A 57671-nucleotide genomic window follows, 5' to 3' on the forward strand; every position below is an offset into this window, starting at 1 on the left:
CCGGGCCGTAACCCAGCATGATGCCCCCTGCCCGTTCCATGGCGCTGCCATCATCGAATTCCACCCCTTCGGGTGGCGGCGGGGCGGGTGGCGGGCGTTCCCGCAGGGGCCATGTCACCCCCCACTGTCCCTGATCAAGCCAGGGCGCCGTACCGGTTGCCCCCATGGCCTCGACCCCCCACAGATCATGGATCATGCGCTCATGGGCCTGCGCCCCGGCGCGCGCGGGGGAAAGGGCATGATAACGCCCCCCGTCCACCTCCACACTGGCAATCAGCGGCCCCGTGCCATCCAGGAACAGGGCATGCACCTGCGCGCCATCCGACCACAGCCCGCATAGCCGTGCGCGGCAATGGGGCAGTTCCTCCACCATCCCACGCCATGCATCGGGGGTCAGGACAAAGCGCCCGTCACAGGACGTGGGCTGACCGGCGCGGACAAGGGCGCGCAGCTTCATGGCCCGATCCCCCCATGATGGATGACAGCGGCAAGCACCACGCAGCCCAGCACCAGCAGCAGGCCGCCCCTTGATCCCATGGCATGCACGCCATCATGCCACGCCATGCCCGGTTCACACCGGGCCATGACCGGCCACAGGCTCATGCCCGCCAGCAGGGCCACCACAGGCGCATGCGCCATCTGTGCCATCAGCACAAGAACCAGCGCCATGCCCGGCAGGAACGGTGGCCATGACAGGTACCCCTCATCCACCACGTCATGCGCGGTGGGCCGCATGCAGGCAAGCACCAGCAGACAGGCCGCAAGCGGCAGCCCCGTGGCCGCCCCCGGCAGACCCGTCGCCAGCACCGCCCATGCCCCCCACGCCATGGCAGGTGTGCCCTGCCGCCCGGTGCGCGGCAGGGCAGCCCATGCCAGACAGGCCAGCCCCATGAAGGTCAGGACCGGCTGCACGACCGGCCACATATCCGCTGCCCGTGCCACGACCGGCAGGGCGGCCAGCGTATCCATCCCCCGTCCCGGCAGGCCCGGCGGCGCGGCATCCGCCAGCAGCCCGCAGGCCAGAAGCACACCGCATACCAGCAGCACAGCCCCCGCCTGATCGGCCATGCCGCCCCATTGCGCCTGCAGCACGGACAGGCCGCCCTGCGCCATGACAAGCCCGCCCAGCCCGCTGCGCAATGCTTCCCACCCGATGCGGTCGAGCCCCCGGGGGCCGTGCGCCAGTACCAGCCGCACCCCCAGTCCCACGCCCATGATCGCGAAAAGCAGGTCACACCGCCCGAACGCCACCGCAAGCGCTGCATTGCCCGACAGGATGAACGCGGCAGCGACCGCTCCGGAACCATTCTTCCCGCCGTCATGGACAAACGAGACACGCACGCACAGCGCCAGTGCCGGGGCAAGCCCCATAAGCGCCTGCGCGGCGGTCGGGGCGACCCATCCGGCCACACCGCATAACGCGACAAGCAGCCCGGCCAGCAGCACGCGCAGGGCCTGTGGCGCTCCCGTGGCCAGCAGCGCCATGACGGACACGGCCATCCACCCCGCCAGCAGGCTGCCGTAAAGCGGGAGTGACATCATGATGAATCCCCACCCGCGCGCGGAATGCTGGCCATGACGGCATTCAGCCCGGCGGCAGCCACGATCACCACCAGCATGACCGGCGTGCTGCCCGCGCGCGCGCCCAGCAGCATGACGCCATCCAGCCCGCATGCCAGTCCCGCGCACAGCGCCGCCGGCCCGCGCGCGATACAGGCACCCCACGCACCGCACAGGATGGCGCACAGGGCCGCCATGACCATGAAGCGCTGCGCCATGTCCCCCACGGCCCCCTGCACGATGACCTGCGCCAGCACCGTCACGCAGACCAGTCCGCCAGCAAGGCGGATGACGCTGCGCTCACGCCCGCTGGCTGGCACATGCAGCATCTGTACTCCCAGCAGGCCCACGCATCCCGCCAGCACCACGGCCAGCAGGCACGCAACACCGACCTGCTGCCCCCCGTTCCAGCCGGACAGGCACACGCAGCCCGCCGTCAGCCCCCCATGCCATACAAGCCCGCCCCCGCGCCCCCCCGAACAGGACAGCGAACAGATGACAAGCATGCCAAGCAGAAGCACCAGCATGGTCAGCCCGCCCCCCGCCCGGCAAAAAGCAGGACCCCGGCCATGATCGTGCAGAGCAGGCCAAGCCCGGCGCGCCAGCCCGCATGCCGCTGCCCCGACAGAACGAAAACCCGCATGCCCGCCACGCACCCGCACGCCAGCAGCATGTGTATGCCCCATAACAGCATGGCCACGCCCATCGGCCCCGGCCCCCATGAACGGGCCAGCAGATCAGGCTCCACGATGCTTTCGGGCCAGACCAGATCACGCGCCAGCATCATCCATACCACCGCCAGCAGGTCACGCGCATACTGGGCCACGGCACGGTCGGGGCCAGCCAGGTCTTCCAGCATGACGGAAAACAGCCTTGCACCGGCTTCGTGACCTTCTTCCACCCCCGTCAGCACCAGCGCGCCCGCCACCAGCGCCAGCGGCACACGGACCAGATTCATGTCCGCCACATGCGCCTGCCGCACCAGTCCCGCCAGCGTGCCATCGGGCAGGCACGTGCCCAGTATCGCGCAGGACAGCAGCAGCACCGGCTGGAGCATCAGCCCCCCGGCAACCACCCGCAGCCCGGCATGTCCCGGCCGGGCCAGCCCCGCGGCAAAGGCCACGGTCACAAGCGCGACAAAAGCCGCTTCCAGCAGCCCTCCCACCACGAGCAGGTCTGACAGATCGCCACAAGGCAGACCGATGGAAAAGGACGGCACGAGCATGGCCGCCCCCATGGCCGCCGCCAGCGCAAGCCAGGGGGCAAGGGCGGTAACATGCGCACCCGCGGCCGAGCGCACGCCCGGCTGGCGCCAGGCATGCCGCAGCGCGCGCCAGTGCGCGACAGGATCGGGGGGGCGGCGCTCGCCCTCCATCATGGTGGCCATCCAGCGCAGAAGGCCGATCCACAACGGGGTTGTCAGCATGACCAGCGCCATATGGCAGCCAGCCAGCAGCGTGGCCTGCATCCGCGCGGCCAGCAGGGTTGGCACCGTCATCGTCTATCCATGCCACGCAATGAACACGAGCGCCCCCAAGCAGGCCAGCAGCATGACAGCCGGTACGGCAATGACACGCCCCTGCCACAGCCAGTCCATACGATGCAGCAGGACCCTGCCCCCGCGCCCGGCCCATGCGCGCCACCTTACATATGCCCGCACCCAGCGCAGCCGGGTCGGGGCGGGCACCAGCATGTCCAGCACCATGCGCGCCGGGCTGGCGGGGCCAGGCTGTGTCAGCGGGTCGCCAAAGACCATCCAGGGCGGAACGGCGGGCGCGCCCTGCTGCCAGCCCGCCACCTGCCGCGCGGGAGTGGGGCAGGCAAGTCTGCGCAGCAGCAGCGCCACGCCCCCCATTACCGCCACCAGCAGGCACAGCCGCCCGGGGTGAAGAATGGCCGTGCCATCGGGAGAGGCAAGAACGATGTCATTGACGGCGGGATGAAGCAGGGAACCGGACAGGCCATGGTCCGCTCCCTCCATCAGTCCCATCCACAGGCCCGGCCAGATGGAGGAAAGAAGCACCGGCACACCGGCAGCTAGCACGGGTATCATGGCGCGGCCATCCGGGTCGGCCGCCCCCGCGCCACGCGGGGTCCGGGGCCGGCCGCACAGCATGACCGCCACCACACGCACCAGCGCCAGCATCCGCACGGCCCAGCCCACACCAAGGGCGACAAGTGCGGCCAGCAGGGGCATGTCCCCCGCCAGTCCACCACCATGCGACATGTCGGCAAGCAGGTGCAGCAGCATCCAGATGACGGAAAAACCCAGCAGGGGCGGCAGCCCGCTTTCCGCCAGCAGGCCAAAAGCGAACAGGGCGGACAGCCAGGGCATGAGCATGCCCAGCCCCCCCAGCCGCAGCAGGATCAGCGCCCCGGTCTCCCGCTCCATCACATCAAGCGCGCGCGCCATGAACACCCATGTCAGCAGCGTTGCCACCACCAGCATGGACGTGCGGCTGGCGGATACCGCCATGGCGGGCAGGTCATCGGCACGCGCCAGCAACCCCAGCCCCGCCAGCACGATCACCAGCGCGCCGGAACCACCCAGAAGCCCGGCCATGACCCCACGCCCCTCACCCGCACGCAGCGCGCGCCACGACGCGGTCATGTAGAACAGGCATCCCGCCACGACCAGCAGCCAGCCCCAGCGCATGTCCGCCACCATGCCCGCCCGGGGCAGCCGCCCCCACAGGCCCATGGCGGCGATCATGCCCGCGATATCCGCCAGATGGAACGGCCTGCCCGCACGCGGAGCGATACGGGGGGAAAAGGACAGGCCCAGAAGCCCGCGCGTGGCACACCAGCACAATCCGGGCAGAAGCCAGCCGGCCCGCTCCGGGCAGGTCAGCCCGGCCGCCAGCAGCAGCAGGGCAATCATGTCGGGTGCATGGCGCGCACCGGCCCGCCGGGTCGTGCCTGTCACCAGCAGTATCCACCCCGCTCCCGCGCAGGACAGGACATCGTTGCCCATCACCGCAAGGCCCGCCGCGGCACAGGCCGCAAGGTCACGCCAGGCAGAAGCGGCCCCGCCCGCAAGCCCAAGGGGTACAAGCAGGGCAATGACGCGTGGGGATGCAGACAGGCCATTCCACGCTACCGGCCCGCCCGGCAGCCTGATGCCAAGACAGGCCAGAACCGCCATGGCGGCCACAGCCAGCCATCCCCCCCGCAGGCAAGCCAGCGCCAGGCCACCGGATGGGTGGCCACCGCCCCGTGGCCAGCAGGCCAGCAGGACCGTCGCCCCACCCAGCAGCAGCATCAGGATGACAGGGATGACAGGAATGATGACGGCCCTCCCGCTTGCACCCGGGGAAAGGCCGGGCGGGTCAGATCATGGCCAGCGGCTCCTTGCGGCGCGGTGGCGCTATGGCTTCATCAATCTGCGCCAGATCCTCGCGCGTCAAGGTTATCTCCTGCGCGGCAAAGTTTTCACCCTGATGGCGCGGGCTGCCCGCCTTGGGAATGGCCAGTATATTTTCCTGCCGCAGCACCCATGCCAGCGCGATCTGCGCCGGGGTGGCCGGACCGAGCGACGTCGTGTGCCGCTGCGCGACCTGCCGCAGCACCGGCGCTTTCAGCAGGTCGCCCCCCTGCCCCAGCGGGGAGTAGGCCATGGTCACGACACCCGCCGCCCGGTCACGTGCCAGCAGGTCAAATTCCACACCCCTGTAATCAAGGCTGTAGAGCACCTGATTCGCGGCGCACGGCGTACCCGCATGGATGGATGCGACCTCACGCATGCCATCGGTATCGAAATTGGACACGCCCCAGCTGCGGATCAGCCCCGCATCCACCAGGTCATCAAATCCGGCAATGGTCTCGGCCAGCGGCACGCTGCCCTGCCAGTGCAGGAGATAGAGGTCGAGGTAATCGGTGCCGAGGCGTCTGAGCGAGGCCTCGCACGCCTTGCGCACCCCCTTGCGCGATGCGTTGGAGGGCAGCACCTTGCTGACCAGGAACACGTCATCGCGCACGCCGTGTATCGCTTCGCCCACCAGTGTTTCCGACCGGCCGGAGCCGTACATTTCCGCCGTGTCCACCACGCGGATGCCTGCATCCAGCCCCGCACGTATGCTGCTGATCTCGTCCTTGCGGCGGCTGGCGCTGTCGCCCATGTTCCATGTCCCCATGCCCAGCGCCGGAACCGTGGTGCCATTGGGAAAAGTGACCGTCTTCATCGCTAACCTGCCTTCCATCCTGCGGCACCGGGGTGCCGTGACGTCCTATCTGCGACGCGCCCAGCCTCTGGGCTGCTGCTGCCAGTAGCTCATTTCATGGCCGCCATCGCGCCCTGCCACCCAGCGGCGGCGGGCGGCGGCAACGGCGGCCCCGTCATGGCCGTCAAACAGGTCGAACACCCGCTCGAACGGGGAAAGATCCGTGACCTCCACCCCGTCCAGCACAAACAGGAAGGTTGCCCCGTTGGGAACGTCCTCTCCCTCCGTCAGCCAGATCGGCTGCCACGCACCATGCCCCATGGCCTGTGTGCCATGGGGGAGCCACAGCGGGTCGGTCGCCCGCCACAGCCCCTCGTCGATTTCCTGCACCCGTGCGGGTGTCGCGCAGCGGATGACCGCCCGCCTGCCTTCCGCCAGCGTGCGCCCCAGCAGCGCGGGCAGGACCGCCAGCGCCGCTGAGCGCGTCAGGTGATAGAAGCCGATCTGCGCCATGGAGTTCCCTGTTCCGCCCTGACCTGCCACGCGGGGCAGGTATCAGCCCTCGTAATACGTGCCGACCAGACGGTCGAGCAGGCGCACGCCAAAGCCGGTCGCGCCCTTGGGCGCATGCGACGTGGGCTTGGAGGAAAACGCGGTGCCCGCGATGTCCAGATGCGCCCATGGCACATCATTGACAAAGCATTCAAGGAATTTGGCTGCCGTGATCGACCCGCCGGGACGCCCGCCGATATTCTTGAGATCCGCAATGTCCGAACGCAGCAGTTCAAGATAGGCGGCATCCAGCGGCATGCGCCACAGCTTTTCGGCCGACCGCTCGCCCACGTCGGACAGTTGTGCCGCAAGCCCGTCATTGTTGGAGAACAGGCCCGCACGCTCCACGCCTAGGCTGACCACGATCGCACCGGTCAGGGTCGCCAGGTTGACCATGAAGCGCGGCCTGAAGCGGTCCTGCGTGTACCACAGCACATCGGCCAGCACGAGCCGACCTTCGGCATCGGTGTTGAGCACTTCCACCGTCTGGCCCGCCGCGGTGCGCACCACGTCTCCGGGGCGCTGGGCGTTGCCCGACAGCATGTTTTCCACCAGCCCCACCACGCCAACGGCATTGACCTTCGCCTTGCGTCCCGCCAGTGCGGCCATGGTGCCGACCACGGCGGCCGCACCAGCCATGTCGGTCTTCATCTCGTCCATGCCGGCGGCGGGCTTGATCGAGATGCCGCCGGAATCAAAGGTCACGCCCTTGCCGACAAAGGCGACCGGGGCCTCGCCCTCCGCCCCGCCATTCCAGCGCATGATGACCGTGCGCGGCGGCGCGTCGCTGCCCTGGGCCACGCCCAGCAGCGCGCCGAAGCCCAGTTCGTGCATGGCGTCGCGGTCCAGCACCTCGACCGTGATGCCCATATCACGCAGGGCCAGGATGCGCTGTTCGAATTCGGGCGGGCGGAGCATGTTGGCCGGTTCGGACACCAGGTCACGGCACAGGTAGACCCCCCGCGCCACGGCCGCCAGCGGTGCCCAGGCAGCACGGGCCGCCGCCGGATCGGCCGTGGCGACGGTCAGCGCCTCAAGCCCGCCCGTCTCGCCCGCGCGGGGCCGGGTGCGATACGAATCGAAGCGGTAGCTGCCCAGCACCGCCCCCAGCGCCGCATGCGCCGCAAGTTCGGGGGACAGGGCATCGGCCACGATCACGCCGGTCGTGCCGCCCGCGGCCAGCGCCTTTGCCGCGGCCAGACCAGCCTTTTCCGCCACTGTGCCGTCCAGCGCGTCCGCATTGCCCAGACCGACCAGGATCACGCGGTCATAGCCCGCGCCGGGTGCAAGCACGACACAGGTCTTGCCAGCCTCGAACCCGAACCGGGCCGCCCGGGCCGCCCGCTCCAGCGCGCCACCCACGGCACCGTCCACCCGCGCGAACGCGCCTTCGGGCTGCGCGCCGGAGGGCGCAAGAAGGGCAAGGGAACCGCCCTGGGGCGAAGTAACATCGGAAAAGGCGATATCGAGCATGAGTATCACGGTGCTCCGCTACAAAATGATGGACTGACAGGCTGAATTCCCGCCCCGGCACGCCATGGCCGCAACCGGGACAGGCATATCCGGTGCCGCCCGTACCGATTAAAGGCATGACGGCGTGCGATGAGTAAGCTAATGCGAACAGCATGAATACGCCATCCATGCCAGAACATGAGGACGGATTCCTTCTGGATCTCGCCCTCCGCCTTGCCAGTGAGGCCGCGGACCTGATCCGCGCCATCCGTGCGCGCGGCTTCGCGACACAGGTCAAGACCGACAGCTCCCCCGTGACCGAAGCCGACCATGCGGCGGAAGCCCATATCCTCGGCGGTCTGCGCGCCCATGCCCCCGCCATCCCCGTGGTGGCGGAGGAAGAAATGGCCGCGGGCATCCGCATCGATACGGGCAGCGAATTCTGGCTGGTGGACCCGCTTGATGGCACGCGGGAATTCGCGGCGGGTCGTGATGACTTTACCGTCAATATCGGCCTGGTGCGCCATGGCCGCCCGGTGCTGGGGGCCGTGGCGCTGCCCGCCTATCATCAGCTTTATGGCGCGGGTGCGGGGCGCGGGGCCTTTCGCATCGACGCAAACGGCACGCAGGCAATCCATGTGCGGCCCGCCCCGGCGGAAGGGCTGCGCGTGCTGGCGTCGCGTCATTACGCCGATGATCCGCGACTGAAGGATTTCCTTGGTGGCCACCGCATCGCGCATCTGGGCAATATCGGCTCGGCGGCCAAGTTCATCCGGGTCGCCGAGGGGCTGGCCGATCTCTACCCCCGGCTTGGCACCACCATGGAATGGGATACCGCGGCCCCACAGGCAATCGTGGAAGCGGCTGGCGGCACGGTCACCACACCCGATGGCGCGACACTGGGTTATGGCAAGCCTGACTGGCGCAATCCGCATTTCGTGTGTCGCGGCGCGGTATAAGCCGGGCCATGCACACACGCCTGCTGCCTGACACCCCCGGAGGAATCGAAGCCGCCGCCGCCATCCTGCGCGCTGGCGGCCTGGTCGCCTTCGGCACCGAGACGGTGTACGGCCTGGGGGCCGATGCCCGCAACGACCACGCGGTCGCCGCCATCTACGCCGCCAAGGGGCGGCCGGGCATCAACCCGCTGATCAGCCATTTCACCACCGCCGCGCATGCCTTTGCCCAGGTGGTGCCCACGGAACTGGCCCGCAGGCTGGCCGGACGCTTCTGGCCCGGACCGCTGACCCTTGTGCTGCCGCGCGCGCCGGGGTGCGCCCTTTCCGCCATTGCCACGGCGGGCCTGCCCACCGCCGGCGTGCGCGTGCCCACGGGGCCTGCCACACAGGCCCTGCTGGCCGCGTGCGGCTTTCCCGTCGTGGCCCCTTCGGCCAATCCGTCAGGAAAGGTCAGCCCGTCCGATGCCCGGCATGTGCTGGCCGGGCTTGATGGCCGGATCGATGCGGTGCTGGACTGCGGCCCCTGCCATGTGGGGGTGGAGAGCACCATCGTGGACCTGAGCGGGGAGGTGCCCGTGCTGCTGCGCCCCGGCGGCGTGACGCTGGAAGCGCTGGAGGATGCCTGCGGCCAGCCGCTTGCCATTCCGCAGGCCAGCAATGACACCTGTCCCACCGCGCCCGGCCAGCTTTCCTCCCACTACGCGCCGGGGCTGCCGGTGCGGCTGGATGCGGAGAGCATTGGCCCGGACGAGGCGCTGCTGGCCTTCGGGCCGCCGCTGCCCGGCGCCACGCTGGCCTGGAACCTGAGCACCGCAGGCGATCTGCACGAAGCGGCGTCCCGCCTCTTCGCGGGGCTGCGGTTTCTTGATATGGAAGGACACCGCCGGGGACTGGCCAGGATCGCGGTGCAGCCCATCCCCCTCCATGGGCTGGGCCGTGCGATCCGTGACCGGCTTATCCGCGCGGCAAGCCCGCGTCCGTAATAGTTTCAACGCATGACCCGACCCCGGTGCCCCTGAAATGAGCGATACAATCGACCCCAAGGAACTGAAAATCCTTTCGGATATTCTTGCACTCGTGCTGGAAGAACATGCAGGCCAGTCGGAAAATGCACTGGCCGCCATCCGCACGCGCGCCAGGAAAAACGGGGTAACGGGTGGTGCGCTGAAGAACCTGTTCTCCGCCATCGCCCCCAACCCGCCGCAGAAGCCGCCACCAAAGCAGCGTGCGCCGCGCACCACCAAGGCCAGCGCTGCGGCGGCAAAGGAAATTCAGGATTCGCACGCCCGCATCGCGCAACTGGCGGCCAATATCCGCAAGCTTGACCTGGAACTGCGTGACATGCGCACCAGTAACGAGGCCCTACGCCTGGAACTGAACCAGACCCGGCAGGCCCGGGCCGAAACGCAGGCCGCGCTGTCAGTCGTGCAGTCCCGCCCCGCGCCAGGGCGTTCGGGCCTGCTGGTGGCGGCCACCGTCGGCCTGCTGACGGGTTTCGCGCTGACGCAAGGGTGGCACCTGTTCATATCCGGCTCCCGCGCGGAAGCTAGTGCCGGCTATGCGCCCGCCATGCATGGCGGCACCCGTCATGGGCAGGCATGGCTCCTGTCCCCTCCATCGCCCCTTCATCCAGGAAGCATGCCGTCATGACCCAGGCCCCCACCACCACATTGACACCAGCCGACCTGGTCAGCCGTTTCACGGACATGCTTGGCCCGGTGGGGGTGCTGACGGAAGCTGGCGATACCGCCGCCTACTGCACCGACTGGCGTGACCTGTACCATGGCAGGGCGCTGGCCGTGCTGCGTCCCGCCAGTACGCAGGAACTGGCCGGCCTTGTCCGCTTCTGCGCGGCCCACGACGTGCCCATGGTGCCGCAGGGCGGCAATACCAGCATGGTCGGTGGCGCCACCCCTGATACCAGCGGGCGGGAGGTCGTGGTCTGCCTGTCGCGCATGAACCGCGTGCGCGGCATCGACCCGCACGACCTGACCATGGAGGTCGAGGCCGGGGTCACGCTCAAGGCCGCGCAGGACGCGGCGAAGGAGGCCGGGTTCATGCTGCCGCTTTCCATCTCGTCCGAAGGCTCGGCCCAGATCGGGGGCGTGCTGGCCACCAACGCCGGCGGCAACAACACCCTGCGCTACGGCAATGCACGCGAACTGGTGCTGGGGCTGGAAGCGGTGATGCCCGATGGCGGCGTGTTCCATGGCCTGCGCCGCCTGCGCAAGGACAATACGGGCTATGCGCTGCGCCAGCTGCTGATCGGGTCGGAAGGTACGCTGGGGTTCATCACCACCGCCATCCTCCAGCTTCACCCCCAGCCAAAGGCGATCGAGGCCGTGCTGTGCGCGGTGGATGATGCCGGTGCGGCGCTCAGGCTGCTGGGCCTGCTGCGCGGGCGCGACCCGGCACTGGTGCAGGCATTCGAGTTCATGTCCGGCACGGGCATGGATCTCGTGATCGATCTCATCCCCGGTGCCACCCTGCCGCTGGGCGAGCGCGCACCGGCCTATGTGCTGGTGGAGCTTGCCACCCCGCGCCCCGATGCGGACCTGCGGGAATATGCCGAGGACGTGCTGGGAGAGGCGCTGGAGGACGGCATCATAACCGACGCCGTGATTGCGGAGAGCGAAGGCCAGCGCGCGGCACTGTGGAAACTGCGTGAGGAACATGCCGAGGCCCAGCGCAAGGCCGGGGCCAGCGTCAAGAACGATGTATCCGTACCCGTGACCCACGTGCCCGAACTGATCGACCGCGCGACGGCGGCCTGCAGCGCGCTGGTAACGGGCATCCGTCCCGCCCCGTTCGGCCACATGGGCGATGGCAACATCCACTTCAACCTGGTCCAGCCCGAAGGCATGGCGCCCGAGGCCTTCCTCGCCCGCAGCCATGACATCATGGATACGGTGGCCGCGATCGTGAAGGAACTCGACGGTTCGTTTTCCGCCGAGCACGGGGTGGGCCAGCTCAAGCCCTACATGATGCCCGCATGGCGTGGCGGCGCGGAACTGGCGGCCATGCGCCACATCAAGGCGGCGCTCGACCCCCGGAACATCATGAACCCGGGCAAGGTCCTGCCGCCCGTTGCACAGGGCACATGACGCGCGCCACGGCCACACGGCGCGTAACGGACTGTTCCCGCCCCCCATGCCAGAGGGGTTCACCCCTTTTGCCCCGGCGGGAACAGGGCTAGACAGGATCATGCCTGTCGTCCGCCCTGCTCCCGACCGTCTTGCGCCACGCCTGTCCATTCTGGACGGCTACATGCTGCGCCAGCTGCTGCTGGCGCTGGCGGCGACCACGGGCGCGCTGGTCACGCTGATCTGGCTTACGCAGTCGCTGCATTTCGTATCCCTGGTGGTGGGGCGCGGGCTTTCGCTGCGCGTGTTCTTGGAACTGACCAGCCTGCTGATCCCGTCCTTCGTGGCGGTCATCCTGCCCATCACCACATTCGTGGTGGTGCAGTTCATCTACCAGCGCCTGGGGGCGGACCGGGAACTGACCGTGATGCAGGCCGCCGGCCTGTCACCCGCGCTCATGGCGCGGCCGGGGCTGATGTGCGCCGCCATATCCACCGTTGTGTGCCTGGTGCTGAATGTCTGGATCGTGCCGGTTTCGTACCATGCCTTCCGGCAGTACGAATTCCAGATCCGCAACCGCATGGCCGCCTTCCTGATACAGGACGGGGTCTTCACGCAGGTTTCGGACAACATGACCGTCTATATCCGCGCGCGCGACAAGGACGGCACGCTGCACGGCATCATGGTGGAAGATGACCGCACCCCCGGCGCCGAGGCCACCATACTGGCGGAGGAAGGCAACCTGGTCATCATCAATGACCAGCCGCGCGTCGTGCTGTTCAATGGCTCACGACAGGAAATCGACAGCCATACCGGGCGGCTGAACGTGCTGACCTTCACACGCAACACCATCGACCTGTCCAGCCCGCACACCGCCCATACCCGCCTGCCGGACGCCAATGAACTCTCGATCGCGCAGCTGCTCCATCCGGACATGCGCCAGTATTCCCGCCGCGACGAAAGCAAGATGTTCATCGAGGCGTGGCGCAGGCTCAGCACGCCGTTCTGCGCCTTCTCATTCGCCATGATCGGGCTGGTGGGGGCCATGGGGGGCAGCTATTCGCGCCAGGCCAGCATCCTTCGCCCGGTGCTGGCCATACTGGCGGTGGTGGCGGTGCAGGCGCTGACGCTGCTGGTGCAGAACCTTGCCTCACGCAACCTGCAGCTCATGCCGCTCATGTGGGTATGCACGATCGGGCCGGGCGTGGTGTGTGCGCTCATGCTGTTCTGGCCCGAACTGCGCACGGAGCGTGAAAGCCGCAGGCTGGCTGGTGGCGCGCGGTCATGAACCTTGCCCTGACCCTGTCGCTGTACATCGCCCGGCAGTTCACCTGGGCTACGCTGTCGGTCATCGCCTTCCTGACCGGGCTGATCACGATGTTCGACTTCATCGACCTGCTGCGCCGGGTCTCGACCCGGCCCAACGTGCCGACATCGCTGGTCAGCCAGATCGCATTCCTGCATATTCCCTTCGCCTGTCTCGAGATCCTGCCCTTTGGCGTGCTGCTGGGGGGTATCCTGTGCTTCTGGCGGCTGGCGCGGTCATCGGAACTGGTGGTGGCGCGGGCGGCGGGTATCTCGGCATGGCAGTTCCTGGCGGGGCCGGTCATCTGCGCCGTGCTGATCGGGGCCACGGCCACAACCTGCATCTCCCCGCTGTCCTCCGTCATGTACCGCCGTGCGGAAGCGCTGGACCGGCAGTACCTGCGCGACAATAATGGCAAGTCCCTCAACCTGAGCGGTGGCACGCTGTGGCTGCGCCAGGGCGACAGCGGGCTGGTGGACCATGGGGTGGACATCATTCACGCCCGCAGGGTCCGGCTGGATGGCGGGGTTCTGCACATTGGCGGCATAACCATCTTCCGTCTCGGCCCCGATGACGGGCTGCTTACCCGCGTCGAGGCGGATCGTGGCTATCTGGGTCACGGACGATGGATACTGGAGGGCGCGCGCATGCTCCGCCCCGATGAACTGCCCGCCGACATGGGGCCCTTCACCCTGCATGCGGACCTGACACTGGCCGGGGTAGAGGAAAGCTTCGCCTCCCCCGATACCCTGTCCGTATGGGCGCTGCCGGGCTTCATCCGCCAGCTCAACCGCTCGGGCTTTTCCACCATCCGCCACCGCCTGCATTTCCAGAGCCTGCTCACGCTGCCGGTACTGTCGGGCACCATGGCACTGGTCGCCGCGGGCTTTTCCATGCGGCCCGCACGCCGGGGGGGCGTGATCCGCATGATCAGCTTCGGGGTGGCGGCGGGCTTCGCGCTGTTCGCGCTGTCCAAGATCGCGGCGCAGTTTGGCGAAACGGGCACCCTGCCGCCCGTTCTTGCCGCATGGGCGCCCACCGGGGCGGGGCTTTGTCTTGCAGTCACGCTACTTCTTCATCTAGAGGACGGTTGATGTACCGCTCCGCCTCCCCCCTGCGCGCGCCGCACCTGCTGCGGCCCACAGCCGTCCTGCGGCGGCTTCCGCGCGGGGTGCTGCTTTACGCAACCATGCTGGGGGGCATGATTGGCGGGCTGGGGGGATGGATATCGGCCGCCCATGCCGACCCCGAGGGCGCGCCGAAGCGCAGCATGCCCATCCATGCCCCCAAAAGCCAGGCGCAGGCACCGGCAAATTTTTCAGGCACGGTGTCCAACACCGACCCCATGACCTTCCAGGCGGACCATGTCGCCTATGACAGCAGGAACGGCATCGCCACATGGACCGGCAACGTGCAGGTCTGGCAGAATGACCAGATCATGCGTGCCGACAGGATCATCTATGACCGCAATACCGGCATAGCCTCCGCACGCGGCAACGTGGCCATGGTGGAGCCCGACGGCACGGTGCTGTTCACCGACTATGCCGAACTGAGCAACGGCATGCGCGATGGCATCATGACGCGCCTTTACGCCCAGATGGCCGACAATGCCCGCATGGCCGCCAACGGCATGCGGCGCTCGGGCAGCAAGATCAGTGACCTGACCCGCGTGGTCTATACGGCGTGTGAAATCTGTGCCCGCCACCCCGAACGCGCGCCGTTCTGGCAGATCCGCGCCTTTGACGCCACGCATGACATGCAGCACAAGCGCTTGGAGTTCCGCGATGCGTTCGTGGATTTCTTTGGCGTGCCGGTCTTCTACCTGCCCGCCTTCTCCATGACCGACCCGTCCGTGCGGCGGCAGAGCGGGTTCCTGACACCCGGCTTCACCCCGCATGACCGCTATCTGGGCACCTATGTCACCATTCCCTATTACTGGGTGATCGACCGCCAGTCCGACGTGACGCTGCAGGCCCTGTTCTCCACCCGGACCGGGCCGGAACTGACCACCACATACCGGCGCTATTTCTCCAACGCACGCCTGAACGTGGTTGGCGGTATTGCGTATGACACCCATCGTGACACCGATTATGTCAACACCTTCGGCCAGACCGTTGACAGTTCCGACAACCACGGCATGCAGGGCTACATCTTCGCCAATGGCCAGATCTCGATCAACAAGACATGGCGGGCCGGGGCGAACATACGCTGGGCCAGTTCCCCCAACTACATGCGCGATTACCGCGTAAGCGGCTACGGGCAGGACACGCTCAATTCCAGCGTCTATCTCGAAGGGTTTGGCACCGGTTCCTATTCCCGCCTCGATGCCGAAGGCTACGAAGGCATGAACCAGGGCATCATCCACAACCAGGACCTGCCGTGGGTGCTGCCGCGCTACACCTACAGCTACTTCGGCCAGCCCGATGCGTGGGGCGGGCGGTTCAGCCTCGATACGACGGATTTCTATGTCTATCGTGAAAACGGCACTTCCGACCAGCGCGGGCAGCTTTCCCTCAACTGGGACCGGCCGTTCCACAATTCGCTGGGGCAGATCTGGAACCTGACCCTGCATGTTGAATCCGCCATCCACCGCGCGACCGAACTGAACCAGCAGCCCAACTATGCCCGCGCCACCACCACCCAGGTACAGGGGCAGGTCCTGCCCACGGTGGGGCTGAAGATGAACTGGCCCTTCCTGCGCAGCTTCAACCACAATACCGGCACCCAGGTGCTGGAGCCGATCGTTCAGTTCCTGGCCGCCCCCAATACCGGCAACAGCACGTCACGCAACATTCCCAACGAAGACAGCCTGACCTACGAATTCACGGATTCCACGCTGTTCGCGCTCAACCGCTATGCAGGTACCGACCGGCTGGATGGCGGCCTGCGCGCCAATGTGGGGCTGCACAACAACTGGACATGGAATGGCCACCAGATCGATGTGCTGATCGGCGAAAGCTTCCAGGAACATGTCGACCACAACCGCATCCCCTATTCCGGCCTGAACCATCACCTGTCGGATGTGGTGATGGGCACGCACATGGTGCCCAACCAGTATTTCGATTTCGATGGCAAGATGCGGCTCGATCCGTACGGGGGCAAGGTGGACTTCGCCGATGCGCTGGGCAGTGCCGGGTTCCGCCATTTCCGTGTAACGGGCGGCTACCTGTTCGAACCGGTAACACCCTATTATTATTACGCCCAGCGCTCCTATGCCAACATAGCGCCTGACATCTATTACCGGCCGGTCAGCGAACTGACGGTGGGTGCCGCTTCCAACTGGGATAACTGGCATATCGCCGCCTACCTGCGCCGCAGCCTGTCGCGCAAGGAAAGCGTGGCCGTGGGTGGCGATGCGGGTTATCAGAATGACTGCTTCGGGCTGGATGTGATGTATCTCAAGCAATACACCACGATTGGTGGCCAACAGAGCAATTCGACCGTAATGTTCTCCCTTACGTTCAAAACCATCGGTACATTTGGTATAAATGGCTGACCTGATGCGCGAAAGACTGAGCCGGATGTCCATCTTCCCCGCCATGCGTGGCGCTGTTTCCCTTACCGTACCGCACCCTGGGCACGCGGGCCGCAGGTTTGCCGCGGCATTGCTGGCCTGCGCGGCCCTGCTGGGGCCGACGCACGGGGCCGGTGCACGCAGCGCCCGCGCCATTGCCCAGCAGGCCCAGGCGGCGGAAGATCAGGATGCCATCATCGCCACCGTCAACGGCGCGGTGCTGACCAAGCGTGACGTGGATACACGCGGGCGGCTGTTCGCGCTGTCTTCCGGCCTGGATGTCAGCGATGACGTGATGCAGCGCCTGCGGCCCCAGATCGTGCGCCAGCTGATCGATGAAAAACTGCGCATGCAGGAAATGCTGGACCGCCACATCAACGTGCCCATCCAGCAGATCGGGGATGCCATTGCCGGTATCGAGCAGCGCAACGGCATGCCGCAGAACGCCCTGCGCAACAAACTGGCGGAAGATGGTGTCTCGCTGACCACACTGATCGACCAGATCCGCGTGCAGCTGGGCTGGACGCAGGTCCTGCGGCAGGAAACGGGGGAACATGGCCGCATCACCGCTGCCGAGATCGAGCAGCGCATGGCCGCGATGAAGCGCGAGGACGGCAAGCCGGAATACATGATCAGCGAGATTTTCGTGCCGGTTGAAGACCCCCGCCATACGGAAAACGAGCTGAAATTCACCGAAACCATCATCCAGGAACTGCGCGAGGGCGCGCCCTTCCCCATCGTCGCCGCCCAGTTCTCGCAGGGGCAGAGCGCGCTGGATGGCGGCATGATGGGCTGGACGCAGGAGGACGGCCTGGACCCGCAGGTGGTGGAGGTGGCGCGCAAGATGCCTGACGGCGCCATTTCCAACCCCATCCGCGTGGCGGGTGGCTACGTTATCGCCACCATTGCCGAGCGGCGCACCGTGGGCCACCAGATGGCGACCATCCTGGCCATCCGGCAGGCTTTCTTCGCCTTTGACGCGCCACTTGACCCCGAAAATCCGAGCGACCAGCAGAAGGCGGCACTGGATGCGGCAAACACCTTTTCCGGCAGCGCCAAAAACTGCGACCAGATGGAGGCCGAGAACAAGAAACTGGGGGAGAAGCACCCCAGCGACCCGGGTGAGCTCATGCTGAACCACCTCAACCCCCAGATGCGCGAGGTCCTGGAACCGCTGCCCGTGGGCAAGCCAAGCCGTCCCCTCGTCTCGATGGACGGCATCGTGGTGCTGATGATCTGCAAGCGCGAGGAGCGCAACATCGCCATCCAGACCCCCAGCCAGATTGCCGATCACCTGATGAACGAGCGGGTGGAACAGACTTCGCGCCAGCTCAACCGTGACCTGCAGCGCCGGGCGATCATCGACATGCGTTCCAAGACCTGAGCGGGGCATGGCCATTCCCCCGCAACCACGCCACCCCGAACCGCTGCGCGACACCATTGCGCGGCACGGGCTGGACGCACGCAAGGCGCTGGGCCAGCACTTCCTGCTTGACCCCGGCATCACGGCACGCATCGCGGGGCTGGCGGGGGATCTTGCGGGCCAGCATGTGGTCGAGGTGGGACCCGGCCCCGGCGGCCTGACCCGCGCGCTGCTTGATACTCCGGCTGCCAGCGTCATTGCGGTGGAGGTGGATACGCGCGCCGTTGCCGTCATGACGGAACTCGCAGCCCACGCCCCCGGTCGCCTGACAGTCATCGAGGCCGACGCCATGCGCCTCGACCTGACGACACTGTGCCCCGCGCCCCGGCAGGTCATCGCCAACCTGCCCTATAATGTCGGCACCCCGCTGCTGGTGGGCTGGCTGCGGCAGGCCGCGGCATGGACACGGCTTACGCTCATGTTCCAGCAGGAAGTGGCCGAGCGCATCTGCGCCGCCCCCAGTTCCGCCCATTATGGCCGGCTGGGCGTGCTGGCGCAGTGGACATGCCGTTGCGGCATGCTGATGCACATTCCCCCCGGCGCGTTCTCTCCCCCGCCCAAGGTGCATTCCACCGTGGTGGGGCTGATCCCGCATGAACGGCAGCCCGATGCCGCGCTGTTCCGCGCCATGGAACAGGTGACGGCGGCGGCTTTCGGCCAGCGGCGCAAGATGCTGCGTGGCGCGCTCAAGCCACTCGGCGGCGAGAGGCTGCTGGCCGAAGCCGGGATTGATGGCAGCAGGCGCGCCGAGACGCTTGATATTGCCGAATTCGACCGTCTTGCCCGTCTTCACGTCCGCAAGGCTGCGGCGTAGCGGGGGTTGTGCCACGGCTCTGCCATGTGGTCCTGCCCCATCGCCGGATACTGGCCCAGCATGTAATCGCGCGACAGCGGCACGGCACCGATATCGCGCGTCAGCTGCAGCTGGAAGTTCAGGTGCCCCTGCACACGGAAGGCCAGTTCGGACACCACCAGATAGAATTCGAACATCCGGCAGAACCGCTCCCCATACAGCAGCATAATCTGCGGGCGCTGGCTGGCGAAGCGATGGCGCCAGTGGGCGATGGTACGGGCGTAGTGCAGGCGCCATATTTCGCAATCCGTCAGCCACATCCCGGCCTTTTCCACCGCTGACACCGCCTCGCTCACCGCAGGGGAATAACCACCGGGAAAGATGTAGCGGTCAATCCACGGATTGGTCACGCCCGGTCCTTCCTTCCGCCCGATGGAATGCAGCACCATGACCCCGTCCGGCCGGAGCGCTTCGCGCATGGCGGCAAAAAAGGCAGGGTAATGCGCCACGCCCACATGCTCGAACATGCCGATTGAAATGATCCGGTCATACTGCCGGGTCACGGCACGGTAATCGCGCAGTTCAAAGCGCACGCGATGGTCCAGACCGGCCTCATGCGCGCGCCTGCGCGCGACATGCAACTGCTCGGCGGACAGGGTTATGCCGGTCACGACCGCACCGTAGTCCCGCGCCAGCGTAAGCGCCATGCCACCCCAGCCACACCCCACGTCCAGCACGCTCATGCCCGGACGCACCAGATGCAGCTTGGCGGCAAGGTGATGTTTCTTGGCCGCCTGCGCCTGGGCCAGCGTTTCCTTTCCCGTGGGGAAGTAGCCACAGGAATACTGCATGTCCTCATCAAGGAAATGACGGTACAGCCTGCTGTCCAGATCGTAATGATGGGCAACGTTACGCCGCGCGCGGTGCCGTGTATTGTTGCACAGCCACTTGCGCCCCATATGGCGCAGGGGCGAGAGAACCCGCTCCCCCGCAGGCAGGCGCGCCATGGTATTGAGCATGAGCACATGCAGCAGGTCATACAGCGTGCAGCCTACCGGCTGCAGGGTGCCCGCCATATAGGCCTCCCCCACCTTCAGCGCGGGATTGAGCAGCAGGGCGCGTGCCGTCGCATGGTCCGTGATCCGCATGGCGGCATGCGGGCCACCTTTTCCGGCATGGACCCGCCTGTCACCATCGGGATAGTAGACGTCCAGCCGCCCAGAAGTAATAAAATGCGCAAAGGCCCGGTCGAGCAGTACAGATACCATCGATCCCCTCCCCACCCGCACGGAACAGGCGGAACGCACCGTGGCCACACAACGACAAAGGCCCGGAAGAGTTTCCTCTTCCGGGCCTTTGCAACCGGGCCTTCCGCCGTGGGGCGGGGGCTGGTTCAATCAGACTGCAGGCGTTTCCTCGACGGCGGTTTCTTCCGAAACCTCGCCTTCGGATGCAACATCTTCGTCAGCCAGTTCGGCCAGTGTGGGTTCTTCGTCCTGTTCGGCGCCGATTTCCTCACCGCGTGCCTGGCGTTCCGCTTCCTCTTCGGAGCGGGCGACGTTCACGGTCACCTGCATGGACACTTCCGGGTGCAGGGCAACGCTGACTTCATACAGGCCAAGCTGCTTGATCGGCTCGGGCAGGATCACCTGGTTACGGGTGATGCCCAGGCCAGCCTGGGTTGCCGCTTCCGCGATGTCACGGGTCGTGACGGAGCCGTAAAGGCTGCCACTGTCACCAGCCTGACGGATCAGGATGACGGACAGGCCGTGCATGCGCTCGGACAGGCGCTCGGCCTCCTCGCGGTTCTTGAGGTTCTGGGCCTCAAGCTGCACGCGCTCACGCTCGAAACGCTCGCGGTTATGCGCGTTGGCACGGATCGCCTTGCCCTGGGGCAGCAGGAAGTTACGGGCATAGCCCGGCTTCACGCTCACGATCTCGCCCATCTGGCCCAGCTTCTCGACGCGCTGGAGCAGGATGAGTTCTACTGCGGACATGGTTGGGCCTCCCTCAGCTTACAATGTAGGGCAGCAGGGCCAGGAAACGTGCACGCTTGATGGCCTGGGCCAGTTCGCGCTGCTTCTTGGCGGACACTGCCGTGATGCGGCTGGGAACGATCTTGCCACGCTCGGACAGGAAGCGGCTCAGCAGGCGCACGTCCTTGTAGTCGATCTTCGGCGCGTTGGGGCCGGAGAACGGGCAGGACTTGCGACGACGGTAGAACGGACGGCGCGCGCCAACCGCAACGCGGCGGGCGGCGGGATTGATCTCGGTGGATTCTGACATCAGCTCTTACTCCGCTTCGGCGCCGGCTGTGGCGTTGGCGCGCTGCTGTTCTTCACGCTCGTTACGGGCGCGGAACTCCTCGCGGTCATCAAAGTTACGGCGCGCGCCACGGCCGCTCTCGAACCGGCCGGTGGGCTTGGGCCCACGGAAGCCACGCTCACGCTCGTCACCCTTGCGCGACAGGATGACGGACGGTGCCTCGTCAATCTCGTCAACACGCAGGGTCAGCACGCGCAGCACGTCTTCATTCAGGCCGAGCTGACGCTCGATTTCCTTGATCGCGGCGGAAGATGCATCGAGACCCAGAAGCATGTAATGCCCCTTGCGGTTCTTCTTGATGCGGTAGGCCAGCGTGCGCAGGCCCCAGTATTCGCGCTTCTTGACGGAACCGGATTCCGCCTCAAGCTGGGTGGCGATGCCATCGGCAATGGCTTCTACCTGCTGCTGCGACACGTCATTACGTACGATCAGCACGGTTTCATACAACGGCATGGGTACTCCCTTCGGATCGCTTCAACCCCGGCATGGCGGACACGGTCCGCCATGTTGCCCGAAAGGCACGGGTATAGCCGGGCGCGATGCCACGCACCCGGCAGGGAAGAGGCGCCTTGAAACACAAACGCGCCCGACAGACAAGAAAAAAAGTAAAACCTATTTGGTCTCGACCGGCCTGAGCCACGTAAAGACCGGAACGGGATGGATATCCTGCGGGCGGTCATGGCGGAAGCCGGTCTCGGCCTTGATCAGTTCCAGCGGCACGTCAAGCATGCTGTCCGGCCCACGCGGGTCGACCTCCACCTCGCGCAGGGCGGCGGCAAAGGCGCGCTTGCGCAGGGGGGCAAGGGCATCGGGCGCATCGCCGCGCACGTCCAGCGCCAGCCTGTCGCCATCACGGCCATCATGCAGCACGACCCAGCGTTCCTCCCCCGCTTCATACCCTGCTGCCTGGCTTAACGGATCGACCATGCCGATATCGCATGTAACAAGCCTGCCCTCCCGGCACAGGGTCCTGCGGTCGTAATTGGCAATCAGCCCGCTGTCATTATTGGTGCGGATGACAAACCAGCCATGGGGCAGGTCGGCTATGGCGTAAGGTGCCTCATCGAGCGTGTCGGGCTCCCCCGTATCGCACAGGCCCAGTGCATCGAGCAGTTCCGCACGGTCAACGCCATGGAATTTGTAATAGGATGTATCGAAATTCATTGTTCCCTTTCCCTTCCAACTGGAAGGAAAATGGGAACGGGATTTTGTTATAACAATGGATATCGTAACATTTTTGTGTTGAGCCCCCCCGACGGTTCAGGCGATCCGGAGCCGCTGCGGCAGGGGCATGCCCAAGGCATCGGGAATGCTCCATGTCTCGTGGATGGTACGCACCCTGCGAAAGCCTGCGCGCAGATAGTTGGGCAGCGCGCGCGGGTGATCGGCCGAACAGGTATTGACCCGCACCACGGCAGGCTGCAGCCGCCATGCCGTGGCGACCATCTGGTGCAGGAAGGCCCGTCCCACCCCGCGGCCGATCCATGCGGGCAACAGGCCGAAATAGGCGATATTCACATCCGGCCCGTACCGGCTGTCGAGTTCACAGAACCCCGCCGGCACATCCCCGTCATAAAGCACATATACGCCAATGCCGGGGCTGGACAGCAGGGTGGCAAGCCGGGAGTCGGGCATGACCCGGCGCAGCCACCAGCAGTAGTCGCGGCCCACTGCATCGTACAGGCCCCGGTACCAGGCCACGCCGGGGCGCGGGACCCGGCGGATGCTGTATCCCTCCGGCAGGGAAACCGGGGTGCCGGGTGGCGGACGGTCCATGCACAGGAACGTCACGTCCACCCCGATACGCGTGCCGCTGCCGGACGCCCCGACAGGGGCGTCACAGGGTACCTCAGTTATCATCAAGGAACGAACGCAGCTTGCGGCTCCGGCTGGGGTGCTTGAGCTTGCGCAGCGCCTTGGCCTCGATCTGGCGGATACGTTCACGCGTCACGTTGAACTGCTGGCCCACTTCCTCCAGCGTGTGATCGGTGTTCATGCCAATGCCGAAGCGCATGCGCAGCACGCGTTCCTCACGCGGGGTGAGAGAGGAGAGCACGCGGGTCGTGGCTTCACGCAGGTTGGTCTGGATCGCGGCATCAAGCGGGATGACGGCGGCCTTGTCCTCGATGAAGTCACCAAGATGGCTGTCTTCCTCATCCCCGATCGGGGTTTCGAGCGAGATCGGCTCCTTGGCGATCTTGAGCACCTTGCGCACCTTTTCCAGCGGCATGCCCAGCTTTTCGGCCAGTTCCTCCGGCGCGGGCTCACGCCCGATCTCATGCCGCATCTGGCGCGATGTACGGACCAGCTTGTTGATCGTCTCGATCATGTGGACCGGGATGCGGATGGTCCGCGCCTGATCGGCGATCGAACGCGTGATGGCCTGACGGATCCACCATGTGGCGTAGGTGGAGAATTTGTAGCCACGGCGGTATTCGAATTTGTCCACCGCCTTCATCAGCCCGATATTGCCTTCCTGGATCAGGTCAAGGAACTGCAGGCCGCGATTTGTGTATTTCTTGGCAATCGAGATCACCAGCCGCAGGTTGGCCTCGATCATTTCCTTCTTGGCGCGCGCCGAATCCCGCTCCCCGCGTGACACGGTGGCGTAGACACGCCGGAACTCACCCACCGGCAGGCCGGTTTCCTGCGTCAGCTCGGCCACCTGGTTGCGCAGGCGGATCACGGTCTCGCCATGCTTGGCGATGAAGTTCTTCCACGACTTGCCCGGCAGGGCAGCGGCCATGTCCATCCAGCCGGGGTCCAGTTCGCGCCCGCGGTATTTGAGCAGGAAGTCATCACGCGAGACGCGCGTGCTTTCGGCCAGGCGCAGCATACGGCCCTCCAGCCCGTTCAGGCGCTGGAAGATTTCCTTCAGGTGCTCGACCAGCACCTCGATACGCGCATTGTGCAGGTGCACCTGCTGGACCTTGCCCACCAGTTCCATGCGCAGCTGTTCATAGCGGTTTTCCTCCTCGGAGGAGATGTCGGTGCCGCCCGTGAATTTTTCCAGCCGTTCGGCCTGCACCTTGTGCAGGGCTTCGTACAGCGCCTCGACTTCCTTGAACTGCTCCAGGATTTCCGGCTTCAGCTTTTCCTCAAGCGCGGACAGCGACAGGCCGGCCCCTTCGCCCTCGCCTTCGGTTTCCTCGGCTTCCTCGGCGTCCTCGGTCTCGGAATTCTCGTTTTCGGCAAAGGCATCATCGCCCTCGGCCGCCTCGGCGGGGTCGTTGCCGCCGGACTGCATAGCTTCCAGGTCCACGATGTCACGCAGCAACATCTCACCGGCCTTGAGCCGCTCATGCCACGAGATGATGGCGCGGAAGGTCAGCGGGCTTTCGCACAGGCCGCCGATCATCTCGTCGCGGCCGGCCTCGATCCGCTTGGCGATTGCGATCTCGCCCTCACGCGAGAGCAGCTCGACCGAACCCATCTCACGCAGGTACATCCGTACCGGGTCATCGGTGCGGCCCAGGCTTTCGGTATCGACGTTGCCCGCCGCCGGTTCCTCGCTCTCGCTTTCTTCCTCGGCGGTGTCGTCGTTCTTGGTCTCGGTGGCGGCGGTCGTGGTCTCGGTGTCGTCGTTGTCCTCGTTCTCGACAACCTGCATGCCCATTTCCGACAGGGCGGCCATCACGTCCTCGATCTGTTCGGAGGACATCTGGTCCTGCGGCAGGACGGCATTGAGTTCGTCAAACGTGATGTAGCCGCGTTCCTTGCCGCGGGCGATCAGTTTCTTGACGGCGCCGGACCGGGTGTCCAGCAGGGTTGTATCGTTATCCTGGTCCCCCGAAGCCGTGTCCGCACCCGTGGCTGTCTTTGTCGCCATGCCCGATCAATCCCTACCCAGCAAATCGTTTACACGCGTCAACAGAACCCTGCCCGCGCACAGTGGCTGCCTTCCCTTTTGTCCCCCCTCCGTGCGGCGGGACAGGATACGGCCAATCATACCGCTTTCATATGCATTTGTTCTGGTGCAGGTGGTCGATAACATGGCCGAAGTCAAGGGCGACCACGCCATCATTTGATCGAAACGGCCAATTTTCCGCCCTATTCGTCCCAATCCTCCCCACCCCGGCGCAGGGCTTCCAGCGCCAGCAGGCGGGTGCGCAGGCTGAGCCATGCCGCCTCATCCAGTTCGCCCGCGCACATGCGTTCGGTATCGCTCCGGATTTCGTCGGCAAACCGCGCGACATTGAGCAGCGCGTAGAAATGCCACCACTCATGGCGCGGGTCGGTGCCGAACAGATCATCATCCTCCTGCCCCCGCATCCGCCGCCCGCGCACCGCGCGCACGCGCTGGCACACATCCCCCAGCCCCGCGGCGGACAGGCAGGCCACCAGTTCCGCAGCCGGGGGCAGTTCGCCGCGCATGTCATACAGGTCGAGCAGTTCCTCACGCAGGGCCGCGATATCGGCAGGCAGTTCAAGCCGGCAGTAGGCGTCCTGCACCTCGGGCAGCACGACGGGCTGCTCCAGGATGATGGCGGTCAGGATGCACTGGCGCTGCAGGTCCGCATCCATCAGCGCCACGGGGGCGGTGGCGACCGGGGCGCGCCTGACCCCGCCCCTGCCCCCCGCACGGCGGAACATCTCGAAAAAACTGTCCAGCAGGGTGGAACGGTATTCCGACGCCAGCGCCCTGTCCGGAATCAGGGCAGCCACTTCCACCAGCCTGCGGCGCAGGGCGGCGCGCTGCTCGGGACCGGGGTTGCGCACGCCCTCGCTCAGCAGGCCGAACAGGACCTCTCCCATCGGGCGGGCGCCCTCGACCAGCGACGCCATGGCGGCCTGGCCATCACGGCGGACAAGGCTGTCGGGGTCCTCGCCTTCGGGCAGGACGCAAAAGCGCAGGGTGCGTTCCACATTCAGCAGCGGCAGCGCGGTCTGCGCCGCCTTGACCGCGGCGCGCTGGCCCGCCGCATCACCATCGAAACACAGCACCGGGGCGGGAGCGACCTGCCACAGCGCCTCCAGCTGTTCGGCGGTCAACGCCGTGCCGAGCGGGGCCACCGCGCCGTGAAAGCCCGCCTGGTGAAGGGCAATCACATCCATGTAGCCCTCCACCACCAGCAGTTCGGCGCCCGCTCCCGTGCCCCGCACGCCTTCACGCGCGCGGTCCAGCCCGAACAGCACCCGGCGCTTGGAGAAGACCGCGGTCTCCGGCCCGTTGAGGTATTTGGGCTGCCCGTCGCCCAGAATACGGCCACCAAAAGAGACCAGACGCCCGCGCCGGTCACGGATGGGAAAGGTCACGCGGTTGAAGAACAGTTCACGCGATGGCCTGCCGTCCTCATCCGCGCGCATCACGCCCGCCTCCACCAGCATGGCGGGGGTGATGTCGTGCTCCGCCATTTCGGTCACCAGCCCGCCGCGCCCATCGCCCGACCAGCCCAGCCCGAAGGCGGCAATGGTTTCATCGGTCAGGCCACGGCCATGCAGGTAGGCCAGGCCCTCGCGCCCTTCGGGCTGGTACAGCCTGCGCTGCCAGGACTGCTGCACGGCTTCGAGCACATCGCCCAGCGTGCGGGCCTGTTCGGCACGCGCGCGCTGGACGGGGTCGGGCTTTGGCATTTCCATGCCGGCGGCGGTGGCCAGTTCCTCCACCGTCTCGATGAAGGTGCGGCCCTCGCTCTGCATCACGAAGGTGATGACATCACCATGCGCCTGGCAGCCAAAACAGTGGTAATGGTCATCATAGATATAGAATGATGGCGTCTTTTCCCCGTGGAAGGGGCAGCAGGCCTTCCAGTTCTTTCCCGAACGCACCAGCTTCGTCCGCCGCCCGATGACGGGGGCGATGGGCGTGCGGGCACGCAGTTCGTCAAGGAATGCGGGGTCAAGCGCCATCGGTGTGCGGAACTCCGGCCGGTCAGGCGGACAGGCGCGCGCGCACCACGGCGGATGCACGTGCGGGGTCAAGCGCCGCGCCAAACTGCTGCTTCAGCGCCGCCATGACCTTGCCCATGTCCTTCATGGAGGTGGCATCGGTGCGTTCGATGGCTTCGCGCACGGCGGCCTCGATGGTGGCGTCATCCAGATCGGGCGGCAGGTAGTCGCGGATGATGGCAATCTCGGCCTCCTCCTTTTCCGCCAGTTCGGGGCGGCCGCCCTGGGTGTACATGGAAGCCGATTCCGTGCGTGACTTGATCATGCCGCGCAGCATGGAAATCACGGCTTCATCGCTCACTTGGTCCTCGCCCTTCGCGCGGCCGGCAATATCGACATCCTTCAGCTTTGCGGTGATCATGCGGATGGTGCCGACCTTTTCGCTCTGGCCTGCCTTCATGGCTGTTTTCAGGTCATCCATGAAACGTGCGCGCAAGGACATGACTGTCAACTCCTCTGCCCGGCGGGAGGGCGGGATGCCCTGCATGGTGCCGGGAATAATTTTCCCACTGTCTCGTTGCGGGGGTATGTGGGAATTTTCTTCCCAATTACCAGAGACACTGTTAGGCAATACTCCCGGAAGGGACATCATCCAATGCCGATGACGATAGAAAGTATTATCGAACGCCTTGGGGGCGCCGAACAGGCCGCCCGCCTGACGGGTGTCAGCACCGAGGCCATTCGCAAATGGCGGCAGGCCCGCGCCATACCGCCCAAGCACTGGACAACCGTGCTGCGGGCCACCGGCCTGTCACTGTCCGACCTGCAACCTGCCACAGAATCCGACCGACCGGAGCCCAAGATGAGCACGCCAAACCCGAGCGCACCGGCCAGCAGGCCCCCAGCCGCCACCGCCGCCCTGATCCTGGCCGACGGCACCGTGTTGTGGGGGCGTGGATTCGGCGCGCACAGCACCGGGCGCACGCTGGGTGAACTCTGCTTTTCCACCGGCATGACCGGCTATCAGGAAACGCTGACCGACCCGTCCTTCGCCGGGCAGATCATTACCTTCACCTTCCCCCATATCGGCAATACCGGCACCACGCCGGAAGATGATGAAGCAGCGCGGATCAGCGCCCGCGCGCTGGTGGTCAAGGAAGACCTGACGGCGCCGGCCAACTGGCGTTCGACCGAATCGCTGGATGCCTGGCTGAAGGTGCGCGACGTACCCGGCATATGCGGCATCGACACCCGTGCCATTACGCGGCGCATCCGCGAAGGCGGCCCGCAGACGGCCGTCGTGGCCTATCCCGCCGACGGAAAGTTCGACATCCCCGCCCTGCACGAACGCGCCCGCGCGTGGCCGGGGCTTGAGGGCATGGACCTTGCGCGTGAAGTCACCTGCGCCGCATCCTACAGCTGGAACGAGGGCGTGTGGCAGTGGCCGCACGGCACCGCACCGCTGCCGGAAAAACGGCGGAAGGTGGTTGCGGTGGATTACGGGGCCAAGCGCAACATCCTGCGCTGCCTGGCGAGCGCAGGGTGCGATGTGACCGTGGTGCCGGCCACGGCAACGGCGGAGGAAATCCTCGCCCTCGACCCCGCTGGCGTGTTCCTGTCCAACGGGCCAGGTGACCCGGCAGCGACGGCGCAATACGCCGTCCCGGCCATCAGGGGCGTGCTGGACGCGGGCAGGCCGGTCTTCGGCATCTGCCTTGGCCATCAGCTTCTGGCGCTGGCACTCGGGGCGAAGACCTACAAGCTGGCGCGCGGGCACCGTGGCGCCAACCAGCCGGTCAAGGACCTGGCGACGGGCAGGGTGGAAATCACCAGCCAGAACCACGGCTTCGCGGTGGATGACAAATCCCTGCCTACGGACGTGCGCGCCACCCATGTCAGCCTGTTTGACGGATCGAACGAAGGCATTGCCACCAGCCGCTACCCGGCATTCTCGGTGCAGTACCACCCCGAGGCCAGCCCCGGCCCGTCGGACAGCCACTACCTGTTCCGCCGTTTTGTCGACCTGATCGACACCACAACCAAGACCGCGTGAAAGCCGACCCGACATGCCAAAACGGACAGACATACGCTCCATCCTGATTATCGGCGCCGGCCCGATCGTAATCGGCCAGGCGTGCGAATTCGACTATTCCGGCGCGCAGGCGTGCAAGGCGCTGAAGGAAGAGGGCTACCGCGTCATTCTGGTCAATTCCAATCCCGCCACGATCATGACCGATCCGGGGCTGGCGGATGCGACCTATATCGAGCCGATCACCCCGGAATTCGTCGAGCGCATCATCGCGCGTGAGAAGCCTGACGCCATCCTGCCCACCATGGGTGGCCAGACCGCGCTGAACACGGCCATGGCGCTGGACAAGTCGGGCTTTTTGAAAAAGCACGATGTCGAACTGATCGGCGCGAATGCCGAGGTGATCGACCGCGCAGAGGACCGGCAGAAATTCCGCGAGGCGATGGACGAGATCGGCATCGAAAGCCCGCGCAGCCTGATCGCCCACACGCTGGAGGAAGCCCGCAGCGCGCTGGAAACCGTGGGCCTGCCCGCGGTGATCCGCCCGTCCTTCACCATGGGCGGTTCGGGCGGCGGCATTGCCTACAACAAGGAGGAGTTCGACCGCATCGTCTCCTCCGGGCTTGACGCCTCCCCCACCACGGAAGTCCTGATCGAGGAATCCGTGCTGGGCTGGAAGGAGTACGAGATGGAGGTCGTGCGCGACACGGCGGACAACTGCATCATCATCTGCTCCATCGAGAACATCGACCCGATGGGCGTGCATACCGGGGATTCCATCACCGTCGCCCCGGCGCTTACGCTTACGGACAAGGAATACCAGCGCCTGCGTGACATGTCGCTGGCCTGCCTGCGCAGGATCGGCGTGGAAACCGGCGGGTCGAACGTGCAGTTCGGCATCAACCCCGTCGATGGCCGCGTGGTGGTGATCGAGATGAACCCGCGCGTGTCGCGGTCCTCGGCACTCGCCTCCAAGGCCACAGGCTTCCCGATTGCCAAGGTCGCGGCCAAGCTGGCGGTGGGCTACACGCTCGATGAACTGACCAACGACATTACCGGCAGCACGCCAGCATCGTTCGAACCCACGATTGACTATGTCGTGGTCAAGATCCCGCGGTTTACGTTCGAGAAATTCCCCGGCACGCCCGCCCTGCTGTCCACCAGCATGAAGTCGGTTGGTGAGGCGATGGCCATTGGCCGTTCCTTCCCCGAGGCGCTGCAGAAGGGCCTGCGGTCGATGGAAATCGGGCTGGCGGGACTGGACCCGGTGGAAGCGCCGGGCGATGGCGGGCCGGATGCCTTCCGCGCCGCCCTGTCGCAGCCGCGCCCCGAACGCATCCTGATGGCTGCACAGGCCCTGCGCGCGGGGCTGAGTGTCGAGGACATCCACGATGCCTGCCGCTTCGAGCCATGGTTCCTGCGCGAGATTGCCAGCATCGTGGCCGCCGAGCATGCAGTGATGCGCGACGGCCTGCCGGAAGATGCCGACAGCCTGCGCGCGCTCAAGGCCATGGGCTTCTCCGACATCCAGCTTGCCCGCCTGTCCGGCACGCAGGAAGGCGAAGTGGCAAAGCTGCGCGAAAGCCGTGGCGTGCTGCCGGTCTACAAGCGCATTGATACCTGTGCCGGTGAGTTCGCGTCCCCCACGCCGTACATGTATTCGTCCTATGAAGGCGGATATGGCGTGCCGGAATGTGAAAGCCGGCCGACTGACCGCAAAAAGATCGTCATCCTTGGCGGTGGGCCGAACCGTATCGGCCAGGGGATCGAGTTCGATTACTGCTGCGTCCACGCCGCCTATGCGCTGCGCGAAGCCGGGTTCGAGACGATCATGGTCAACTGCAACCCCGAGACCGTGTCGACCGACTACGACACATCCGACCGCCTGTATTTCGAGCCGCTGACGGCGGAAGACGTCATCGCCCTGATCCGGCGCGAGCAGGAAAACGGCACCGTTCTGGGCTGCATCGTGCAGTATGGCGGCCAGACCCCGCTCAAGCTGTCACGCGCGCTGGAAGCGGCTGGCATCCCGCTTCTGGGCACACCGGCGGATGCGATCGACCGGGCCGAGGACCGCGAGCGTTTCCAGGCCATGCTGCACAAACTCGGCCTGCGCCAGCCCGCCAATGGCATCGCGCGCAGCCCGGCGGAAGCCGAGGCCGTGGCCGAGAAGATCGGTTATCCGGTCGTGGTCCGCCCGTCCTACGTGCTGGGTGGCCGCGCGATGGAAATCGTGCATGACCGCGCCAGCCTGCAGCGTTACATGCGCGTGGCCCTGCAGCTTGCCGGTGCGGAAGTCGCCAACGGCCCCGTGCTGATCGACCATTACCTCAATGACGCGATCGAGGCGGACGTGGACTGCATTGCCGATGGCAGCGAAGTCTATGTGGCTGGCGTCATGGAACATATCGAGGAAGCCGGCATCCATTCCGGTGACAGCGCATGTTCTCTCCCGCCCTATACGCTCTCCCCCGCCATCGTGACCGAACTCAAGGCACAGACCGAGGCCATGGCGCGCGAGCTTGGCATCGTGGGGCTGATGAACGTGCAGTACGCGATCAAGGGCCACGATATTTTCGTGCTGGAAGTCAACCCGCGCGCCTCGCGCACCGTGCCGTTCGTTGCCAAGGCCACGGGGGTTCCGGTCGCCAAGATCGGTGCGCGGGTCATGGCGGGCGCGAAGCTTGCCGAATTCCGGCTTGATGACCGTGCCGTCGCCCCGCATGTGGCGGTGAAGGAGGCGGTGTTCCCCTTCAACCGCTTCCCCGACGTGGACACGATCCTTGGCCCGGAAATGCGCTCCACCGGTGAGGTGATGGGCCTTGACGCCTCGTTCGAGCGGGCCTTTGCCAAGTCGCAGCTTGCCGCGGGCGTGAAGCTGCCGCGTTCGGGCCGGGTCTTCCTGTCCGTGCGTGACAGTGACAAGGCCGCCGTCAAATCCATTGGCCGCCTGCTGTCGGAAATGGGCTTCACCATTCTGGCCACCCGCGGCACGGCCAGATGCCTGCGTGAAGCGGGCGTGAGCGTGGATGTGGTGAACAAGGTGCTGGAAGGCCGCCCGAACTGCGTGGACGCCATCCGCTCGGGTGAGGTGCAGATGGTCATCAACACCGCACAGGGTGCCCAGGCAGTCAGCGACAGCTTTGACATCCGCCGCTCGGCGCTGACGCATGGCATTCCGCACTACACCACCATTGCCGGTGCACGGGCGGCGACGCATGCCATTTCGGCCATGCGTGAGGGGGTTCTTGAAGTCGCGCCCCTTCAATCCTATTTTAAGGGATCATTCTGAGCGTATCGCACAACGCGGGTGGTCCTGCTGGTCCCAAGGCTGGCAGGCCGCCCGCGTCGTATTACAGGCGATGGGCTTGGACCCAGCAACCAACAGTCAGTTGCGGAAACTGACCTTCACCTCGGGGACAAACCTTGCAGAAATTTCCGATGACAGGCCCCGGCCTGCAACGGCTTGAAGACGAACTGCGCAAGCTCAAGAGTGAAGAACGCCCCGCGATCATTCGCGCGATTGCCGAAGCGCGGAGCCATGGCGATCTTTCCGAAAACGCGGAATACCACGCGGCCCGTGAGCGCCAGTCCTTTACCGAAGGCCGCATCCAAGAACTGGAGGAGATCGTCTCCTCCGCCGAAGTCATCGACCCTGCCGCCCTCTCGGGCGATCAGGTGAAATTCGGCGCCCGCGTCAAGCTGGTGGATGAGGAGACCGACAAGGAAGCCTCCTACCAGATCGTTGGCGTGTACGAAGCCGACATCAAGCAGGGTCTGCTGTCCATTTCCTCACCGCTGGCCAAGTCACTGATCGGCAAGAGCATTGGTGATACCGTGTCCGTACCCGCCCCCGGCGGTGACCGGACGTACGAAATCCTGGAAGTCACCTACGGCTAGGCGCACCGATCGTGATCACGCTTGAAGACATCACCGCCGCCGCACAGCGGATAAAGGGGCGCGTGCTGCATACGCCAACCGTGCCCTGCCAGACCCTCTCGCGCGCAACCGGGGCGGATATCGTGCTCAAGCTCGATAACCTGCAGGCCGTCGGTTCCTTCAAGGAACGCGGGGCGGCCAACAAGCTTGCCCTGCTGACCCCGCGTGAGCGTGAGCGCGGCGTGATTACCGTCTCGGCGGGCAATCATGCGCAGGGTGTCGCGCGCCATGCCGCCCTGCTGGGCATTGACGCGGTGATCGTCATGCCGCGCTTTACCCCCGCCGCCAAGGTCACGCGCACCGCCGCGTGGGGGGCGACCGTGGTGCTGGAAGGCGACAACTTCGCCGAGGCCACGGCCCACGCCAACATGCTGTGCCAGCGCGAGGGCCGGGTGTTCGTCCACCCCTATGATGACCCCGAAGTCATGGCGGGCCAGGGTACCTTCGCGCTTGAACTGTTCGAGGACGCCGGACCGCTTGACACCTTCGTGTGCCCCATTGGCGGCGGTGGCCTGCTTTCGGGCTGTGCCGTGGCTGGGCGTGCGCTCCAGCCGGACATGGACATCATTGGCGTGCAGGTGGAGAATTTCTCCTCCCTGTCCGGCTTCCCCGGTGATGAGGTGATGCCGCCCGGGGGCGCCACCATTGCCGAAGGGATTGCGGTGCTCCAGATCGGGCGGCAGCCGCTGGAGGTCATCCGCGAACTGGTATCAGGCGTACTGGTGGTGCCCGAAAGCGCCATCGAGACCGCGATCACCATGCTGGCGGAAGGGGCCAAGCAGGTCAGCGAGGGCGCGGGTGCCACGGCGCTGGCCGCCGTACTGACCTACCCCGAGCTGTTCCGGGGCAAACGGGTGGCGCTGCCGGTCACGGGGGGCAATATCGACAGCCGCATCCTGGCCAATACCCTGCTGCGCTCGCTGCTGCGTGACGGGCGGCTTCTGTGCCTGAAGATGGAAATACCCGACCGGCCTGGCGTGTTGGCCGACATTTCACGCAAGATCGGCGATGCGGGCGGCAACATCATCGAAGTCTCGCACCAGCGCCTGTTTACCACGCCCAGCGTGCAGGCCGCCGAGCTTGAGGTGATGATCGAGGCCCGCGACCCCGACCACGCCCGCGCACTGGAAGCGGAACTGGCCAAGACCTATATCGTGCGCCGCGCCTGATTTTGTAAAAGAATAAAAGTTTCCGGGTGTCGCCTTTTTTCAAAAAGGCGGTGCTCCCTGAAGCTTTTTGAAAAAAGCTTCACCAGGAACTTCTTCCAAAAAATGACGAACCTGCGGAGGCCGCATATCGCCGCCCCCGCAGGTTTTTTTATTTCGTGCCGAACAGGCGGTCGCCCGCATCACCCAGGCCGGGGCGGATATAGCCATGTTCGTCCAGCCCCCGGTCAATCGCGCAGGTGACGATCCGTACATCGGGATGGGCCCGGCGCAGGCAGGCGACCCCTTCCGGTGCCGCCAGCAGGCAGACGAACACCAGCCGCGTGCAGCCCGCCTGCTTCAGCCGGTCGATGGCGGCCGCAGCGCTGTGGCCGGTCGCCAGCATGGGGTCCACCACCAGACAGATGCGGCTGCCCACATCATCGGGCAGTTTCAGGTAATATTCGACCGGCTCCAGCGTCTCGGGGTCACGATACAGCCCGACATGGCCGACACGGGCGGAGGGCACAAGGTCAAGCAGCCCGTCCAGAATGCCATTCCCCGCGCGCAGGATGGAAATCAGGCACAGTTTCTTGCCCGCCAGCCGCCAGGCCTGCATGGGTTCAAGCGGGGTTTCGATCTCCACCGGCTCAAGCGGCAGGTCGCGCATGGCTTCGTAGCCCAGCAGCAGGCTGAGTTCACGCGCCAGATGGCGGAAGGCTGCCGTCGGGGTCCCGCGCGCGCGCATCAGGGTCAGCTTGTGCTGGACCAGCGGGTGGCTGACAACACAGACTCCATCATCATGCGGGGCGGCAGGCTTGGTCATGTTCATTCCTTCGGGGTCGTCCGGTTAGCCTGTCAGCTTGCGCCATCACGCGGGATGAAAGTCAATGCCAGCCCGTTCATGCAGTAGCGCAGGCCGGTGGGCGGCGGCCCGTCGGGAAAGACATGGCCAAGATGGCCGTTGCAGTGCGCGCAGTGCACCTCCGTCCGGGTCATGCCGTGGCTGGTATCGGTCGTGGTGCCGATGGCTCCGGGAATGGCATCGTAAAACGAGGGCCAGCCGCTGCCGCTCTCGTATTTCGTGCCGGAGTAAAACAGCGGTGTGCCACAACCCGCGCAACGATATTCACCGGCCCGCTTTTCACTGTTCAGCGGGCTGGAACCCGGGCGTTCGGTCCCGTGTTCGCGCAGGATGCGAAGCTGTTCGGGGCTCAGGCAGCCGCACTGGCCTTCCCCCTTTTGTGCTGGATCGGACATGGCGGTTTCCTTCCTTTGTCAGACGGGCATTTCACGCGCGGCCCTTTTAGGGCATCATGGCACACAAAATAAAACAGGGAGACAATACCCAATGAACGACCAGGTTGCAGTAAACAGATCCCCCCGCCCCGTCATGCTTGTGGTGCTTGACGGGTTTGGCTGGCGCGAAGACCCGGCGGACAACGCCGTCAGGTCCGCCCGTACCCCCGCATTCGATGCGCTGTGGCAGGCGGGGCCGCGCGCCTTCCTCAAGACCTGTGGGGAGGATGTGGGCCTGCCGCAAGGGCAGATGGGCAATTCGGAGGTCGGTCACCTCAATATCGGCGCGGGCCGGGTGGTGATGCAGGAACTGCCACGCATTTCCACCGCGCTGGCCGACGGGTCGGTGGCAAGGGGCGCGGTCATGCGCGATTTCATTGCCGCGCTGAAAAAAAGCGGCGGGACCTGCCACCTGATGGGCCTCGTCTCCCCCGGTGGCGTCCATGCCCATCAGGACCATGCCGCGGCCCTTGCCCGCATCGTGCATGAGGCGGGCGTGCCCGTGACCTTCCATATCTTTACCGATGGACGCGACACCGCGCCGCAGTCGGGGCATGACTATGTCCGCACCCTGCTGGCCAGCCTGCCCGCCGGCGTGAAGATCGGCACCGTATCTGGCCGCTACTACGCCATGGACCGTGACCGCCGGTGGGACCGGGTGGAAAAGACCTACAACGCCATCGTGGCCGGACAGGGGGAAAAGGCCGGGGACGCGCTGGAGGTGCTGGACCGCGCCTATGCGGCGGGCACGACGGATGAATTTGTCGTGCCCACCGTGATCGGGGATTATGGTGGCATGCGCGACGGGGATGGGGTGCTGAGCTTCAATTTCCGCGCCGACCGCATCCGCCAGTTGCTTGATGCGCTGCTGGAGCCGGATTTCGAAGACTTCCACCGATCGAAACTGGTCAATACCGCGGGTGTCGTGGGCATGACGCGCTACAGCGACCGGCTTGCGGAACGGATCACCGTGCTGTTTCCGCCGCAGGAACTGCATGACCTGCTGGGCGATGTCGTGTCCGGTGCCGGACTGAAGCAGATCCGCATGGCGGAGACCGAGAAATATCCCCACGTCACCTACTTCCTCAACGGCGGGCGCGAACGCCAGTTGCCCGGCGAGGACCGGGTCATGGTCCCCTCCCCCAAGGTTGCGACCTATGACCTGCAGCCCGAGATGTCCGCCCCGGAACTGACAGACCGCGCGGTGGAAGCCATCGACAGCGGTAAATACGACCTGATCGTACTGAACTTCGCCAATGCCGACATGGTGGGCCATACCGGCGTGCTGTCCGCCGCAATCAGGGCGGTCGAGGCCGTGGATACCGGGCTGGGCCGGATCGTGGAAGCCATTCACCGCGCGGGCGGCGCCCTGCTGGTCACCGCCGACCACGGCAATGCGGAAACCATGTTCGACCCCGAGACCAATGGCCCGCACACCGCCCATACGCTTAACGTGGTGCCCGTGGTGCTGACCGGTGTTGCGGGGGGCCACCTGCATGATGGCAGGCTGGCCGACCTGGCGCCCACGCTGCTCCAGCTTATGGGGCTGCCGCAGCCTGCCGCGATGACGGGCCATTCCCTGCTGGATGGGTCCACGCCATCCTGATACCAGGCCTGATCCCGTTCCCCCGCTGGCTGGGCCATGTGGCCCGCGGGAGCGTCCTTGCATGCTGCATGCTGGCGGTCCCGGCGCGGGGGGCCGCACCCGGTCACGCCAGCCACGCCACGACCACGCATGCGGCCCGTGCCGGCACGCATGCCCCCACCGCCAGCGAACAGCAGATCCGCCAGCAGATTGAGGCCGCCCGCATCGCGCGCGAAAGCCTGCTGGCGCGCCAGCAGCAGCAGGCCCATGACCTGGAGGACCGACGCCGCGCGGAGCAGGCCGCGCGCGAACAGGCCGAGGCCGATGCCAGAAAGGCCGCCAGCCTGTCCGCCGCCACGGTCGATGCCACGGCACGCCTGCAACGGACCGAACAGCAGGCGGCCGATCTGGACAGCCGCATTGCCGACCTGCATACCGAGCAGGCGACACTCCAGCAGCAGCTTGCACGCGAGACGGCACGCCTTTCCCCGCTGCTCCCTTTGGCTGAACGGCTTTCGCTTTACCCGGCCGATACCCTGCTGGCCGTGCCCCTGCCCGCGGATCGCGCCGTGACCGGCCTGCTGGTCGTGCGCGGCATGATGGCCGATATCGCCCGCCAGGCCCGCGCCATCCATGACCGCCGCGCCCGCCTGGCCCAGCTTGATGATGAACTGGCCCAGCAGCAGCAGCAGATGCACCATGTGGTAAGCGAGCGCGAAACCCAGCGCGATGCCGTCAACCGTGCCGCCCATGCGGCCCTGGAGGCGCAGGAGCGCTCCAATGCCGCAGCCCAGAGCGCGACACAGGCGGTAGCGGAGGCGGCCCGCCGTGCCTCAAGCGTGCAGGATGCCATCGCCCGTATCGAGGAGACGGAACAGCAGGCGGAAAAGAACCTGGAACAGGCGGCCCGCGCGGCCGAGCGCGCGCATGACATGCAGGCCGCCACCGCCGCGCGACAGAAGGCGCATGAAATGGAGACCGGCGCCGGACCCGGCATTACCCCCGCCACCGCCAGCAGCGCCGGTGCCCCGGTTGCGGGCAGCGTACTGACCGCATGGGGCAAGAACACGGAAAGCGGCCCCGCCTCCGGCATCACCTATGCCCCGCCTTCCCGCGCGACGGTGCGCGCGCCGTGCACGGGGCGGATTGATTTTGCCGGTCCGTTCCGCACATACGGGCAGATGCTGATCCTTGACTGTGGCAAGCATTACCGTTTCGTACTGGCGGGAATGGGTGAGATCACAGTGGCGGCGGGCCAGCAGGTCAGCCATGGCGCGGCAGTCGGGCAGATGCCGCAATGGAGCGGCGGCGACAGCAGGCCCACCCTGTTCGTGCAGCTGCGCCACGGGGGCAGCACCGTCAATCCGGCCCCATATCTGTAATGTCGGCGCGAGACGGTTTTATCCGCGGGCAAGTTCAGTATATGCTGCCCACCCGTGACGGATGGGCAAGATCACGTTACAACGCAACGCGCAGAGTACATGCAGGCCAGCCGGACCATGGCGGCGGCCATCCAGGAGACAACGACGCATGAAGTTCCGTAATGGCCTGCTGATCGGTTGCGCCTTTGTGGCAGGAATCGTGGTGGCCCCGCAGGTTGCCTATTATTCAGTCAGCCGCTGGGCCAGCCTGGCCCCCATGGCCCATGCGGCGGATACCGTCTCCAAGGATGACAATTCCCCCCACGAGATCGAACAGCTCATGTTCCTGTTCGGTTATGTGCTGGAAAAGGTGAAGGCCAATTATGTCGAGCCGGTCTCGACCCGTGACCTGATCACCAACTCCCTCAACGGCATGCTCAGCGGGCTGGACCCGCACAGTTCCTACATGACGGAAAAGCAGTTCTCCGACCTGCAGGTCCAGACCAAGGGTTCCTTTGGCGGGCTGGGGCTGGAGGTGCAGGGTGAGGACGGGCACGTGCGCGTGGTCTCCCCCATCGATGACACGCCGGCCGCCCGCGCCGGCATCAAGCCCGGTGACTTCATTGTCGCCATCGATGGCAAGAACATCGATGGCCAGGCACTGGACCAGGTCGTGACCCAGATGCGCGGCAAGCCCGATACCCGCATCACGCTCACGCTGATCCGTGAAAAGACGCCCAAGCCCATTACCGTCACGCTGACACGCGCGATCATTCCGCTGCTGGTCATCAAATCCGCGCTGTATGACACCGTGGGCTACATCCGGATTGCCCAGTTCAACGAGGAAACCCAGTCCGGCCTGCTGGCGGCGTACAAGAAACTGCAGGCCCAGACGCATAACAAGATGGCGGGGCTGATCATTGACCTGCGCTCCGACCCCGGCGGGCTGCTGACGCAGGCGATTGATGTCGGTTCCGACTTCATCCGCAGCGGAGAGATCGTCTCCACCCGTGCGCGCCACCCGCAGGACAGCCAGCGCTGGGATGCCCATAACACCGACATCACCGGCGGGCTGCCCATTGTCGTGCTGATCAATGGCGGCTCGGCCTCCGCATCCGAGATCGTGGCCGGTGCGCTGCAGGACCACCAGCGCGCCGTGCTTCTGGGCGAGAAGACATTCGGCAAGGGGTCGGTGCAGACCATCCTGCCCATTCCGGGTGAAGGGGCGATCCGCCTGACCACGGCGCGTTACTACACGCCGTCCGGCCGGTCCATCCAGGGGCTGGGCATCATGCCCGACATCCCCGTGCGTGAAGCGCATGACGATGCGGGCTACAGCATTCATGAAGCCGACCTGGCCCACATCATCAAGAACCGTGGCGGCAATACCGCCCAGCCCCCGTCCCGCACGGACCTGCCTGCCATTGCCAAATCCATCCCGGCCCAGCCGCCCGCCAACTGGCCTGCCTTCGACCCGGCCAAGCCCACCACGGACTTCCAGCTGCAGGAAGGGCTGAGGGTCGTGCGCGCCATGGCGGGCCTTCCGGTGCCGGCGGAACCCCCGATCCATGATGACAGGACACAGGCAACCCCCGTGCCCGGCGCATCCACCCCCCCGAAAGCGGCGGCCCCGGCGGCTCCGTCCACCACGTCGCCTGCCGCCCCGGCCCCAGGCACGCCTGCAACGCCCGCCACCCCGGCACCGGCGGAGAAGGAAGCGCCACCAGCCCCCCTTCCCCCTGCCGCAAAGCCCGCACCCACGACGCCCACCCATCCCTGACCGTGCCGGAAGCCCACGCCATGACCGATCCGACCGACCTGCCCTACCGCCCGAATGTCGGCGCGGTCGTGTTCAACCGCAAGGGAGAGGTGCTGGTCGCGCGCCGGACCGACATGCCCGGTGCGGGTGGCCCGCCGGATCAGGGTGTGTGGCAGTGCCCGCAGGGCGGCATTGATGCGGGGGAAACGCCGGAAGTGGCCGTGCTGCGCGAACTGCATGAGGAAATCGGTACCCGTGCTGCCAGAATCATGGCCACCTACCCCGAGTGGCTCAGTTACGACCTGCCCGCGCATCTGATCGGCAAGGCGCTGGGTGGCCGTTATCGTGGCCAGACGCAGCGCTGGTTCGCCCTGCGCTATACGGGGGAGGACCGTGACATCCGGCTTGACACGCATCTGCCCGCCGAATTCGATTTATGGAAATGGGTACCGCTGGCACGGCTGCCGCTGCTCAATGTCGGCATAAAAAAGGAAATCTATACCCGGCTGGCCGCGTATTTCGCCCCTTACGCCACTGCTGCCTGAGGCATGAGCCCCGCCCGCACAAGGGCTGCCAGCACCTGGCCACGCAGCAGCGGGGCAAGCGGCAGGGCCGCCAGATCGGGCGCCCCGGCCCAGCGCAGTTCGGCAATTTCGGCAGCGGCACGCGGAGTGCCATCCAGCCGTGCGGGCCATATGCGGGCGTGCACGCTGTAACCCTGCTCGTTGGCCGCCGCATCCATGAACGTACCGGACAGTTCGCTCCCCGGTATCAGGCCACAGCCCAGTTCCTCCCGAATCTCGCGATGCAGGGCATCAAGCGGGGTCTCGACCGGTTCCGGCTTGCCGCCAGGCAGCATGAAGGCCGTGGTCCCGCGCTTTCGGACCACAAGCAGCCGCCCGCCCTCGATCACCGCTGCACATACGACCCTGATCACATCCGTCATATCGTCCTGCCCTGAAAACCATTCCGGAAAACATGCCATACATCATGGCGGGGAGGACTGTGATCAGGCTTTTTTTCTGGCAGATTGGGGAACGCCACCTTTTTTGAAAAAAGGTGGCGCTTGAAAACTTCTGTCACTTATCGACCCGGGGCCATGAATGAAGCCGCCGCTTACTTGTTGCCACCCTTGAGCGGCGACATAAGGAAGCAGAACGGAACAACCAGCATGCAGCCTATGCCCAGGATCAGGAACACCTCGTTATAGGCCAGGATGGCAATCTGTTTCTGGAACTCCATGTACAGCCGCCCTCTGGCCACGCTGTCCAGCGCCCCCTGCGCGTAGCCGCGCGCCGCCGCGACCACACGGCTGTGGGCAAGATATTCATTATACGGCTGGTGGTAGGGTGTCATCCAGTGCACCATGTCGCTCTGATGCGCCTGGCGCAGTTCCGTCACCAATGCCGTTGCACCGGAAATACTGAGCGAACCCAGCACGTTACGCGCCATGCTGAACAGGGCTGAACCGTCAGCATTCAGGTTGCGGGGCAGCGTGGCGTAGGTGATGGTCGAAATCGGCACGAACAGGAAGGCCATCGTGCCCGTCTGGCTCATCCGGAAGAACACCAGATGGCGGAAATCCAGCTGCGGCACGAGTTGCGCCGACCAGAACATCGATATCCCCATAAGGAAGAAGCCGAATGCAATGATGTAGCGCAGTTGCACATACTTCATCACGATGCCAACCAGCGGGATCAGCACGATCACCACCATGCCACCGGGCGAGAGGATCAGCCCGGACAGGGTGGCCGTGTAACCCATGATCTGCTGGGAGAACTGCGGCACGATAATGGCCGAGGAATACAGCAGCGCCCCCACCGCCCCCATCAGGCCGGTGCCCACGGCAAAATTGCGGTCCTTGAACACGCGCAGGTCCACCGCCGGGTTCTTCGCACGCAGCAGCCAGAATACCGCCCCCCCGATGCCCAGAACCGCCAGGATGGCCATGATCACGATAATGCGCGAGCCGAACCAGTCCTCGTCCTCGCCGCGGTCAACGGCCACTTCGAGACAGCCGAAGCCGATGGTGATCAGCCCGATGCCCACGAAGTCCAGCGGGGCCTTCTGCTTGCGCGCCCATGGCGGATCATCGACCATGATCGACACGGCGATGGTCGCCAGGATGCCCACCGGCACGTTGATGAAGAACACCCAGCGCCATGAATAGTTATCGGTAATCCACCCGCCCAGCGACGGGCCGAGCACCGGGGCGACCACCGTGGCGATGGCGGTCAGGCCAAACGCCGCAGCCCGCTTGTCGGGCGGAAAGGTGTCAAGGATGATGGACTGCTGGTTGGGCTGAAGCCCGCCGCCAAAAAAGCCCTGCATCAGCCGGAACATGATCAGTTCGGGCAGGCTGGTGGAGATGCCGCACAAAAAGGACGACAGCGAGAACATGGAAATGCAGATAAGGAAATAGTGCCTGCGCCCGAACAGCTTGCCCAGCCAGCCCGAGATCGTCAGCACGATGCCGTTGGCCACCAGGTAGGATGTCAGCGTCCATGTCGCGTCATCATACGTGGAAGACAGGTTGCCCGCGATATGCGGCAGCGCCACGTTGACGATGGTGGTGTCCAGGATTTCCATGAACGCCGCCACCGTCACGACCACGGCAATCAGCCACGGGTTGTGCTTGGGCTTCCATTCCGTGCCATCCGCCCCGCCGGTGGCCGCTGCGGCGGCGCTCATTCCGTATGGACCGTCGGTTCAACCGACAGGCCAAGCGCAAGCGGCAGGTCTTGGCGCAGCCCCTCGTCGATCAGGATCTTGACCGGCACGCGCTGGACGATCTTCACGTAGTTGCCGGTCGCGTTCTCGGGCGGGAAGGCGCTGAAGGTCGCCCCCGTGCCCAGCTGGAGCGAATCCACATGCCCCTTCAGCTTCAGGAACGGATAGGCGTCGATGGCAATATCCACCTTCTGGCCGGGACGCATGTGGGTCAGCTGGGTTTCCTTGTAGTTGGCGACCACCCAGACCTCGGGCTCGACAATGGAGAAAACGGTCTGCCCCGCCGTGGCAAGGGTGCCGCGCTCGATGTTGCGCTGTGAGATCCAGCCATCATGCGGGGCGCGGATCAGGGTCCATTCCACGTTCAGCTCGGCCTCGCGCAGCTTTGCCTCGGCCTGGGTCAGGGTGGCCTGCTGTTCGGTCACGCGCGCTTCGGTGCTGGCGATGTTGGGGATGACGGGCAACGCCGTTTCAAGGTTGCCCTGCGCCTCGAGCACCTGCGCTTTGGCAGCATCGAGGGCTGCGGTGGCGTAGTCGATATTCTGCTGCGAAGTCGCCTCCCGCGTTACACCATGCTGGCGGCGGTAATCGGTTTCCGCCCTGAACTGCTGGGCCTGCGCCGCCTGCAGCTGGCCCTGCGCCACCATGAGATGGCCAGGGAAGTTCTTCTTCGCCACTTCGGCAAGCAGGGTGTAGTTGCTGACCTGCGCGCGGGCGATATCGACCGCCGCCGCCGCCTGGTCACGCTGGGCGCGCCAGTTGCGGTCATCGATGCGGGCCAGGATGTCGCCCTGATGGACGAACTGGTTGTCATTGACCAGCAGTTCGGTCACGTAACCGCCCACATGCGGCGCCACCGCGACCGCACGGCCTGCGGTGAAGGCATCATCGGTCTCGACCTCGTTCCGATGCAGGAACCAGTAGATCCCGCCAATCACGATCACGGCCACGGCAATGCCGATCAGGATCAGCTTGCGGCGCGGAGAGGCCTCCTTCTTCCCTTCCGCCCCGGGGCCGGGTGCGGCGTGTCCGTCTTCAGCTGCCTTGCCTTCATCCGCGGCCATCTGCTTCCCTCATCATCACTTTGATTGCAGCCCTGATCCTGTCAGCCCATGCATTGACCGAACGGGTCGGTCAATGCATGGCACGAACCTTGCCACACTTCAACCGCCATCGCCGGTTCCGATGCACATTCCGCCGCGCGCTACAGGGTAAACGCCTGGTTGCGCACCATGCGGGCATATAATCCGTCCTGGTCCATCAATGCGTCATGCGTGCCGCATTCCACCGCCTGCCCCTGCGCCAGCACCACCACCAGGTCAGCCGAACGCACGGTGGACAGCCGGTGCGCGACCACAATGGTCGTGCGCCCGTGGCGCAGGTGGGCCAGGGCGTGCTGGACAATGGCCTCGCTCTCGCTGTCCAGCGCGCTGGTCGCCTCATCCAGCAGCAGCACGCGCGGGTTACGCAGCAGCGCGCGCGCAAGGGCCACCCGCTGCCGCTGCCCGCCGGACAGGCGCTGCCCACCGGGGCCGACCAGCGTATCGTAGCCCTGCGGCAGGGCCTCGATGAAGTCGTTGGCAGCCGCTGCCCGTGCCGCGTCAGACACCTGTGCGTCGCTGGCCTGCGGGTTGCCCATGCGGATATTGTCCTTCACCGACAGGTCGAACAGAAGCGTGTCCTGGCTGACATAGGCAATGGCATCACGCAGTTCGGCCAGCACAAGGCGCCTGAGGTCCACGCCATCAAGCGTGATCCGCCCGCCCGATACATCATGCAGGCGCGGAATGAGGGAGAGCGCGGTGGACTTGCCCGCCCCCGACGGGCCGACAAGGGCCACGGTCAGCCCCGGGGCCGCCACCATGTCCAGCCCGTCCAGCCCCATGCGCCCGTCAGGGTAGCGGAAGGACACCTGCTCGAAGCGCAGGTCGCCACCACCCGGCGGCAGATGGAGCGCATCGGGCGCCTGCGCCACGGCCACAGGTTCGTCAATCACATCAAACACACGCTGCAGGCCACCCAGCCCTTCCTGCAGCGCGATGTTGAGCGTGCCCAGCGCGCGCAGCGGGCGCGCGGCCAGCAGCAGGGCCGCGACAAAACCGGAAAAATCACCCAGCGTGGCCCCGCCCTGTGTCGCCCGCCAGCCCGCAAAGCCCAGCACGGCGGCCACCGCCATGCCGCCCAGAACCTCCAGCATCGGGTCCACGCGTGCCCGCCCCCGCGCAATGCGCAGCAGGCCCGCATGCAGCCCGTCCAGAACGTGGGCTGCACGTTTTTCCTCCGCCCGTTCCAGACGGTAGACACGGATGGTGCGCGACTGGCTGAAACTTTCCGCCAGCATGGCACTGGTCTCGCCTATCTGTTCATGCACGCCACCGGATTCCCTGCGCAGCCGCTTGCCCAGCCTGCGCACCGGCAGGGCGGCGACCGGATACAGCACGGCGGCGATCAGGCTCAGTTCCCAGTCCATGTACAGCATGGAGGCGATCAGCCCCACCACCGTCACCGCATCGCCCAGGGCGTTGGTGGCACGGATCATGGCTTCACGAATCGAGACGGCATCGGTGGTGAAGCGCGCCGCGATCTGGGCGGGGGCTTCGGTCTCGATACGTGAGATGTCGGCATGGACCAGATGGTGGAACATGCGCCCCTGCAGCCCCCGTATCACCACCAGCACCAGGGACTGTACCGCAATCGACTGCCCGTACTGCGAAATGGCCTTCGCCACGGTAATCACCACCACCAGGATCGGCACCTGGTACAGGATACGCGGATCATGGCCCGCAAACATGTCCAGCGCGCGCTGGATGACCAGCGGGTAGAGCGCGCTGAATATCGCCATGAGCGCCGTCAGCACCATGACGGCAAGGATACGCAGCTTGTGGCGGGCCAGTTCATCATGCCACAGCCGGCGCATGAGCAGGCGCGAGGGCACCGTGGCCACGGGTCTGGCCGGCCTGCCTGGCGTGGACGTGGGAATTGCGTTCATCAATCGGCCTATAACCGCATGCCCCGGCAAAACAAAGTGCCACGACACGGGGGGTTACAAATTATGTCCCGCCCGGCATGTCCCCCCGCAGCACCGCATGCATATGCGCCACACAGGCCGCATGGGCCGGGTTACAGCCATTTTCCAGCCACCACCGCCGCACCTGCGCCAGCACCTGCCCCATCGCGGCACCCGGCGCGCAGCCCGCCGCGATCAGGTCCCGTCCGGTCAGGGGAAAGACCGGCCGCGCGGTTGCCACCAGCCGGGCGCGCAGCCCGTCCCATGCAGGGTCCGGCCCGCAGCCCTCCGCTGCCTGCGCCAGCCATGCACGCCACAGCAGGTCACGTGCCGGATGGTCCGCCAGCAGGCGCGCGATCGCGGCGGCATCCATGTCGGGCCGGGGCGCGGGTGCCATGCGGGCCTGCGCCAGCGCCGCCCCATCGGCACGGGAAAGCCGGAGATGGCGCGCCACCGCCTGCACGTCTTCCCCCGCCAGCAGGGCGGCAAGCCGCAGCACCGCTTCCGCCGGTGCGCCACAGGCCAGCAGCCGCCCCAGCAGCCCGATATCCCATGGTGGCGGCAGCACGTGTGCCAGTACGCCGCACGCCGCCATGCGTTCCAGCGTGACGATGACATGCGGGCCGACAAGGATGCGCCGCAGTTCGGACCAGACCCGCTCGACCGAAAGGCGGTCGATCATGCCTGCCAGCGCCGTGATGGCGTCCATCGCCTGCGCATCCGGCGCGCCATGGCCATAACGGGCCTGAAAACGGAAGAAGCGCAGGATGCGCAGCGCATCTTCGGTAATACGCCTGCGGGCCTGCCCCACGAAACGGACGCGGCCCGCCGCAAGATCGGCCTGCCCGCCAAAATAGTCATGCACCACGCCCGCGCTGTCACAGGACATGGCGTTGATGGTGAAGTCACGCCTTGCCGCGTCCTCGCGCCAGTCATGGGTCCAGGCGACGGTGGCGTGGCGGCCATCGGTCTCCTCATCACGCCGCAGGGTCGTGATCTCGAAGGGGCGGCCATCAAGCACCGCCGTGACCGTGCCGTGCGACAGGCCGGTGGGCACCACCTTCACGCCAGCGTCCTTCAGCCGCGCCATCACCACATCGGGGGCGTGGGGGGTGGCAAGGTCGATGTCGGACACCGCGCGCCCGCACAGCAGGTCACGCACGGCGCCGCCCACCAGCCGGGCATCGGGCAGGATGGCCCATAACCGCCCGATCTGGTCCAGCACCGCGGGCATGTCGCGACGCAGGCATTCAAGCGGGGTGGCGGTGCTCAGGGGCATGCGTCATCAGGCATGTGGGACAGGGGGAAGAAGACATTCCGGCTCCACACCCCCAGGCAGGGTACCCCATGACAGTGCCCTGCCACCGCAAGGGCGGCGAGTTCGTAATAGACCGAGCGCGAGATGCGGGCCTCGATGGGCAGGGCGCCATCGCCATCACGCACATGCAGGTAGGGTACGGGCCCGGTGCCACAGCTTTCGCACGGGACATCCCACGCGCAGCGAATCGGGTGCTCCGGTCCGGCGCAGATCACCTCGTCCACATTGGTGCGGAAGGAGAGCACCTGCCCGTGCCCGCAACCATGCCATTCCAGTTCGGTTACGACAAAGGGGGCGTCCTCCACCTCGATCGTACCCTGCTCGACCGGGGTCTGCAGCCGGTAGCCGCCCTGCGCGTCGCGCCGCAGGGTGGAGGCGAACAGGCAGACCATCGGCTTGCGGCGTATGGGGGAGCCACGGTACAGCCATGTCCCGTCCCGCCTGATCAGGAACGGCAGTGCGCCGCATGTGCCCGTCTGCCCCGCTGAGGGGGACGGCGTGGCCTTTCCCGTCTCGAAATCGTCCATCAATTACGTTAACCCGACACTATGGAAGCTGCTGGACTTGATATAGGGATCAACACCGGCTTGATGAAACCCCCGGACCTGTCAGACTGTTGGAATGATGACCATGGATGATACCCCACCCCTCCATGCGGCGCCGCAGGCGGGCATGACATCCCCTCCGGCCCTGACCGGCGAGCAGATCGCGGCGCAGGCCGGGAGCATGGGCAGCCGCCTGCGCGCCGTACGCGCGGAAATCGGCCATGTCATACTGGGGCAGGACCGGGTGGTGGAACTGGCGCTGACCACCATCCTGGCGGGCGGGCATGCCCTGCTGGTCGGTGCGCCGGGGCTGGGCAAGACCCTGCTGGTCACAACGCTGGGTCACGTGATGGGCATGGATGCGCGCCGCGTGCAGTTCACGCCCGACCTCATGCCGTCGGACATACTGGGCAGCGAGATACTGGACGAGGATGAAAGCGGGCGCCGCAGCTTCCGCTTCGTGGCAGGGCCGGTCTTCTGCCAGCTGCTGATGGCCGACGAGATCAACCGCGCCAGCCCCCGCACCCAGTCCGCGCTCCTGCAGGCCATGCAGGAGCGCGAGGTGGCGATTGCGGGCAGCAACCACCAGTTGCCCCGCCCCTTCCATGTGCTGGCCACCCAGAACCCGATCGAGCAGGAAGGCACCTACCCCCTGCCCGAAGCCCAGCTTGACCGCTTCATGATGCAGGTGATGCTGGATTTCCCGACCGCCGATGCCGAACGCGCCATGCTGCTGGCCACAACCGGCACCGCCACCGCCACCGCCAGCCCGGTCATGACCGCGGCCGAGGTGGTGCAGGCGCAGGCGCTTGTCCGCGCCCTGCCGGTAGGCGAGCAGGTGGTGGAGGCCATCGTGCGCCTTGTACGCTCCGCCCGGCCCGAGACCACCGACGACCCGACCGTGCGCGAGGCCGTGACCTGGGGCCCCGGCCCGCGTGCCGCGCAGGCGCTCATGCTGGCGACGCGGGCGCGCGCACTGCTTGATGGCCGTCTTTCCCCCGGTATCGAGGATGTGCGGGCACTGGCCCGTCCCGTCCTGGCGCACCGCATGGCGCTGTCCTTTACCGCGCGGGCGGAAAACATGCGCCTGCCCGCGCTGATCGATACGCTGGCCGGACGGATCGGCTGACATTGCCCCTGTCCTTTTTCCCACGCCTGGCCAGCCGCTTCCGGCAGGCGGCACGGCCTGCCGCCCCGGCGACGGGCGGCACGGCCGGCACGGGCCTGCCGCACAATGCGGTGTCCGCCACGGCGCTGGCCGATGCACTGGCCAGTCGCGTGCCCGCCCTGATCGTGGCGGCGCGGCGGATCGCGCAGAATGTGGGACAGGGCACCCATCCCCGCCGCAGGGCGGGCCAGGGAGACGAGTTCTGGCAGTATCGCCAGGCCGTGCCGGGTGAGTCCGCGACCAGTATCGACTGGCGGCAGTCCGCACGCGGGGATCGGACCTTCGTGCGCGAACGTGAAGCCCAGACCCCCCATACGATATGCATATGGTGCGATAACAGCGCATCCATGCGGTGGCGGTCCGGTGACGGGCTGCCGCTCAAGGCGGAACGCGCCTTCCTGCTGGCGCTGGCCAGTGCCGCCATGCTGCTGGGCCAGGGGGAACAGGTGCGGCTGCTGAGCGTCGATGGCGCGCCACCGCTTCGCCTCCACGGCCACCGGGCGCTGGAACAGATGGCGCAGGCGCTGCTGGCCGCCCTGCGTGCCGCACCGGACGCGCCGGACCTGCCGCCACCTGCCAGCCTCCCGCCCCGCAGCCGTGTCCTGCTGTTCGGGGACGGGCTGTATCCGGCGCAGAAGCTGGCCGCCTTCCTGCGCGCGGCGGTTGCGCGGCAGGTCACCTGTACACTGGTGCAGGTCACGGATCCGGCGGAAGCGCACCTCCCCTATGAGGGGCATACCCGCTTTACCGGGCTGGAGGATGATACGGTCCTGCAACTCGATGCCAGCGCCGACCTGCGCCACGCCTATGCCACGCTATGGGCACGCCATCAGGATGCACTGCGCACCCTGTGCCAGGCGGGGGGCAGCCCCATGGTATCCCACATGACCGACCAGCTACCGGAAAAGGCACTTCTGGCGCTGCACGCGCTGCCCGGCATGGGGGGCAGGCCATGATCCTTCTCGCGCCATGGATGCTGCTGGGCCTGCTGGCCCTGCCGGTGGTGTGGTGGCTGCTGCACGCGCTGCCCCCCGCCCCGCGCCCGCAATCCTTTCCGCCCGCCCGCCTGCTGCGTGCGCTCAGCGCCGCGCCGCCGGATGCGACTTCCGCGCCGCCCTGGCGTCTGCTGCTGCGCTGCCTGGCGGTCACGCTGCTGGTTCTCGGTCTGGCGCAGCCGGTCTTCCCGCGCGGGCAGGCAGGCATGGACGATGCCGACTGCCTGATCGTGGTGGATAATGGCTGGGCGGCGGCGGCCACCTGGGCGCCACGCATCCACGCACTGGACGGCATGCTCGACCATCTGTCCCGCACCGGGCACAGCGCGCGCATCCTGCTGACCGCGCGTGAGGACGCGCTGGCTCCCGTCACCGTCCAGCCTGCACGGCAGGCGCAGGTCCTGCGCGGCATGATCGGCCCGCTCCTGCCACGCGCATGGCCGGTGGACCGCGCCGCCGCGACCCGGGCGCTTGCCCAGCTTGCGCGACAGGGCTGGCATGGGCCGGTCATCTATGTATCGGACGGGCTGGCCACCGCTGACGATGCCGGTTTTGCCGCAGCCCTGGCCGCCATCGGTCCGGTACGGGACATGCAGCTGCCGGATTCGGACATTACCCTGCTTGGCCCATCGGCCAATGCCGGCAACGGCCTTGCCACCCGCGTCCATGCAGTGCCACGCGCCCATCCGCGCACATGGCAGCTGCGCCTTGAAACCGCGACCGGGGGCACCCTTGGCCTGCTGCCCGTCACGCTCCCGGCGGGGCAGGAGCATGCGGATGTCACACCCGAACTGCCCGCCGAACTGCGCAACAAGGTCGATCACCTGTCGCTTGATGCAATGACGGGGCCAGCCAGCCTGCGCCTGCTTGACGAGCGTGAACGCCAGCGCCCGGTGGGGCTGATCGCCAGTGCATCCTCCGACACGCCGCTCATGGGCAGCCTGTTCTACCTGCGTCGCGCGCTCCAGCCCGTGGCCGAACTGCGTGAGGGCGATCTGGATGCGCTGCTGGCGCGCCCGCTTTCGGTCATCATCGCCCCCGATGGCACGCTGGGCAGCCCGGACAGCCGCCGCAAGGTGGAGGCATGGGTCCGCGGTGGGGGCACACTCATCCGCTTTGCCGGGCCCCTGCTCATCCAGGGACCGGACGCGCCGGGACAGGACCGGACACATGCCGATACGCTTCTGCCCGTGCCGCTCATGGGCGGGGAACAGGTGCTGGGGGGGACCATGTCATGGAGCAGGCCGGAACATCTGGCGCCCTTCCCCGCCTCGTCCCCCTTCCATGATCTTGACATCCCGGCGGATGTCACGGTCTCGCGACAGGTGCTGGCACAGCCTTCCACCGATCTGGACAGCCATAGCTGGGCGCGGCTGACCGATGGCACGCCACTGGTCACGCATACGGCACTCGGGGCCGGGCAGGTCGTGCTGTTCCATGTGACCAGCACGGCGGAGTGGTCGAACCTGCCGCTGTCGGGCCTGTTCGTCGGCATGCTGGAGCACCTGATCGACCAGGCATCGGGCATCGAGACCCCGGCTGGCACGACCATGCTGGCCCCCTACATGGTGCTGGATGGCGATGGGGCACTGGTGTCCCCGCCTGCGGGCGCGCAGGCGCTGCGGGCGGATGCGTTTGGCCAGACCATCCCTTCCCCCGCGCATCCGCCGGGACTTTACGGGCCGCGCAACAGCCGCCGCGCGCTCAATCCGGGCGACGGCACGCCCGCCCTTGCGGCGCAGGGCCCGATCGGCACGGTGTCCGACCTGCGCGGGCAGGTGGCGGACATGACCATCGGCCCGCTGCTGCTGGTGCTGGCCGCACTGCTGCTGCTGGCCGATGGCGCGCTCAGCGTGGTCCAGCGCGGGCGCCGGTGGGGGCGCGGGCTGGCCGTGGCGCTGGTGCTGGCCTGCCCGCTTGCCGCCCGTGCCGATGACATCCCGCCCGATGTGCCCCGGGCCGCGCTGGAAACCCGGCTGGCCTATATCATGACCGGCCACGACGGGACCGACAGCGTATCGCGCGAGGGGCTGCAGGGCCTGTCCGATTACGTCAATGCGCGAACATCCGCCGTGCTGGGCCACCCCGATGGCGTGGTGCCCGAGCGCGATGACCTGTCCTACTATCCGCTCATCTACTGGCCGGTCACGGCCGATGCCGCCACATCCCCCGCGCGCACGGCGGCGCTGAACACCTACATGCGCCACGGCGGCATCCTGCTGATCGATGCGCAGGGCCAGGACCCGGCCACCGCGCCGGACAACGCCAGCGGCTACACCGGCTCGGCCCCCGGCACGGCGGCGGCGCTGCGGCGGATGACGGCGGGGCTGGACATCCCGCCGCTGACCCGGCTCGACAACCGCCATGTGCTGGCCCACACCTTCTACCTGCTGCACAACTTTCCCGGCCGTTACGACGGCATGCCGGTCTGGGTGGCGCAGGAAGGCGACAGCACGAATGACGGTGTCAGCCCCGTCATCATCGGCAGCAATGACTGGGCGCATGCATGGGCGGTGGATGACAGCGGCAATACACCCTATGCCCCCGTACCCGACGGGGCCGACCAGCGCGTGCTGGCCTACCGCTTTGGCGTCAATGCCGTGATCTATGCGCTGACGGGCAATTACAAGGCGGATCAGGTGCATGTGCCCGCCCTGCTCAAGCGGCTGGGAGAGTAATCGCCATGCCCGACCTGTCACGTCACATGATGGCATTCAGCCCCCTTGTGCCGGCGTGGTGCCTTTACGCACTGGCCGCGGCCATGGGCGTGCTGGCGGTCCTGGGGCTTGCGCGCCGGGTGCGCGGCAGCGTGTGGCGGCTGCTGGCCGGGCTTGGCATCCTTGCCTGGCTGGCCAGCCCGCAGCGCATTACCGAAACATGGCACCCCCTGCCCGAGACCGCGCTGATCGTGGTGGACCAGTCGGCCTCCATGTCCGAACGCAACCGCGCCGACATGGCCCGCAATGCCGCCGAGCGCGTACAGGCGGCCATGAGCCGGGTACCGGGGCTGGTGCCGCGCATTGTCACGCTGCGTGAGGCCCGGCATGGGGGCACAAGGCTGTTTGGCGCGCTGCAGCAGGCGGCGGCGGACATCCCGCCCTCCCGCCTTGCCGGTGCCGTGCTGGTGACCGATGGCGAGGACCATGACGTACCGGCCAGCGTGCCGGACATGCTCAACCCCGATGACGGACATGGCCAGCGCACGCTGCTGCCGCTTCATGTGCTGCTGAGCGCAAGGGGAGAGGAAACCGACCGCCACCTGCGCGTGCTCCAGGCCCCGCCCTTCGCCATTGTGGGCAAGGACGTGACCATACAGGTGGAGATTGACGACCTGGGCGCGCGCACAGCCCCCGGCGCGACCACCGAACTTACGCTGACACAGGGCGACGGCACGACCTTCTCGCGCCCTGTCCGGATCGGCCAGCCGCAGGACATCACCCTGCCCGTCACCCATCCGGGCGAGATGCTGGTGGGCCTGTCCGCCCCGGAGCTGCCCGGGGAGGTGTCGACGCGCAACAACCATGATGTGATCCGCATCAATGGCGTGCGCGACCGGCTGCGCGTGCTGCTGGTGTCGGGCACGCCCAACCAGGGCGAGCGGGTATGGCGCAGGCTGCTCAAGGCCGACCCGTCGGTCGATCTGGTGCACTTCACCATCCTGCGCCCGCCCGACCGGGATGATGGCACGCCGCTGTCGGACCTCGCGCTCATCGCCTTTCCTGTCAATGAACTGTTCCAGCAGAAGATCGGCCAGTTTGACCTGATCATCCTGGACGGGTTTGAAAACCGCGGCATCCTGCCCGAAGCCTATCTGCGCAACATCGTCAACCACATCCGCGCGGGTGGCGGGCTGCTGCTGATTGGCGGTCCGGAATTCCTGACGCCAGGTTCCCTGCAGGATACGGCGCTGTCGGATATCCTGCCCGCCCACGTCACCACGACCGACGGCATGGCCATACGCCGCTTCCGTCCCGACCTGACAGAGACGGGGATGCGCCACCCCGTGACATCCGGCCTGCCCGGCGCGCCCGATCATGCGGGGGCACAACCCGGCTGGGGGCCATGGTACCGCAGCCTGCGCACGGACAGCGCACAGGGCGAAGTGCTGATGACCGGGCCGGACAGGCAGCCCCTGCTGGTGCTGGACCACGCGCAGAAGGGTCGGGTGGCCTTCCTGCTGTCGGATCAGGCATGGCTGTGGTCACATGGCGAAGGCGGTGGCGGGCCGCAGTCTGAACTGCTGCGGCGCATCTCGCACTGGCTGATGAAGGAACCGGAACTGGAGGAAAACCAGCTGGAAGCCGGAATTGCGGCGGGACAGATGACCATTACCCGCCGGTCGGTCGCATCCGGGCCGCCGCCGGTGGTGCATGTAAGCGCACCCGATGGCACGAACCAGCAGGTCACGCTGGAACCGGCGGGCAATACCGGACTTGCCCGCGCGCGTATCCCGGCACGGCTGGAAGGCATCTGGACCGTGCGTGACGACGCGGGGCATGAAGCCTTTGCCGCCCCGCGGATGGAAGACCCGCTTGAGTTTTCCGACCTGCGGGCCACGGCGTCGGTGCTGTCGCCCATGGTGGCGGCAACCGGGGGGGCCGTGCACTGGCTGGGCGATGACCCGCGCAACCCGTCGCTGCCTGATATTGTCATGGCAGGCGGGCACGATGCGTCCTCCGCCAGCCGGTTTGCCTTCCCGCCGCGCAACGCGCACAGCGTGGCGGGCCAGCAGGCGCATGCGCTGCTGCCGGCATGGGCCATGGGGCTGTTCGTGGCGGGGATGCTGCTCATGGCATGGTGGCGGGAAAGCCGGTCATGACGGAAAGATGATTAAATATCGCATCCGCCGCAATTTTGCGCTAATCACCAACACTGGCTGGTGCCACGTGGCGGATTTTCGCCACGGGCCGAACGTTCACTCTCGGGACAGGACATGATTTCCAGATCCGGCACATATCTTCTTGTCACCGCCCTGTTCGCGGGCCTTGCGGCCCCGTGCGTGCCCATCCACATGGCGCATGCGCAGGATGCCGATGAGGCGGAAGCCGAATCCGAAGCCGCCGAGGCCGCGAAGAAAGCCGAGGCACGCCGCGCCGCAAAGGCAGCCGCCCCGCCTGCCGCCCTGCCGGGCGCTGAATCGCGGGAAGAAGAACACGGCCATGCCAGCGCGGACATGAACCCGACCGATGCGCTGTTCGACGCCATCAATCGCGGCAGCCTGGGTGCGGCAAAGGAAGCGCTGAACCGGGGTGCGGACATGACTGGCCATAACGTGCTGGGCCAGACGCCGCTGGACATGGCCATCGACCTCAACCGCAACGACATCACCTTCCTGCTGCTGTCCATGCGTACCTTCTCGGATTCGGACCCGCATTTCTCCTCCACCAGCCTGGCGGAGGGTGCGGATGATACACCCCCGCTGACCATGCCCCGCCATGCCACCACCGCATCCAGCATCGACAGGCGTTATGATGCGTCGGGCGGCCATGCCGAGCCATCCGTCGGCTTCCTTGGCTTCGGCGGCAGCTAGAGCCATTCCACTGAACTCCGGCTCAGTGGAATGGCTCTAACTCATTGTTTATCGAGCATCTTTACCAGTTCCAGGCCGCGCCCGTCAGGCCCCGGGGCCGGTGTTCAGGCCGGCCTCGATCGACCTGATTTCATGCACGATCTCATCGGGCGTGCGCGTAGCGCGCGCACGGGTATGGGTAAGCAGGATGAACTCCACCGTCATGGGCCGTTCGGAATAACGCTGGCGGCTGACACGGTAGCGCTTGTAGCCCCGTGTAAAGACCGCCACCCGTCCCCGATCACAATTGGCCCGCACCATGTCGGCCAGGGGAATGAAGCCATCCGTGCTGTAGCTGGTGGCGATCCAGCACGTATCCAGCGCGGATAGCAGCTGCCGGTAGGCCGACAGCGCCCGGCTGCGGTGGTTGTAGGCGCTGCGCCGCGTAATGCGCCAGTCCTGCCTTATGGCAGCCTTGTCCCGCCCCGTGATCTTGGGCGCGAGACGGGGCTGGTCCCACAGGGTAATGGTGTTGAGGACATGGTAGTTCGCGCCATAGGGATGCTGGTTGTATGGCGGATCGACATAGGCGATCGCCCCCTCCCCTATCCGGCCCGCCAGGTCTGTGGCCAGATCCTGCGCATCCATGCGCAGGACCATGTTGTCCCGTCCGTTATCCATGAAGCAGGCGGGGCGCAGTTGCAGATCGGCCGCGATACGGTAAAGGGCCGTGCCGGTCCGGCCGCCCCAGCCACGATGAAATCCCTTGAACAGCCCGCTGGTATTGCTGTTGTAGCTGGCGCTGTACAACAGGGGTGCCAGCAGGCATGCCCTCTGCCCCGGCTCCAGCAGGCCATCACGGTCCCATCGGGCGATCCGTTCGCGTATGGCGTCGATGCGCATGCCGTTCTTGCGCATATAGAACATCCGGTCCCGCGTGGTGTCGTAGCGCACGTCATCATCGGGGCAGAGATGGCGGGTGATCCAGCCTTCCAGCGGTGGCAGGGCGTTCAGTTCGGCCATGACCTGCGCGTAGCTGCGACCATCATGGAAACCGGGTGCGGCCTGCATGCCGACATGGCACAGGTTGAGCACTTCGCTATAGGGCTCCCAGTCATTGGCCATTACGCGAAAGCCCAGTCGCTTCGCCAGCCGGGAGACCACGCCGGTCCCGGCAAACAGGTCCACGAAATCCGTGCGGGCCGGGTCCGCCCCCGTGGCGGCAATGGCCTGCGCGACCAGGCCCAGCAGCTTGCGCTTGTTGCCGATATAGGGGATCAGCTGGCTGAACAGGTATTCATCCGTCAGCACGGCGGAATGACGGGCGGCATTCCATTCCATCGCGGGCAGGTCGTGCGGCCCGGCATGATCCGGACGGCGGTTCATGCCCCCATTCTCCCGGCTCCCCCGCTCATGCGCCCCTCCGCCGCTTCAGGAGGCGACGGCTGCCTGCTCCGCCCGGATGTCACCACGCAGCACATCAAGCTGCACGAGTTCGCCCTCACGTTCGAAATACCAGAACGTCCAGCCATTGCATGATGGCGCATTGGTCAGTTGCGCGCCAATCTTGTGAATGGAACCACGATGCCGCCCGCTGACCAGCGTGCCATCGGGCGAGACCGTGGCGCGCACACGCTTCTGCCGGTCCATCAGCACGGTGCCCGCGGGCACCATGCCGCGCTCCACCAGCAGGCCAAAGGGCACGCGCGGGCTTTCACGCCGGGCGGGCGTGGTCAGCACGCTGTCCAGCGGCACGGGTTTTTCCCGCCGCGCGCGGCCGATCGCGGCCTCCGCATAATCGGGATGGCGTTCGATGCCGATAAAGCGGCGGCGCAGCCTGCGGGCCATGGCGGTGGTGGTGCCGGTACCGGTAAAGGGGTCCAGCACCACGTCATCCACATTGGTCGAGGCCACCAGCACGCGATGCAGCAGGCTTTCGGGCTTCTGGGTGGGATGCAGCTTCAGGCCATGTTCGTTACGCAGCCGTTCGCCGCCGGTGCATAGCGGCAGGTACCAGTCCGACCGCATCTGCACGTCATCATTCAGCGCCTTCATGGCCTGGTAGTTGAAGCGGTAGCGGCTGTCCGGCCCGCGCGCGGCCCAGATCAGGGTTTCATGCGCGTTGGTAAAGCGGCGGCCACGGAAGTTGGGCATGGGATTGGACTTGCGCCAGATTACGTCATTCAGGATCCAGAACCCCAGATCCTGCAGGATCGCACCGATGCGGAAGATGTTATGGTAGGACCCGATCACCCATATGGTGCCGTCCTTGCGCAGCACGCGCCGCGCTTCGGTCAGCCACGCACGGGTAAAGGCATCATAGGCC

Annotated in this window: 49 protein-coding genes (2 of these 49 running past the window's edge); 22 read left to right on the forward strand and 27 right to left on the reverse strand. The window is 66.3% G+C overall.

Features of this window, described 5'->3' with window-relative positions; all coding sequences use genetic code 11:
• The 8 genes from LDL32_RS06545 to LDL32_RS06580 all read right to left on the reverse strand — a co-directional run.
• Positions 1-457: the beginning of an NADH-quinone oxidoreductase gene (locus LDL32_RS06545; protein ID WP_233065355.1), read on the reverse strand. The gene continues 1013 nt to the left of window position 1, outside the view; 457 of the gene's 1470 nt are visible here — the first part of the coding sequence; it begins with the start codon at positions 455-457; its stop codon lies beyond the left edge, outside the window.
• A complete protein-coding gene (locus LDL32_RS06550) occupies positions 454-1542 on the reverse strand; it encodes a hypothetical protein (RefSeq protein WP_233065357.1) in 1089 nt (362 codons plus the stop codon). The genes LDL32_RS06545 and LDL32_RS06550 overlap by 4 nt, the downstream gene beginning before the upstream one ends.
• Positions 1539-2087, reverse strand: coding sequence for a hypothetical protein (locus tag LDL32_RS06555; protein ID WP_233065360.1), 549 nt, complete (start codon positions 2085-2087; stop codon positions 1539-1541). The genes LDL32_RS06550 and LDL32_RS06555 overlap by 4 nt, the downstream gene beginning before the upstream one ends.
• A gap of 2 nt (positions 2088-2089) precedes the next feature.
• The gene (locus LDL32_RS06560; protein WP_233065363.1) at positions 2090-3058 is read right to left on the reverse strand and encodes a hypothetical protein; all 969 of its coding nucleotides are present in this window, start codon (positions 3056-3058) and stop codon (positions 2090-2092) included.
• Between the two features lie 3 nt (positions 3059-3061).
• Positions 3062-4822, reverse strand: coding sequence for a proton-conducting transporter membrane subunit (locus LDL32_RS06565; RefSeq protein ID WP_233065366.1), 1761 nt, complete (start codon positions 4820-4822; stop codon positions 3062-3064).
• A gap of 67 nt (positions 4823-4889) precedes the next feature.
• Positions 4890-5741, reverse strand: coding sequence for an aldo/keto reductase (locus tag LDL32_RS06570; protein ID WP_233065369.1), 852 nt, complete (start codon positions 5739-5741; stop codon positions 4890-4892).
• Between the two features lie 45 nt (positions 5742-5786).
• On the reverse strand, positions 5787-6233 hold the full coding sequence (locus LDL32_RS06575) for a DNA polymerase III subunit chi (protein ID WP_233065371.1): 447 nt from the start codon (positions 6231-6233) through the stop codon (positions 5787-5789).
• Positions 6234-6275: 42 nt separating this feature from the next.
• Positions 6276-7745, reverse strand: coding sequence for a leucyl aminopeptidase (locus tag LDL32_RS06580; protein WP_233065374.1), 1470 nt, complete (start codon positions 7743-7745; stop codon positions 6276-6278).
• A gap of 152 nt (positions 7746-7897) precedes the next feature.
• On the opposite strand from LDL32_RS06580, the gene cysQ reads away from it, so the two are divergent.
• From cysQ to rsmA, 9 genes are all read left to right on the forward strand, one after another.
• Positions 7898-8683, forward strand: coding sequence for a 3'(2'),5'-bisphosphate nucleotidase CysQ (gene cysQ, locus LDL32_RS06585; RefSeq protein WP_233065377.1), 786 nt, complete (start codon positions 7898-7900; stop codon positions 8681-8683).
• An 8-nt stretch (positions 8684-8691) separates the two neighbouring features.
• Positions 8692-9666: an L-threonylcarbamoyladenylate synthase gene (locus tag LDL32_RS06590; protein WP_233065380.1), complete on the forward strand. Its 975-nt coding sequence runs from the start codon at positions 8692-8694 to the stop codon at positions 9664-9666.
• 37 nt (positions 9667-9703) lie between these two features.
• Entirely contained in the window at positions 9704-10333 is a 630-nt protein-coding gene (locus LDL32_RS06595) for a hypothetical protein (protein WP_233065382.1), read from the forward strand.
• Positions 10330-11787: an FAD-binding oxidoreductase gene (locus LDL32_RS06600; RefSeq protein ID WP_233065385.1), complete on the forward strand. Its 1458-nt coding sequence runs from the start codon at positions 10330-10332 to the stop codon at positions 11785-11787. Before LDL32_RS06595 ends, LDL32_RS06600 begins: the two co-directional genes overlap by 4 nt.
• Positions 11788-11887: 100 nt before the next feature.
• On the forward strand, positions 11888-13054 hold the full coding sequence (gene lptF / locus LDL32_RS06605) for an LPS export ABC transporter permease LptF (protein WP_233065387.1): 1167 nt from the start codon (positions 11888-11890) through the stop codon (positions 13052-13054).
• Complete coding sequence (lptG, locus tag LDL32_RS06610; RefSeq protein ID WP_233065389.1) at positions 13051-14166, forward strand: LPS export ABC transporter permease LptG; 1116 nt, start codon at positions 13051-13053, stop codon at positions 14164-14166. The genes lptF and lptG overlap by 4 nt, the downstream gene beginning before the upstream one ends.
• Complete coding sequence (locus LDL32_RS06615; RefSeq protein ID WP_233065390.1) at positions 14166-16568, forward strand: LPS-assembly protein LptD; 2403 nt, start codon at positions 14166-14168, stop codon at positions 16566-16568. Before lptG ends, LDL32_RS06615 begins: the two co-directional genes overlap by 1 nt.
• Positions 16561-17970, forward strand: a complete 1410-nt coding sequence (locus tag LDL32_RS06620) for a peptidylprolyl isomerase (RefSeq protein ID WP_233065392.1) — start codon at positions 16561-16563, stop codon at positions 17968-17970. Before LDL32_RS06615 ends, LDL32_RS06620 begins: the two co-directional genes overlap by 8 nt.
• A 7-nt stretch (positions 17971-17977) precedes the next feature.
• A complete protein-coding gene (rsmA, locus tag LDL32_RS06625) occupies positions 17978-18823 on the forward strand; it encodes a 16S rRNA (adenine(1518)-N(6)/adenine(1519)-N(6))-dimethyltransferase RsmA (protein WP_233065394.1) in 846 nt (281 codons plus the stop codon).
• Here rsmA and LDL32_RS06630 read toward each other — a convergent pair.
• The 9 genes from LDL32_RS06630 to LDL32_RS06670 form a co-directional block, all read right to left on the reverse strand.
• A complete protein-coding gene (locus LDL32_RS06630) occupies positions 18799-20070 on the reverse strand; it encodes a cyclopropane-fatty-acyl-phospholipid synthase family protein (protein WP_233065396.1) in 1272 nt (423 codons plus the stop codon). The genes rsmA and LDL32_RS06630 overlap by 25 nt on opposite strands.
• A 129-nt stretch (positions 20071-20199) precedes the next feature.
• The gene (gene rplI / locus LDL32_RS06635; protein ID WP_233065400.1) at positions 20200-20799 is read right to left on the reverse strand and encodes a 50S ribosomal protein L9; all 600 of its coding nucleotides are present in this window, start codon (positions 20797-20799) and stop codon (positions 20200-20202) included.
• A gap of 13 nt (positions 20800-20812) precedes the next feature.
• Entirely contained in the window at positions 20813-21088 is a 276-nt protein-coding gene (gene rpsR / locus LDL32_RS06640) for a 30S ribosomal protein S18 (RefSeq protein WP_007399693.1), read from the reverse strand.
• A gap of 6 nt (positions 21089-21094) precedes the next feature.
• Positions 21095-21580 (reverse strand): 30S ribosomal protein S6, encoded by a 486-nt coding sequence (rpsF, locus tag LDL32_RS06645; RefSeq protein ID WP_233065401.1) that lies wholly within the window; start codon positions 21578-21580, stop codon positions 21095-21097.
• 159 nt (positions 21581-21739) lie between these two features.
• Positions 21740-22291, reverse strand: coding sequence for a hypothetical protein (locus LDL32_RS06650; RefSeq protein ID WP_233065403.1), 552 nt, complete (start codon positions 22289-22291; stop codon positions 21740-21742).
• Between the two features lie 96 nt (positions 22292-22387).
• Positions 22388-22987, reverse strand: coding sequence for a GNAT family N-acetyltransferase (locus LDL32_RS06655; RefSeq protein WP_233068745.1), 600 nt, complete (start codon positions 22985-22987; stop codon positions 22388-22390).
• The gene (gene rpoD, locus LDL32_RS06660; protein WP_233065405.1) at positions 22977-24956 is read right to left on the reverse strand and encodes an RNA polymerase sigma factor RpoD; all 1980 of its coding nucleotides are present in this window, start codon (positions 24954-24956) and stop codon (positions 22977-22979) included. Before rpoD ends, LDL32_RS06655 begins: the two co-directional genes overlap by 11 nt.
• Positions 24957-25177: 221 nt before the next feature.
• Entirely contained in the window at positions 25178-26977 is a 1800-nt protein-coding gene (gene dnaG, locus LDL32_RS06665) for a DNA primase (protein WP_233068747.1), read from the reverse strand.
• Positions 26978-26999: 22 nt separating this feature from the next.
• A complete protein-coding gene (locus LDL32_RS06670) occupies positions 27000-27458 on the reverse strand; it encodes a GatB/YqeY domain-containing protein (RefSeq protein ID WP_233065407.1) in 459 nt (152 codons plus the stop codon).
• Between the two features lie 153 nt (positions 27459-27611).
• Between LDL32_RS06670 and carA the strand changes: the two genes are divergently transcribed.
• From carA to LDL32_RS06690, 4 genes are all read left to right on the forward strand, one after another.
• Positions 27612-29009, forward strand: a complete 1398-nt coding sequence (carA, locus tag LDL32_RS06675) for a glutamine-hydrolyzing carbamoyl-phosphate synthase small subunit (protein WP_233065408.1) — start codon at positions 27612-27614, stop codon at positions 29007-29009.
• A gap of 13 nt (positions 29010-29022) precedes the next feature.
• Positions 29023-32277 carry a carbamoyl-phosphate synthase large subunit gene (gene carB / locus LDL32_RS06680; RefSeq protein WP_233065410.1) on the forward strand — a complete coding sequence of 1085 codons (3255 nt, stop codon included), beginning with the start codon at positions 29023-29025 and terminating at the stop codon, positions 32275-32277.
• Positions 32278-32411: 134 nt separating this feature from the next.
• A complete protein-coding gene (gene greA, locus LDL32_RS06685) occupies positions 32412-32885 on the forward strand; it encodes a transcription elongation factor GreA (protein ID WP_233065412.1) in 474 nt (157 codons plus the stop codon).
• Between the two features lie 11 nt (positions 32886-32896).
• Positions 32897-34093, forward strand: coding sequence for a threonine ammonia-lyase (locus LDL32_RS06690; RefSeq protein ID WP_233065416.1), 1197 nt, complete (start codon positions 32897-32899; stop codon positions 34091-34093).
• 148 nt (positions 34094-34241) lie between these two features.
• On the opposite strand, the gene upp is transcribed toward LDL32_RS06690, so the two are convergent.
• Together upp and msrB are read right to left on the reverse strand one after the other, a co-directional pair.
• Entirely contained in the window at positions 34242-34901 is a 660-nt protein-coding gene (gene upp / locus LDL32_RS06695; RefSeq protein ID WP_233065419.1) for a uracil phosphoribosyltransferase, read from the reverse strand.
• Positions 34902-34927: 26 nt separating this feature from the next.
• Positions 34928-35329: a peptide-methionine (R)-S-oxide reductase MsrB gene (gene msrB / locus LDL32_RS06700; RefSeq protein WP_233065422.1), complete on the reverse strand. Its 402-nt coding sequence runs from the start codon at positions 35327-35329 to the stop codon at positions 34928-34930.
• Positions 35330-35420: 91 nt separating this feature from the next.
• Here msrB and gpmI point away from each other — a divergent pair, with 91 nt between their 5' ends.
• The 4 genes from gpmI to LDL32_RS06720 all read left to right on the forward strand — a co-directional run bounded on the left by gpmI (position 35421) and on the right by LDL32_RS06720 (position 40618).
• Positions 35421-36974 carry a 2,3-bisphosphoglycerate-independent phosphoglycerate mutase gene (gpmI, locus tag LDL32_RS06705; protein ID WP_233065424.1) on the forward strand — a complete coding sequence of 518 codons (1554 nt, stop codon included), beginning with the start codon at positions 35421-35423 and terminating at the stop codon, positions 36972-36974.
• Between the two features lie 68 nt (positions 36975-37042).
• Entirely contained in the window at positions 37043-38335 is a 1293-nt protein-coding gene (locus tag LDL32_RS06710) for a murein hydrolase activator EnvC (RefSeq protein WP_233065426.1), read from the forward strand.
• A 148-nt stretch (positions 38336-38483) separates the two neighbouring features.
• Positions 38484-40094, forward strand: coding sequence for a S41 family peptidase (locus LDL32_RS06715; RefSeq protein ID WP_233065428.1), 1611 nt, complete (start codon positions 38484-38486; stop codon positions 40092-40094).
• 20 nt (positions 40095-40114) lie between these two features.
• Positions 40115-40618: an RNA pyrophosphohydrolase gene (locus LDL32_RS06720; RefSeq protein ID WP_233065430.1), complete on the forward strand. Its 504-nt coding sequence runs from the start codon at positions 40115-40117 to the stop codon at positions 40616-40618.
• Here the strand turns inward: LDL32_RS06720 and LDL32_RS06725 are convergent.
• The 6 genes from LDL32_RS06725 to LDL32_RS06750 form a co-directional block, all read right to left on the reverse strand.
• The gene (locus tag LDL32_RS06725) at positions 40600-41019 is read right to left on the reverse strand and encodes an NUDIX domain-containing protein (RefSeq protein ID WP_233065433.1); all 420 of its coding nucleotides are present in this window, start codon (positions 41017-41019) and stop codon (positions 40600-40602) included. The genes LDL32_RS06720 and LDL32_RS06725 overlap by 19 nt on opposite strands.
• A 170-nt stretch (positions 41020-41189) precedes the next feature.
• Positions 41190-42764 (reverse strand): DHA2 family efflux MFS transporter permease subunit, encoded by a 1575-nt coding sequence (locus LDL32_RS06730; protein WP_233065435.1) that lies wholly within the window; start codon positions 42762-42764, stop codon positions 41190-41192.
• On the reverse strand, positions 42761-43867 hold the full coding sequence (locus tag LDL32_RS06735) for an HlyD family secretion protein (protein WP_233065438.1): 1107 nt from the start codon (positions 43865-43867) through the stop codon (positions 42761-42763). Before LDL32_RS06735 ends, LDL32_RS06730 begins: the two co-directional genes overlap by 4 nt.
• 140 nt (positions 43868-44007) lie before the next feature.
• Positions 44008-45720, reverse strand: coding sequence for an ABC transporter ATP-binding protein (locus LDL32_RS06740; protein WP_370636755.1), 1713 nt, complete (start codon positions 45718-45720; stop codon positions 44008-44010).
• 133 nt (positions 45721-45853) lie between these two features.
• The gene (locus LDL32_RS06745; protein ID WP_370636653.1) at positions 45854-47089 is read right to left on the reverse strand and encodes a CCA tRNA nucleotidyltransferase; all 1236 of its coding nucleotides are present in this window, start codon (positions 47087-47089) and stop codon (positions 45854-45856) included.
• Complete coding sequence (locus tag LDL32_RS06750) at positions 47080-47655, reverse strand: DUF1285 domain-containing protein (protein WP_233065441.1); 576 nt, start codon at positions 47653-47655, stop codon at positions 47080-47082. The genes LDL32_RS06745 and LDL32_RS06750 overlap by 10 nt, the downstream gene beginning before the upstream one ends.
• Positions 47656-47749: 94 nt before the next feature.
• On the opposite strand from LDL32_RS06750, the gene LDL32_RS06755 reads away from it, so the two are divergent.
• From LDL32_RS06755 to LDL32_RS06775, 5 genes are all read left to right on the forward strand, one after another.
• Positions 47750-48802, forward strand: coding sequence for a MoxR family ATPase (locus LDL32_RS06755; protein ID WP_233065442.1), 1053 nt, complete (start codon positions 47750-47752; stop codon positions 48800-48802).
• Positions 48803-48804: 2 nt separating this feature from the next.
• On the forward strand, positions 48805-49797 hold the full coding sequence (locus tag LDL32_RS06760) for a DUF58 domain-containing protein (RefSeq protein WP_233065444.1): 993 nt from the start codon (positions 48805-48807) through the stop codon (positions 49795-49797).
• A complete protein-coding gene (locus tag LDL32_RS06765) occupies positions 49794-52514 on the forward strand; it encodes a DUF4159 domain-containing protein (RefSeq protein ID WP_233065446.1) in 2721 nt (906 codons plus the stop codon). Before LDL32_RS06760 ends, LDL32_RS06765 begins: the two co-directional genes overlap by 4 nt.
• A gap of 5 nt (positions 52515-52519) precedes the next feature.
• Positions 52520-54655, forward strand: a complete 2136-nt coding sequence (locus tag LDL32_RS06770) for a VWA domain-containing protein (protein WP_233065448.1) — start codon at positions 52520-52522, stop codon at positions 54653-54655.
• Positions 54656-54769: 114 nt separating this feature from the next.
• On the forward strand, positions 54770-55366 hold the full coding sequence (locus tag LDL32_RS06775; protein ID WP_233065449.1) for an ankyrin repeat domain-containing protein: 597 nt from the start codon (positions 54770-54772) through the stop codon (positions 55364-55366).
• 84 nt (positions 55367-55450) lie between these two features.
• On the opposite strand, the gene LDL32_RS06780 is transcribed toward LDL32_RS06775, so the two are convergent.
• Entirely contained in the window at positions 55451-56731 is a 1281-nt protein-coding gene (locus tag LDL32_RS06780; protein WP_233065451.1) for a DNA adenine methylase, read from the reverse strand.
• A 45-nt stretch (positions 56732-56776) separates the two neighbouring features.
• Positions 56777-57671 carry the 3' portion of a site-specific DNA-methyltransferase gene (locus LDL32_RS06785; protein ID WP_233065453.1) on the reverse strand. Its footprint extends 209 nt past the window's final position, so only the last 895 of its 1104 coding nucleotides appear in the window; its start codon lies off the right edge, out of view; the stop codon is at positions 56777-56779.

Origin of the sequence: Komagataeibacter sp. FNDCF1 (assembly GCF_021295335.1) — a bacterium.
Lineage (GTDB): Bacteria > Pseudomonadota > Alphaproteobacteria > Acetobacterales > Acetobacteraceae > Komagataeibacter.

What these genes read in the sequence shown, in the direction of transcription:
- LDL32_RS06550 (WP_233065357.1), bottom strand. Translation starts at nt 1,542, where the DNA reads ATGATGTCACTCCCGCTTTACGGCAGCCTGCTGGCGGGGTGGATGGCC.
- LDL32_RS06555 (WP_233065360.1), bottom strand. Translation starts at nt 2,087, where the DNA reads ATGCTGGTGCTTCTGCTTGGCATGCTTGTCATCTGTTCGCTGTCCTGT.
- LDL32_RS06560 (WP_233065363.1), bottom strand. Translation starts at nt 3,058, where the DNA reads ATGACGGTGCCAACCCTGCTGGCCGCGCGGATGCAGGCCACGCTGCTG.
- LDL32_RS06565 (WP_233065366.1), bottom strand. Translation starts at nt 4,822, where the DNA reads ATGCTGCTGCTGGGTGGGGCGACGGTCCTGCTGGCCTGCTGGCCACGG.
- LDL32_RS06570 (WP_233065369.1), bottom strand. Translation starts at nt 5,741, where the DNA reads ATGAAGACGGTCACTTTTCCCAATGGCACCACGGTTCCGGCGCTGGGC.
- LDL32_RS06575 (WP_233065371.1), bottom strand. Translation starts at nt 6,233, where the DNA reads ATGGCGCAGATCGGCTTCTATCACCTGACGCGCTCAGCGGCGCTGGCG.
- LDL32_RS06580 (WP_233065374.1), bottom strand. Translation starts at nt 7,745, where the DNA reads ATGCTCGATATCGCCTTTTCCGATGTTACTTCGCCCCAGGGCGGTTCC.
- cysQ (WP_233065377.1), top strand. Translation starts at nt 7,898, where the DNA reads ATGAATACGCCATCCATGCCAGAACATGAGGACGGATTCCTTCTGGAT.
- LDL32_RS06590 (WP_233065380.1), top strand. Translation starts at nt 8,692, where the DNA reads ATGCACACACGCCTGCTGCCTGACACCCCCGGAGGAATCGAAGCCGCC.
- LDL32_RS06595 (WP_233065382.1), top strand. Translation starts at nt 9,704, where the DNA reads ATGAGCGATACAATCGACCCCAAGGAACTGAAAATCCTTTCGGATATT.
- LDL32_RS06600 (WP_233065385.1), top strand. Translation starts at nt 10,330, where the DNA reads ATGACCCAGGCCCCCACCACCACATTGACACCAGCCGACCTGGTCAGC.
- lptF (WP_233065387.1), top strand. Translation starts at nt 11,888, where the DNA reads ATGCCTGTCGTCCGCCCTGCTCCCGACCGTCTTGCGCCACGCCTGTCC.
- lptG (WP_233065389.1), top strand. Translation starts at nt 13,051, where the DNA reads ATGAACCTTGCCCTGACCCTGTCGCTGTACATCGCCCGGCAGTTCACC.
- LDL32_RS06615 (WP_233065390.1), top strand. Translation starts at nt 14,166, where the DNA reads ATGTACCGCTCCGCCTCCCCCCTGCGCGCGCCGCACCTGCTGCGGCCC.
- LDL32_RS06620 (WP_233065392.1), top strand. Translation starts at nt 16,561, where the DNA reads ATGGCTGACCTGATGCGCGAAAGACTGAGCCGGATGTCCATCTTCCCC.
- rsmA (WP_233065394.1), top strand. Translation starts at nt 17,978, where the DNA reads ATGGCCATTCCCCCGCAACCACGCCACCCCGAACCGCTGCGCGACACC.
- LDL32_RS06630 (WP_233065396.1), bottom strand. Translation starts at nt 20,070, where the DNA reads ATGGTATCTGTACTGCTCGACCGGGCCTTTGCGCATTTTATTACTTCT.
- rplI (WP_233065400.1), bottom strand. Translation starts at nt 20,799, where the DNA reads ATGTCCGCAGTAGAACTCATCCTGCTCCAGCGCGTCGAGAAGCTGGGC.
- rpsR (WP_007399693.1), bottom strand. Translation starts at nt 21,088, where the DNA reads ATGTCAGAATCCACCGAGATCAATCCCGCCGCCCGCCGCGTTGCGGTT.
- rpsF (WP_233065401.1), bottom strand. Translation starts at nt 21,580, where the DNA reads ATGCCGTTGTATGAAACCGTGCTGATCGTACGTAATGACGTGTCGCAG.
- LDL32_RS06650 (WP_233065403.1), bottom strand. Translation starts at nt 22,291, where the DNA reads ATGAATTTCGATACATCCTATTACAAATTCCATGGCGTTGACCGTGCG.
- LDL32_RS06655 (WP_233068745.1), bottom strand. Translation starts at nt 22,987, where the DNA reads ATGATAACTGAGGTACCCTGTGACGCCCCTGTCGGGGCGTCCGGCAGC.
- rpoD (WP_233065405.1), bottom strand. Translation starts at nt 24,956, where the DNA reads ATGGCGACAAAGACAGCCACGGGTGCGGACACGGCTTCGGGGGACCAG.
- dnaG (WP_233068747.1), bottom strand. Translation starts at nt 26,977, where the DNA reads ATGGCGCTTGACCCCGCATTCCTTGACGAACTGCGTGCCCGCACGCCC.
- LDL32_RS06670 (WP_233065407.1), bottom strand. Translation starts at nt 27,458, where the DNA reads ATGTCCTTGCGCGCACGTTTCATGGATGACCTGAAAACAGCCATGAAG.
- carA (WP_233065408.1), top strand. Translation starts at nt 27,612, where the DNA reads ATGCCGATGACGATAGAAAGTATTATCGAACGCCTTGGGGGCGCCGAA.
- carB (WP_233065410.1), top strand. Translation starts at nt 29,023, where the DNA reads ATGCCAAAACGGACAGACATACGCTCCATCCTGATTATCGGCGCCGGC.
- upp (WP_233065419.1), bottom strand. Translation starts at nt 34,901, where the DNA reads ATGAACATGACCAAGCCTGCCGCCCCGCATGATGATGGAGTCTGTGTT.
- msrB (WP_233065422.1), bottom strand. Translation starts at nt 35,329, where the DNA reads ATGTCCGATCCAGCACAAAAGGGGGAAGGCCAGTGCGGCTGCCTGAGC.
- gpmI (WP_233065424.1), top strand. Translation starts at nt 35,421, where the DNA reads ATGAACGACCAGGTTGCAGTAAACAGATCCCCCCGCCCCGTCATGCTT.
- LDL32_RS06710 (WP_233065426.1), top strand. Translation starts at nt 37,043, where the DNA reads ATGCTGGCGGTCCCGGCGCGGGGGGCCGCACCCGGTCACGCCAGCCAC.
- LDL32_RS06715 (WP_233065428.1), top strand. Translation starts at nt 38,484, where the DNA reads ATGAAGTTCCGTAATGGCCTGCTGATCGGTTGCGCCTTTGTGGCAGGA.
- LDL32_RS06720 (WP_233065430.1), top strand. Translation starts at nt 40,115, where the DNA reads ATGACCGATCCGACCGACCTGCCCTACCGCCCGAATGTCGGCGCGGTC.
- LDL32_RS06725 (WP_233065433.1), bottom strand. Translation starts at nt 41,019, where the DNA reads ATGACGGATGTGATCAGGGTCGTATGTGCAGCGGTGATCGAGGGCGGG.
- LDL32_RS06730 (WP_233065435.1), bottom strand. Translation starts at nt 42,764, where the DNA reads ATGAGCGCCGCCGCAGCGGCCACCGGCGGGGCGGATGGCACGGAATGG.
- LDL32_RS06735 (WP_233065438.1), bottom strand. Translation starts at nt 43,867, where the DNA reads ATGGCCGCGGATGAAGGCAAGGCAGCTGAAGACGGACACGCCGCACCC.
- LDL32_RS06740 (WP_370636755.1), bottom strand. Translation starts at nt 45,720, where the DNA reads ATGCGCCGGCTGTGGCATGATGAACTGGCCCGCCACAAGCTGCGTATC.
- LDL32_RS06745 (WP_370636653.1), bottom strand. Translation starts at nt 47,089, where the DNA reads ATGCCCCTGAGCACCGCCACCCCGCTTGAATGCCTGCGTCGCGACATG.
- LDL32_RS06750 (WP_233065441.1), bottom strand. Translation starts at nt 47,655, where the DNA reads ATGGACGATTTCGAGACGGGAAAGGCCACGCCGTCCCCCTCAGCGGGG.
- LDL32_RS06755 (WP_233065442.1), top strand. Translation starts at nt 47,750, where the DNA reads ATGATGACCATGGATGATACCCCACCCCTCCATGCGGCGCCGCAGGCG.
- LDL32_RS06765 (WP_233065446.1), top strand. Translation starts at nt 49,794, where the DNA reads ATGATCCTTCTCGCGCCATGGATGCTGCTGGGCCTGCTGGCCCTGCCG.
- LDL32_RS06770 (WP_233065448.1), top strand. Translation starts at nt 52,520, where the DNA reads ATGCCCGACCTGTCACGTCACATGATGGCATTCAGCCCCCTTGTGCCG.
- LDL32_RS06775 (WP_233065449.1), top strand. Translation starts at nt 54,770, where the DNA reads ATGATTTCCAGATCCGGCACATATCTTCTTGTCACCGCCCTGTTCGCG.
- LDL32_RS06780 (WP_233065451.1), bottom strand. Translation starts at nt 56,731, where the DNA reads ATGAACCGCCGTCCGGATCATGCCGGGCCGCACGACCTGCCCGCGATG.